This is a genomic window from Microcystis sp. M083S1 (genome assembly GCF_020246405.1).
Classification (GTDB): domain Bacteria; phylum Cyanobacteriota; class Cyanobacteriia; order Cyanobacteriales; family Microcystaceae; genus Microcystis; species Microcystis aeruginosa_C.
In genome coordinates this window covers 1-48563 of sequence record NZ_JADBTB010000065.1, presented here as the reverse complement: position 1 = coordinate 48563, position 48563 = coordinate 1, and the positions used below count along the sequence as shown (strand labels likewise).

The window sequence follows — 48563 nt, the reverse complement described above, 5'->3', positions numbered from 1 at the left end:
TTCCTGCAAGTTTTTGCAGTTCTAGCAGGTTTTTGTCTTCTTCTTCACTTAAATCAATTTTTAGAGGGGCTGGCAAGGTTTTATTCCTCCTCCACAAAGGGTTCTCTGCTATTTTATAAGTTTTTTCGCCTACCTACTTAACTGATTACTGTTCACTGATAACTGACCCCCCCCTGATTCCTCAACCCCGATCGCTACCTGCTGTTAGAATAGAGAATTGCGGTCAGACTGACGATAAAATTGAGAAGCTAAATCCTTGATTCTTAATAGTTGTTGAGAAACTTTCCGCCTACTATCGAAATTGTCCGATAATATGGGCAACAGCGAGTTAGTCTATTCAGTCTGTTAAAATTGACCCCCGTTGGTCGTATTCGCGCACTGTCTAACCTTTATGATGAGGATCAGTTAATATGGAATCAATGCAACCGACCGAGACCAAAAATCCGATTAGAACAGATTTACCCGGCTCTCTGAGCAAACCCAGCAGCAGCACCGAACAGATTTGGTCTGAATATGTAGAACCCGTTTGGGATTCGGTGATGTCCTATCTGGCTAACGTCCCCGATTATATCGGTAGTTTCTTCTCTGGATACAAAAAACCTTTAATCGTTCTGGGGGCAATTTTAGCGAGTTTTGTCACCGTGAAAGTTACCCTTGCGGTTTTAGATGCGATCGATGATATTCCCCTCCTTGCTCCTATCCTACAATTAGTTGGGATCGTTTATACTGGTTGGTTTGTCTGGCGCTATCTGCTCAAGGATGAAAATCGTCGCGAGTTATTAGCCGAAATTGATGCACTAAAAGCGCAAGTTTTTGGCAGTCACAATAACACTTTATAGATAGAATCAAGCATAAAAAACAAAGGAGTTGAGTGTTTCCGCTCAACTCCTTTGTTTTTGCACAACAGCTTACACTATAGCGTTTTTCAGTCTAGTGAGGTACAAAAGTTATGGGTTTTAGGCAAAAGGCAAGAGGCAAAAAGCAATAGGGAGAATAAATAATCAGTTTTTAATAACCAGATTTAATAGAGTTCTTGCATAATTAATTTTTGAAAGGGCAAAAATGAGAAAAATAGGCATAAAATTGCCTAAAATCCCTAAATAGAGCATTTAATTGATTAATGCTTATTCTTAATTCTCCTGACTCGGAGAATACTGACTCCTAAGGGACTTGCGCTTTGATAATGTACCTTTTGGGCGAACGCAGTTCGCCCCTACATTGTGGACAAAATCCGTTACTGTAGGGGCGCAATGCTTGCGCCCTCCGATCGATCAGGTTTGCTGATCACCCTAAGTAGGGGGAGAGCCTTCGAGATGTTAGGGACTTGCGCTTTGATAATGCGCCATCTGGCTGGTCTGGTTCTTCTACAGAGCGATTTTCTGGCTGGGATATTATTCCTACGCAAGTCCCTAACCCCACCAACAAACTTTTTGCCGCAAACCCTAGCTTAACACCATAGTTCGGGAACCCGTACCGATCGAGCCGTTGTCAGGGGGCCTCGTATTTCGGTAAATTAGCACTCGGAAGGTAAGAGTGCTAATCTGGAAAAGACACTTACCCAAATACAAGACAAACGGAGGATATTCCATGGCTGCAGTCAGCATCAACGTAACAACTGTTAAACCCCTAGGCGATCGAGTTTTCGTTAAAGTTAGCCCCAGCGAAGAAAAAACCGCCGGTGGTATTTTCCTTCCCGATGCCGCGCAAGAAAAACCCCAAATCGGGGAAGTCGTGGCCGCCGGGGCTGGCAAACGCAACGATGACGGTAGCCGCACCCCTGTGGAAGTGGGTGTGGGTGACAAAGTTCTCTACTCCAAATATGCCGGAACCGATATCAAACTTGGTGGCGAAGAATACGTTCTCCTCTCCGAAAAAGACATTCTCGCCGTCGTTTCCTAATCATCTCCCCTTGAAAACCCCTATTTTGCACGAATAACGAGACATTATGGCTAAATCTATTATCTACAACGAAGATGCCCGTCGCGCCTTAGAAAAAGGCATGGATCTTCTGGCCGAAGCGGTGGCCGTCACCCTTGGCCCCAAAGGTCGTAACGTCGTCCTCGAAAAGAAATTTGGCGCACCCCAAATCGTCAATGATGGCATCACCATCGCTAAAGAAATCGAACTGGAAGACCATATCGAGAACACCGGTGTGGCTTTAATTCGCCAAGCCGCCTCAAAAACCAACGATGTAGCGGGTGATGGTACAACTACCGCCACCGTTCTCGCTCACGCTATTGTTAAAGAAGGTTTACGCAACGTCGCCGCCGGTGCTAACCCGATTTCTCTGAAAAAAGGTATCGATAAAGCTGCCGATTTCCTCGTCAGTCAAATCGCCAAACACGCGAAACCCGTAGAAGACTCCAAAGCGATCGCACAAGTGGGCGCAATCTCTGCCGGTAACGATGATGAAGTCGGTCAAATGATCGCCTCGGCCATGGATAAAGTCGGCAAAGAAGGCGTAATTTCCCTAGAAGAAGGGAAATCGATGACCACCGAACTAGAAATCACCGAAGGGATGCGTTTTGACAAAGGTTATATCTCTCCCTACTTTGTCACCGACACCGAGCGCATGGAATGCGTTTTTGAGGATCCTGCTATTCTGATTACCGACAAAAAAATCGGTTTAGTACAGGATTTGGTTCCCATTCTCGAACAAGTTGCCCGTCAAGGTAAACCCCTAGTAATTATCGCCGAAGACATCGAAAAAGAAGCTTTGGCAACCCTAGTGGTTAACCGTCTGCGCGGTGTTCTTAACGTCACTGCGGTGAAAGCTCCTGGATTTGGCGATCGCAGAAAAGCGATGTTAGAAGATATCGCCGTCTTAACCGGTGGTCAAGTCATTAGCGAAGATGCGGGTTTAAAACTGGAAACCACTAAAATTGACAGCTTAGGTACGGCCCGCCGTATCACTATGAACAAAGATACCACCACCATCGTGGCCGAAGGAAACGACGTGGCAGTGAAAACCCGTTGTGAGCAAATTCGCCGTCAAATCGAGGAAACCGATTCTTCCTACGATAAAGAAAAACTGCAAGAACGTCTGGCTAAATTAGCCGGCGGTGTGGCAGTGATTAAAGTCGGTGCCGCTACCGAAACGGAAATGAAAGACCGCAAATTGCGCCTAGAAGACGCGATTAACGCCACTAAAGCAGCCGTAGAAGAAGGTATCGTCCCCGGGGGTGGTACTACTTTAGCTCACCTGGCTCCCCAATTGGAAACCTGGGCCAAAGAAACCCTACACCATGAAGAATTAACCGGTGCTTTAATCGTTTCTCGCGCCATTGCTGCCCCCTTAAAACGGATCGCTGAAAATGCCGGCCAAAACGGTGCAGTTATTGCCGAACGGGTGAAAGAGAAGCCCTTTAATGTCGGTTATAATGCCGCTACCGGTGAGTTCTCCGATATGTTTGAGGCGGGTATCGTTGACCCCGCTAAAGTGACTCGTTCTGCCCTACAAAATGCCGCTTCTATCGCCGGTATGGTTTTAACTACCGAGTGTATTGTGGTGGATAAACCCGAAAAAGAAAAATCCGCTCCTCCCGCCGGCGGTGGTGACTTCGACTATTAATAATTAGTCTGTTTTTTCTTGACTCGATCACTTAAATGCGATCGAGTTTTTTTTGATGAAAAAATATCACTTCGGGTTAATACGGAGTGAAACCCAACCACCGAGGATCTATTACCCTCTCCCTAAAGGAATCGCACTTGGCACGACCAGAAACTGCCCGATGTTGCCTACCACTTTCTAGCCCTTTTGTCAACACCCTATAGAATTAAATATCATACCAGACGATAAATGATAACTATAAATAATCAATGGTCGTACAGAAGAGACGGCTGCTATATAGTTAAGGCAATCTTTCTGAACTTTTTTAGAAATCATGAAAACCTTACCAATTTCTTTGGTGTTAGCGGGAATTAGTAGTTCATTTGTTCTAGCGGGGGGGGTAAACCCTGTCCGCGCGGCGGTTCTGATCGGGAATCTCCCAGAAACGAATGATGATGATAGTAGTGGCATTAGCACCAGCAACGTAAAAGCGCTCGCCTTTACCCTGCCCGCGGGTAACAATTACAGCCTCGACAACGCCATCCTGCGACTCGGTAGCTACGCTACAGGAGAGACTCCCCTCGTCCAGATCCGCAATGATGTCGGGGGTAGCAATCCGGGCAGTACCGTCCTCGCCAGTTTCACCAATCCCACCCCTCAAGGACTGGGAGTCTTTAACTACACCTTCACTCCCACTGGCCCCCTCACGTTTGCCGCCGGTACTAAATACTGGTTATACGTTACCAGCACCAGTGGAGGTCTCGGCTGGAGCGCTTCTATTTCGGGTATAACCCCGACGGGCATCGCCACGTCATCGGGATACCGGTTTAGTAGTGGAGCGAGTTTCTCTAGCAGTACCGTTTTTAACAGTTTCCAGATCAACGCAACCGAGATAACCGGTCCGGTGGCCAGCACTCCCGAACCTGGTGCGATCGCGGCCTTGTCCCTGTTCGGATTGGGTTTACTGGGGGTTAAAGGTCGTCGGAACGAGGGATAAGTTGCCGTAGGTTGATTCATGAATCAACTCTCATAGCTGTAGGTTAGGTTGAACAGAGTGAAACCCAACCACCGAGGATTTAGGTCGGGTTTCGTTGCCTCAACCCGACCTACGAATTTACTCGGCCATATCTACTTTTAGATCGGTGAAATCTTTCTGTAAAGAGTCTAATTTTTCCGTGATATTTGTCAGGATAATTTCTAGGGAATTGGTGACGGGGGATTGACTCATCTGAATTTCGGGGAATATTCGATCGCCTAGTAATATTGTAGGCTGATAATCGTTGCCGTTGCCTCTGGATTGGTAATTCTGCCATCTTTCGGGAGTGATAGAATGCGAAGTATCCCCCGCAACAAGGAATTTAGTTTATGAGTCAATCGGGAGAAACCGTCACCTATTCCCTAGAAGCCATCCTGACGCGGATCGAGGGAAAGATCGATCGAATCGATGATCGCCTGACAAAACTAGAGGTAGGACAGGCAAAATTAATCGAGAAAGTCGAGGGAATGGATAAGCGGTTAGAAAGGCTAGAAAACGAACAATCGGGGCTAGTTAAGGATATATCCGATTTAAAAGGGGCGAAATCGCTGATTATCCCCGTAACCGTCGCGATTATTACCGCCATACTCACGGTTTTCCTTCGCTCTTTACCCTCTCCCTAGACGAATCGCGCCCGGCCTAGAAATTGCCAAGTCTAGCGGAACGAGCGCCATCTGGCGGGGGTTAGGGAGATGGGCAGAAATTCCTTTTCCATTCGCCCGCAGGTAAGCTGTTGACTATCTAGGGTCTGCTAAATAAATCTAAAAACCTTGTTGGATAAGGCTTTTAGACTTTTTTTCCCTGAAAAAGTGCCTACCATTGGAGTGATTGGGGGGAAAATTTAGGGATTTTTTCCCTGAAAATTAGGTAATTGACCACGGCTCGACTGAGCTTCGCCGAACGTCCTGAAAATGGGTAAAACCCCACACCCCACACCCCACACCCCACACCCTGCCCCCACGAAAAACTTTTTCAGCAGCCCCTATCTATACCAGGATTTCGGCAAAACATGAAAATTATCGCCTACACCTATACCAATCCCCTGCTCGATAGTCCCCCCGATGCCTCGATTTGGGCCTATTCTCCCGAACAAGTGTATCAGGATTTTGGCGATCGCTCACAACGGCAGCAACTGCTCCGCGATTGTCAAGAGACTCCCCCCCGACTGCTGATCCTGCGTCGCCTAGCAGAATTGGGAGACAATGGCACAGAAGTTAGCAAAATTTTACAATCCTTAGAAGCCCTCGACATAGATATAATTGCCCTAGAAGACCCAGATTATAAGCTGAATTTTGCCAAGATTCTGCAAGAAATATCAAAAAACGAACTAAGTAATCGTTTAAAAGTAGGTCACGCTCACAATCGTCTGCAAGCTTTACCTCCCCCCGGAAAAGCACCCTACGGTTATCGTCGTGGCAAGGAGCGTTATATACTCGATCGCAGTACCGCGCCGGTAGTCAAAGACTTTTTTGATCGCTTTTTGATTTCCGCTTCCCTGCGTTCCACGGTGCGCTATCTAGAAAAACGCTACGGTAAGAAGATATCGGTAGCTACTGCCCATAAATGGCTGACTAATCCCGTTTATCGCGGCGATTTGTGCTATCTCGGTCAAGATATTATCCCCGATACCCACACCCCGATTATCTCCCGGGAAGAAGCGGCCCAGATCGATCGCATCCTGAGAAATAATCGCAAATTACCCCCCCGCAGTGCCAGCGCCCCGCGTTCCTTAGCGGGTTTAGTCGTCTGTAGTCAATGTCAATCGGGGATGACGATTACCAAAGTGACAGCGCGAGGAAAGGGCCTAGAATACCTCTATTTGCGACCTTTGCAATGTCCCCGGACAAAAAAATGTTCGGCGATCGCTTATGAAAAAATTCTCAATAGCACAATCGAGCGCATTTGTCAAGACCTACCACCGACGATCGCTCAGATATCTTTACCGGATTTAGAGGGGATCAAACGGGGAATGAGCGAGGAAATAGGACAAAAAAACGATATTTTGTCCCAATTGCCCTCCCTAGAAGCGGCGGGAATTTTAGATCAAGAAACGGCTAATCTACGGGCCTATAAACTGAAAAACGAGATCGCGCAGATTCAAGGACGTTTAGACCAATTACCCCCCGATAACCTGACCATTATCGCTCGTGCCGTTGCTTTTCCGCAATTTTGGCGAGATTTATCGGAAATCGAGCGCCGTTTTTATTTTCGCGAGTTTATCCGTCGCATCGAAATCGAGAGGGAAACGGCTAATAATTGGCATTTACGTTTAATATTCGTTTTTTAAGAGTCTCGGACAATCTTAAAGTTAGCTAAAAATTGAGGAATGTTTGAGCGATCAATGCTAAGAAAAAGGCAAACAGCGATCGATCTCAACTATGAGCAATAACAAAAGATTAACTAGGTATAAAAAAGGGCGAAAATCCTCCCAGACAAAACCCCACCTTTATGATTATCACTATAATCAACCCGGGACGATGCCGGGGTTAATCACCATCGATGAAAATGCCGTTGCTACCGAGATATTTTTAATTAATTATAATTCTCAAAAAGCCACTATAGTTAATAATCTTTTACCTCAAGACTGTCTTAAATATTTATCCGATGATTCCATCTCTTGGGTTGATATCGTCGGTTTGGGTAATGAAGATAAACTGCAAGAGTTGGGAGAAATTTTTCATTTACATCCCTTAACTCTTGAGGATATAGTCAGTATTCCCCAAAGACCAAAAGTGGAAGAATGCGAGAATTATCTTTTAATTATAGTGCCAATGGCCATCCTGATCGATCATCAGGGTTTTTTGTTAGAACAAATCAGTTTAATAGTCGGGAAGAATTATATTTTAACTGTGCAGGAAGAAGGACAATACGATTCTTTGGAAGGAGTCAGGGAAAGAATCCGTTTAAATAAAGGTTCCATCCGGCAGCAAAAATCGGGTTATTTAGCCTACTCGATTTGGGATGCCATTATTGACGGTTATTTTCCTGTTTTAGAGTCCTACGGAGAAAGAATCGAGGAGTTAGAAAACGAAATTTTAGCTAGTCCCACGGAACAGACTTTATCAAAAATTTACCAAATACGTCAGGAATTACTCTCCCTGCGACGAGCAATTTGGCCGCAAAGAGACACCCTCAATGCTCTTTTACGCGATGAGTATATTGTCATCGATACAACCATTAAACCCTATCTAAGAGACTGTTATGACCATGTGGTACAAATCCTCGATGTTATCGAAAATTACCGGGAATTTGCCAATGGTTTAATGGATTTTTACCTATCTTCCGTGAGTAATAAAATGAACGAGATTATGAAAACTTTAACGGTAATCTCGACGATTTTTATCCCGCTCACCTTCATTGTCGGTATTTATGGCATGAACTTTAATACTGATAAATCCCCTTATAATATGCCCGAATTAGAATGGTATTGGGGCTATGTATTCGTCTGGGTGTTGATGCTAACCGTTGCTTTCAGTTTAATCATTTTCTTTTGGCGACGCGGCTGGTTTAAGAACCTATCGACAGTGAAGAAAAGATAAACTGTTAAGCAGATTAGACAGACTGGATTACCTTGCCGGCATCTAGCAAGAGAAAATGGCTATCACAGAGAAATTAATAATTTAGTGTCTGCGGTATTTTTTAACACTTTCAGTTGATGGCTTCTAATTTTGTCCAACCAACTATAGTGCTGGTTGTGACATTGATAGACGATATCGATGTCACCAATCTCTAACTTAACCTGAGCCAAGTAGTTTTCTAGTTCGCTAATTTTCATAACCAATCTCGCTTGCGCTGAAGGACATCAACCCTAAACCAAGAATTATCCCTAAAGGATAGGGGTGACTACAGTTACTATTATAGGCCGATCATAATTCTTAAAAAAGTTCTTATCTAACAAAGTTAGCTAATGTCAGGGTTAGATGATATCGGCGAAGTTTCTTTCTAGTCGTCTAGGGGTCAGCGCCATGACTAGGTAAAAAAGCTTATTTACCCATAATCGCGCCAAGTCAATTGAGCAAGCGGTCGATAAAATTTCCTTATTATCGATTTTAGACGAGTTACTGAAATTGGCACTAACCGTTAATTATTTTGAGGAGTTTCAGCAATTTTTTGAACAATGGTCTCAATAATTTTCTGGATTAAATGAACCAAACAGAGGAAAAATGAACGAATCATTGATGATATTCAATCCGCCAGGCTACGATCGAATTATCTTAATCTGTAAGGGGAAGTTGCCAAAAAGGAGACAATTGTGCGACGGGGAAGACATAAAATTTTCATCGGGATGGCCCCGGGGGTCGGGAAAACCTACAAGATGCTGGAGGAGGGCCATAGCCTCAGAAAGCAGGGAACTGACGTGGTGATTGGACTGCTGGAAACCCACGGCCGGAAAGAGACCGCCGCAAAAGCCGAGGGGTTGGAAATCGTACCGAGAAAAATCCTAGAGAAAGAGGGAGTCACTCTCTCGGAAATGGATACAGAAGCGATTATCGCCCGCTCACCGCAGCTGTGTCTGATCGATGAATTAGCCCACACGAATGCACCAGGTTCGGAGCGAGAGAAACGTTTTCAGGACGTGGAGATAATTTTATCTCAGGGAATCGATGTTTACTCGACCGTGAATATCCAGCATATTGAGAGTTTAAACGATCTGGTTGCCCGAATCACTGGGGTGGTGGTGCGAGAGCGAATACCCGATCGAATTTTGGAGGAAGCTGATGAAGTGATCGTGGTAGATGTTACCGCCGAAACCCTAGAAGAAAGATTATTAGCGGGAAAAATCTACGCTCCCGAAAAGATCGAACAATCTTTAAATAATTTCTTTCAACGGCGCAATTTAATCGCCCTCCGGGAACTGGCCTTGCGCGAAGTGGCCGATACAGTAGAAGAAGAAGCGAGTAATTCCACAAAATTTATCGGTCAATCCTGTCCCGTTCACGAACGGGTATTAGTCTGTATTTCCACCTATCCCAACTCTTTACGATTATTACGTCGGGGAGCGCGGATAGCGGGGTATATGAACGCGGAATTTTTCGTGATTTTCGTCGATAAACCCGAGCGCTTTCTCACGAAAGAGGAGGCTTTACATATCGAAACCTGCGAACGTTTATGTCGGGAATTCGAGGGGAAATTCTTACGGGTTAAAAGCTATCAGGTGGCGGCAGCGATCGCCGAAGTGGCCGAACGGGAACGGATCACCCAGATTGTGATCGGGGAGAGCCTTCAATCGCGCTGGAAGAATTTCATCAAAGGTTCTTTCACCCAAAAACTCATGCGCCTGATCTGGCAGAAAAATATCGATCTTCACATCATCGCCACCGATCCAAAAGTATCAATTAAAGACGCGCGAGGCAAGGGGGTGAAAAGGTGACTACCTGACTTGAAAGAGGGTGTAGGGTGTAAGGTGTGGGGTGTGGGGTGTGGGGTGTAGGGTGTAGGGTGTGGGGTGTAGGGTGTAGGGTGTAGGGAAGGAAACCTCGGGACTTTCTCCCACTTCCCAATTCATAATTCATAATTCCCAATTCATAATTCATAATTCATAATTCCCACTTCCCCTCTCAAATCAGCAACGCCCTCTGGGATGATATTCTAGGAGTTAATCTTTAATGCAAATCCGTTGTCACTTAAGGGAGTTAACTCATGCAGGTAAATAATCTCGGCTTTATCGCTAGTATTCTATTCGTCCTAGTACCCACTGTTTTCCTCTTGATTCTGTTTATCCAAACCAGAGAGGAAACCGAGGGTTAAATTCCTTTTTTATCTCTCAATCCAAGCTTTTGGGGGGTTCTACCCCCCAAACCCCCCGTTGGGGGCGTGGCGCCGCCCCCAAACCCCCCGCGCATTAGTTTTTCGGTGGGATGCTTACACGCAGCTGCCAATACATCTGTCATAATTTAACAGTCACTCCCCTTGCAGAAGTGCCTCTCCTGATATGTAGCCTATACTCAGCGGATTTAGTATAACCTATCGGTGAAACCGGAGATTTTCTATCCGAATGCTTCGCCCGTACTTTTTGCCGCAAACCCTATTTAGTATTACAATCGATCGGATTTGGCAGATCTGAGTTTTTGTCCCTTTTGAGTTTGTCGATTTCTCGTTGATTGGCTTTTGGGTCAGCAGCCACCCATAATTGTTTATCTTTATCCCACTTGGCCTGTGTGTGTATTGCTCTTTCCCAAAAGCAGGCCGATTTAATTTGTTCTGGATGAAGATCCCTGGCTCCGAAGAGGATGGCTCTGTTGAGGTAGGCTCCGTCGAGGTAGGCTCCGTCAAGGTAGGCTAGGTTGAGGTCGGCTCCCTTGAGCTTGGCTCCGTTGAGGTTGGCTCCGTCAAGGTAGGCTAGGTTGAGGTTGGCTCCGTTGGGGTTGGCTCGGTTGAGGTAGGCTCGGTTGAGTTGGGCTCCTTCGAGCTTGGCTCCGTTGAGGTTGGCTCGGTTGAGGTAGGCTCCCTTGAGGTCGGCTCGGTTGAGGTCGGCTCCGTTGAGTCGGGCTCCTTCGAGCTTGGCGAACCCGAGGCTGGCTCGGTTGAGGTTGGCTTCTTTGAGGTAGGCTCCCTTGAGGTTGGCTACGTTGAGGTAGGCTCGGTTGAGGTTAGCTCGGTTGAGGTTGGCTCCGTTGAGGTTGGCTCCACTCAAATTTGTCCGACTTAAATCAAGAATTTTAATTTTATTAGAGTCAGTTGTTTCAGCCAAATTATCCCCTTTACGCCGCCCGATTACCGTTAAAGCGGCCTGAACTGGAATACTCACGGAAGGGAGCTTTTCTAGGGCCTTCTGTCTTTCCTCTGGCTCCAGTTGTTCAATATTCGAGGGAATGGGGGAATTTTTACGAATGTAGGAAGTCAGCACTTCCATAATTGTCCATTGATCCTTGGGAGAATCTTTGGCAATTCGCTCTAGGGAATAAATGCCGCCAATTACCACCTCCTCTTTAGTATTACCGATTTGCTCGACAGCTTTCGAGAAGCGCTCGGTAATCAGACGTTCCTGAATCAGTTGCCTTTCCGCTTGAGAATTGAGATAATTGAGAAAAAGTCCAATTCCTGCCAAAAGGGTAGCAATTAATCCCAGGGCAGAAATAATCGTTTTGACCACCTCAATGGCAAAGGTGCGGCTGTCTTTGTCTTCACGGGCAAAAAGCCCCGGTATTTGCTGAAATAGCCAGAAGGGAAAGATTAGCAGTTTCCAAGCAACTCTGACAAGAGACTGGAGCGATAGCAACAATCTTTTAATTAGCCTTTTTCCCCCGCGATAGGGCATCTTTAGATTCCAAGCAAAAATCGCTCTGGGATGTTGGCTAAAATATTCTTTCGCTTGCTGCCAGTCATCTATCTCATTGCCTTCTTTACCCGATGCCAGCCGTTTTTGATAAAACTCGTGAGCCTTGATCTGGTGCAATTCTAAAGGAATTCGTGGTGATTTTTTCGGAACCATGCAGCGTTTTCCCCGCCAATAGATGGATTTTGCCAAGAAACTGAGGGACTGACAAAACTGTTTTCGAGGTTGGTTGAAAAGAAGTAAGTAGGTAGGCGTTAAAAGTTGTCAGATGCCCCCCTTATTAAGGGGGGATTAAAGGGGGGACTAAGGGGGGATCGGCACCCCCCTTATCAAGGGGGGCAGGGGGGATCGAACCTAAAATCCATTTTTAATTTAATTATAACCAGCTACTTACAATCCAACCATTAAAGTTTATCTGTTAATCGAGTAATCGGCTCTCTCGGCTGCTGTGTGATCAACAGGATCGATCATCGAGATTGTCGGTATAGACTAGAGCCTAACGTCAACCTTTGATCAAGCTGTTGCGATACAATCCAGCAAGGACAAGAGAGCCTGTTTAGAGAATCGATCGCTTTAAGTGGTGTACTCGGCGTTAATTTTGACGTAATCGTAACTAAGATCGCAACCCCAGGCCGTACCTGTTCCTGAACCGTTACCGATACAGATAGACATTAAAACGGTATCTTCTCGTAAATAAGCCCCGCTTGCTGCCGCTTTCAGGTAATTACTGGCACTAGCTCGATCGAACGCCAGAGGTTGGCCATTTTCCATCATCACGAAGTCGCCTAACTTAATTTGTAGATCTTCTTGATGGAAGACTACCCCGGCCCGGCCCGCGGCCGCCGCAATTCGTCCCCAGTTGGGATCTCGACCGAAAACCGCCGATTTTACTAAGGAAGAACCGGCAATGGTGCGAGCAATCTGACGAGCGGACTGATCATCGGCCGCCCCCGAAACCCGCACTTCTATTAAACAGGTGGCTCCTTCCCCATCCCGGGCGATCGCTTTAGCCAAGTATTGACAAACTTCCGTTAACATGGCCTCTAACTTTTGGGCATCCCGGCCCATTTCTGTGATCGCCGTGGTGCGCGATTGACCGTTAGCCAAGGCGATCAGACTGTCATTGGTACTGGTGTCCCCATCCACCGTAATCTGATTAAAACTTTTATTAGCCGCCCGACTTAACATATTTTGCCAGAGAACCGTCGATACTGCGGCATCACAGGTAATAAAGGAGAGCATCGTCGCCATATTCGGGTGAATCATCCCCGATCCCTTGGCAATTCCCCCAATTGTGACCGGACGACCATCGATAGTGGTTTGCAAGGCGATCGATTTGGGGACTAGATCCGTGGTCATAATCGCCCGGGCCGTGCTTTCGCCGCCATTTTCCGACAATAAACCCGCTAAGGTCGGTAAAGCGGCGGTTAACGCATCCATGCGAATCCGTTGCCCGATCACTCCCGTAGATGCCAGCAAAATTGCATCGGCGGGAATCCCTAACACTTGGCTCAAGGCGGCGGCACTATCGAGAGCATCTTGCCATCCGGCTTCCCCCGTGGCGGCGTTTGCTTGGCCGGCATTACACAAAATCGCCCTGGCGCTGGCTTTAGTTTGTAGGCGTTGACGGCAATAATCGACGCAAGCGGCCCGCACTTGACTGGTGGTAAAGACTCCTGCGGCGATCGCTTCTGTTTCCGAGACAATTAGGGCTAAATCGGGCAAACCGGACGGTTTTAGCCCCGCGGCCATCCCTGCGGATTTAAATCCTTTTGGGGCCGTGATCCCCCCCTCTATTTCCTGCCAATCGGCCATTTTCTCCCGTCTCCTACTCAAATTCGACAATCGATTATAGCAAGTAAAAAGCCAAAAATTAGCAAAGGGTTTGACCGTTTCGGGTTGGGAAGTGGGGAAAAAAGGCCGACGGCTGATAATTCTGGGCTGCAAATTAGCCTAAAATACGATTAATTGGCCAGAATTTTGGAGAGATAGTTTATGGAACGCGGGTTATTGTGGACACCTTTATTAATTCTATTTATTTGGTTGGCTTGGAGTGGTTGGAATGAATACCAAAAAGTGGAAATCTATCGACAATGGGCGGAAAACTTCGAGCGAGCTAAGTATGATATATATTCTGTCTTAGGTCAAAAAGATAAAATTATCACTTGGGGAAAGCCAACTCGTAAGGGAGTGATTAATTTACAAACTTTTTCCCTAGAGGAGGTCAAAGAAATCCGTTTGTTAGTTAATAATCAAGTGGTGGATTTAGATGCTCTTCCCCCGCAGGGTTCCCCTTTTCTAGAATTTATTTTTAGGGAGCGATCACCTGAAAAAATTCCCTTTACTGAAGTTGAATTGGCTAGTCAGTGGGCGAAATTTTTACAACAACAAATCTTAATTTAATGGCGATAATTTCTAGCGCAATCTTCCTGATCGCAGGATACCGATAACTAACCATAAACCGATAAAACTAGCTGTAGCAAATAATACGGTACTAATAATAGTTAATTGCCGAGATTGGGCGCTGGCTGTGACGATGGCGGCCCCGATAATTAAGGAACCAATAATTACACTAAAAGCTAGTCGATTGGCGGAATTATCTAAACTGCGACGGAGATTATCTAAGTCGCGAATTTTCAGATTAACATTTAAAGTTTCCGAGGTTAAACCATCTAGTAAAACTTCGATTTGACGGGGATATTTCAGGGAAAAAGATTTTAAGTCTAAAACTGTTCTTAGGGCAGTTTGTAGGGGAGTGCTACCGATTAACTGTTGTTCAAGAATATTAGTTAATAGCGGTTTGACTTCTTCCAGGATATTAATATCAGGATTAAATTTTCGGGCAGTTCCTTCTAGATTAGCGAGACTTTTGGCAAATAAACCTAAATTACCCGGGAGTTTAATTCTATTGCGACGGGCAATTTGCAAAAGTTCATAAACCACCTCACTAAAGTTAATTTGATTTAAATTGAGGTTATAATATTTTCGCAACATCCGCTCATAATCCACCTCTAATTGGACTAAAGTAATCGGGACTACTGACTCGGACAGTTTAATAGTTAGTTGACTGCATCTTTTCGCATCTAAGTCAACAATTGCCAATAACAATTCTGTTAAAATTTGTTGAGTTTGTGGGTCTAATCTGCCCACCATACCACAGTCAATTAAAGCTACTCTACCATCGTCAAGATAGAAAATATTACCCGGGTGAGGATCGGCATGAAAGAAGCCATCAATATAAATTTGTTGAAAAAATGACCGAAACAAAATTCTAGTTATTTCGCTTTTTCTTTGGGAAATTGCTTGCTCAGTTGGCGGTCTAGAAACATCGGCCTCTAAAATTTGTTTTCCTTCTAACCATTCTAACACTAATAGCTTGGAATTAGTTAAGTGCCAATAAATTTTAGGAATAACTAACTGTTTTGGTTCTGACCACCGACTCTGGGTTAAATTATAGCGTAATTGGTCAGTATAATGACCTTCTTGAGTGAAATCTAATTCCGCATTGACTGCTTTAATAAACTCCTCTGCTAAGTTAACAACGTCGTAACTTTGACCAAATTCTGTGAGGGCAACTAAATCAGCAATTACCTTAATTAAGGCACTATCTTGGGCGACAATTTTTTCAATCCCCGGACGCAAGACTTTAATCGCTACTTCCTCCCCAGATAATAAAGTTGCCCGATGAATTTGCCCGATCGATCCCGCGGCGATCGGTTGGGGATTAATATATTTAAATACCTGTTCGATCGGTTTTGCTAACTGTTCGGTGATGACTATTTCTATATCTGTCCAAGCAACGGGAGGAACTTGCGCTTGTAGGGCAGTTAAAGCCTCGATATAATTAGCAGGTAGCAGATCGGGACGGGTACTAAGTAACTGTCCCAATTTGACATAAAAAGGCCCCAATTCCACGAGGATTTTTTTGAGAACTTCTGGGGTGGGAATCTGGGGATTTTCTGTTTTTCCTAGGGTTAAAACCCCGCGCATATAGTCCCAACCGTTGCCGAGAACTATCTCCAGGATTTCTTTTTGTCTTTGACTGGTTTGGGGGAGTGAGAACACGGTATTATCAGTTATCAGTGATCAGTTATCAGTTATCAGTGGGTAAGTTAGGTACTTATCGATGGGTGCATCCCACATTTGCAGAAATACCGATAATCAGCAATTATCAGTGACTCTTAAATTATTACAGATATATCAGCAGCTGCGTGTAAGCATCCCACCGAAAAACTAATGCGCAGGGGGTTCGGGGGAGGCGCTTCGTCCCCCGACGGGGGGTTTGGGGGGTAGAACCCCCCAAAAGCTTGGATTGAGCGATAAAACCGAAAGTAACGCCCGATTTTAGTAGGAAGTTTCCCTTAAAAAATCCCAACTTAGTAGATTTACAAAAATGAGATGTACCCCTTATCGATCCTATAACAATTTCTTTAATTTGGGATCGGTTTGTAAGTGCTTGAGAACTTGTTTAATATCTTGGGTACGATCTTTGTGGACAACGAGAGTCGCTTTACCGTCGCGAACAATTACCAGATCTTTTAAACCAATAGTAACGATCACTTCCTCCTCATCACTAGCATAGATAATAGCCCCTTCCGTGTCCAAACTGACATGATTTGCCAGTTCAATATTTTTGCCCTTTGCTTCTAGTAATCTTTCCAGAGAATTCCAATCTCCCAGATCATCCCAACCGAAATTAGCGGGTAAAACGTAAGCGAGTTGGGTTTTTTCCATCAAAGCATAATCGATACTTTTTTTCTCTAAATCCTCATAGGCAGCGATGCCCCGATCGATCAGAGGCTGTAAAATATTATTAGCGTGGGTTTTTAGCTCCTCTAAAACCACTTGTCCTTGAAAGATAAACATTCCGCTATTCCAGCTAAAAAGTCCCGTTTCTAGGAATTTTTCGGCCGTGGTGCGATCGGGTTTTTCCGTAAAACGATTCACTTTATAGACGGGTAAACCATTAAATTCGCCCTGATTTTCTCCCTGTTCGATATAACCGTAACCGGTGGAGGGATAATCGGGTTTAATCCCTAAAGTAACGATCGCTTTTTGGCTGACGGCCAGTTCTACGGCCGCTTTTAAAGTGTTAATATAAGCCTCTTGATCACCAATATAATGATCGGCAGGAAAAAAACCGATCGCCACTTCCTTACCATAACGTTTTGCCACTTCTAAGGTAGCCCAAGTCACAGCCGGGGCCGTATCCTTGCCCACCGGTTCCACTAATAGGTTACTCTCCGGTAAATCGGGCAGTTGTTCGCGGACACCATCAGCGATCGCACTAGCGGTAATTACCCAGAGATTTTCCCAACCTGCCGCTAAAGATAATAGACGATCGGCCGTTGCTTGTAAAAGACTGCGACCACTACCATCAAGACAGAGAAACTGTTTCGGACGCGCTAGACGACTGAGGGGCCAAAAACGTTCCCCTTTACCACCGGCGAGAATGACTGGAACAAGCGACTGATTCATAAAAAATTGACACTTATCGGTTAAGTTGAACCGATTGTATCAGACGGCAGCGAGGGGTGAGCGTTTTCCCGACCCAAAGCTAAAAAGCGGGCAAATAACCCGCTTTCTAGCAAAAATAACCGAAATATTGCGATTAGAAATTCATTTCGGCCGCTTGTACTGTTTCCACTTGTTTTTTCTTAATAACTAAGAGGATTTGGCAGAGCATAATACCACCGAGGAATAAAACTAATCCTTTGATCCGGCCGGGATTTTGTAGGACAACTTCCGTCTCTTTTTGACCAAAACCGCCGACATTGGGGTTACTGGTTAAAAATTGTCCCACTTCGATCGCTTGACCTTCCGAGACGATTAACTCAGGACCTGCGGGAATATTTTCCACCACGGGGCCAGCTTCGGAAGTGATGGTGACTTCATAACCACCGGCTTCGGTTTTGCTGATCTGGCTAATTGTACCTGCGGTAGAAGCTTTGAAAGCGTTATTATTGCTGGGTTCACCGGTGGGGTACACTTGACCGCGACCACGATTGGCCCCTAAATGCACAGCATATTTACCGAAGTGAATACCTTTATTTTGGCTAGGATCGGGGGCCAGGACGGGGAAAACGATTTCTTTGTATTGATCCCCGGGTAAGGGGCCGACGATAACCACGTTATCTTGACCTTCTTTGTAGGATTGGAAATAGACTCCACCGAGTTTTTCCTGCATTTCTTCGGGAATGCGATCGGGGGGGGCGATTTTAAAACCATCCGGTAGCATTAAGACTGCACCGACGTTTAAACCCCCCTTGGATCCGTCGCCTAACACCTGTTGACTGGCGGGATCGTAGGGGATTTTTACCACTGCTTCAAAGACGCTATCGGGTAATACCGAGTGGGGGATTTCAATTTCGGCGGGTTTTTGGGCTAAATGGCAGTTCGCGCAGACAATCCGACCTGTGGCCTCTCTGGGGGTTTCTGGGGCGGTTTGTTGCGCCCAAAAAGGATATGCTTGGGCAGATTGGGGGTTAATGACATCGCTGGTTAGGAGTAGGGAAACGGTAGCGATCGCCACGAGGACGGCTTTCACTAGGGCCTGTCTGTGGACTTGCGGGAAGCTTAAAAAGTTGAATGTTCTCATCTCTATCGGTTGAATAATTCCAAATCTCGTCACATTGAATAATCTAGGACCACCAGGGTTCTTCGCCGGTGCGGAAGTCGGTTTCCGTCCAAGTGGAGAAGACGACTTTATCATTATCGGTGACGTTGGCATGGGCGAGGGCTAAGGATAGAGGCGCTGGACCGCGAACTACTTTTCCTTCGGCATTGTACTGGGAACCGTGGCAAGGACACATGAATTTTTCTTCGCTGGCATTCCAAGGCACCACACAACCTAAGTGGGTACAGACGGCGTTAATTCCGTAGTTGGCCAGGGTTTTGTCCTCTTGGACGACTAAATAGGTGGGGTCGCCTTTTAAGCCTTGGGCTAATGTGCGATCGCCAGCGTTATGGCTGGTCAGAAATTGACTGACAATCACATCATTGCCTAGGGCATCTTTTGCGGTGACACCGCCACCCGTACCACCGGCCGAGGGGGGAATAAAATACTTAACAATCGGATACAAAGCCCCCGCTGCTACTCCGGTAATTGTACCAAAGGTCAACAGGTTCATAAATTGACGACGACCCAAATCGGGAACATCTGTACCGGAAACTTGACTCATTGCTCCTTATCTCCAAATGTAAATTTTTGTAAACTAATTCTCATCTAAGGGCGATTTTGTGCATCTCGATCAAGACGAAAACCCAGAGCTTAAAGAAGGTTTACAAGGGCTGTATTAGATTATTACAGATATTGAGTCACGGACAATTGCCACAGCAAAGCTGCCCCAAATGCGATCGCTGTTTGCTCGCTTTTGCCGAGATGAGAAACCGCGAACATCGAAAGAATCTTAAAAAATTTGATCCAATGGAAAGTTAAGTCCCCATCTACCTTTAACTTAAGTTAAGTAGCCAAGAATACAATGATTTCAAGTCATGCCTACTGGCTGGTACAGGGAAAAGTCTTGCATAAATAGATTACTTAACTCAATTTGTCAAGGCTGGGATTACTTTCAATGCTTGGTATAAAAACTTTTATCCTACTCTCAGAACTGAGATGAGATAAAAGCTACTCAGATTAATATCTCCAAATTTGTTAATTATCTCTATCATCTTTAACTTATGAAATTAGCTGATATTCTCAAAGACTCAAGTTATAAGTTGTCCCAGTTTACGCCGACGGAAATTGAGCAATTAGAGCAGACAATTACGCTGAAAAAGACGAAAAATGGGGAAGCTCCCTATACAATTTGCTTAGTACGGAAAAAAGAGATTAAACTTACCCCAGAAGAAGCGATTAGACAATTATATTTAAGAGTTTTAAGCGATCGCTTAAATTATCCTCTCAGTCGCATTCAGGTGGAGTATGGGGTGAATTTTGGCAGGGAGGTAAAACGAGCAGATATTGCGGTGATGGACAAAGATCGCCTGAACACAGTTTATATTTTGGTAGAGGTAAAGAGTCCGAAGTGGAAGGATGGAAAAGCACAACTACGTTCCTATTGTAATGCCACAGGTTCGCCGATGGCTGTCTGGACGAATGGCGATCAGATTTCCTATTATCAACGCAAAGATCCCAATTATTTTGAAGATATTCCAGATATCCCTAACTCTAATCAAACCCTAGCAGATATTCTCCAGATTAAGTTCACTTTAGATGATTTAATCGCCAAGGATAAGTTAGTCAAAGAAAATAAATCTCTGAAAACGCTAATCGAAGAAATGGAAGATGAGGTGTTAGCAAATGCGGGGGTAGATGTCTTTGAGGAATTATTTAAGCTGATTTTTGCCAAGCTCTATGATGAATGGTATTCTGGGCAAGGAAACCGCCGCAGGACGCGCCTTCTAGAGTTTCGCAATACGGGACAGACGGAAGCCGCCCTCAAGAATAAGATTCAGGATTTGTTTGATAGGGCTAAGAAAAAGTGGCCAGGGATATTTAGTGAGGATGTCAAGATTGGCCTTGCTCCCTCTCATCTATCGGTTTGTGTGTCGTCCTTAGAAAATGTGAAGCTATTTAACTCCAATTTGGATGTAATTGATGAAGCATTTGAGTATTTAATCAATCAAAGCAGTAAAGGGGAAAAAGGACAGTTTTTCACCCCTCGTTATGTGATTGATATGTGTGTAAAAATGCTTAACCCCCAAGAAGATGAATATATGATTGATAGCGCAGCTGGTTCATCGGGTTTTCCAGTACATACGATCTTTCATGTTTGGCGGCAGATTCTAGAGGATGAGGGATTAGAAGTAAGTCATTTATTTTCATTGGAAGAAAAGCCACCCCGTTGTAAGGAATATGTGGAAGAAAAGGTGTTTGCTATTGATTTTGATGAAAAAGCGGTGAGAGTAGCACGAACCCTCAATCTGATTGCTGGAGATGGACAAACAAACGTACTACATTTAAACACTCTAGATTATGAATTATGGGATGAGGTGACGCAACAGGAAGAATGGGATGATGTTTATCATGAAGGTTTCAGACGCTTGAAAAAACTGCGTCCAAAGGGAAGTCCAGACTATAGGGAGTTTCAATTCGATATTTTGATGGCAAATCCACCTTTTGCGGGTGATATCAAAGAACAGCGCATGATTGCTCGTTATGACTTAGCAAAAAAGCCTAACGGTAAATGGGAAACTAAGGTAGGACGCGATATTTTATTTATTGAGCGCAATCTAGACTTTTTGAAACCGGGGGGAAGAATGGCGATAGTTTTACCCCAAGGACGCTTTAATAATTCTTCTGATAAGAATATTCGGGATTTTATTGCCGAAAGATGTCGAATTTTGGCAGTGGTGGGATTACATGGTAATACTTTTAAACCCCATACAGGAACAAAAACCTCGGTGTTATTGGTGCAAAAATGGAATGATGATCCCAAAATAGGCGCGCTTTGTCCTCGTCAGGATGATTATAATATCTTTTTTGCGACGATGCAGAAGTCGGGCAAGGATAATTCTGGAGAAAAAGTTTATGTTAAAGGGTCTGATGATTCGGGGGATTTTCTCTTAGATAAACATAATCATTGGATTGTGGATCATGATCTTTTTAATCATGATGGATTAACGGAAGATGGTATCGCTGAGGCGTTTATTGAGTTTGCTAAAAAGGAGAATTTAAGTTTTTTTGACCTTTCCCCTCTGAGTAAGGGGGGAGCTTTTGATGCGGTTAAATATCAGCAGTTAATGGATAGGTTGGAAATTTCAGAAGTCAGCTTTCAAAAAGTTATGAAAGAAAGCTATTCTTCGAGAATAGACAGTACATTCTTTTATAAGGAGTTTTTACAATCTATTCTTAACAATACAGAATCTTGGTTGCTAAGTAAAATATGTACAATCAGAAGCGGTACAACACCACCAGATAGAGATGAAAATCTAGCAGAAGGAGTAATTTTGTTAAAAACCAATGATATCAGGAATAATGTACTAACAAACAACAATATAGAAAACTATTTTTTTATTGACGAGGTAATTAACACGCGAATGAAAAATACACAGCTTCAAGCGGAAGATATATTAATTAATATTGTTGGTGCTACTACTGATGTTATTGGACGCGTAGCTTTTATATCTGATAATTTTCCAAAGGCTAATATTACACAAGCCATGAGTTTATTAAGAATTAAAGATAAAAACTTGGTTGATCCGTATTATTTATTTGTATTTTTAAGTAGTTTTTACGGAAACCAACAAGTTAGGAGAATTGCCAGACCTACAGGACAATACAACATGAATCTTGTTGAAGTTGGCTCTATAAAGTTGCCTATTATCAATTTTCACTTTCAGAAAAAAATTAAAAATTTGGTTTTTGAATGTGGTGTTTTACTTGAGATGTCTAAAAATATTTATTCTGATGCAGAAAATTTACTATTAACAGAACTTGGTTTAAAAGATTGGCAACCCACCGAAGAAAGCATCGCCGTTAAGAGTTTTTCTGAGTCTTTTTTGTCTTCTGGACGCTTGGATGCTGAGTATTATCAACCGAAATTTTATCAAGTAGAAAATAAAATCAAAGCAAATGGTTTTGTTTTGGTAGAGGATATTTGCTCTCTTGTTAACTATGGTTCTGTTCCCACCAGTCCCTATACGGAAACTGATGAGGGAGTTCCATATATTAAAGGATTAAATCTTAAAAATACCGAGATTATAACTACTCAATTAGACAGAATTATCAACACAGAAAATTTACCTTCAAAAGTTTATACAAAACAAGGTGATATAGTCATATCTCAAATGGGAACTGTCGGTAATTGTGGTGTTGTTGAAGATGAACAAGTTGGTTGGATTTTTGCATCTTTTACCATTAGAATTAGAATCAAAGATCAATCAAAATTTAATCCTTACTTTGTAGCTCTTTATATTGAAAAAGTAGCTAAGGAATATTACTTGATGCGAAATATCGCTCAAGCAAGCGTCAGACAAAATACTGATTTGCCAACTATTAAAAATATGTATATTCCTCTAATTTCTAAAGATACTCAGCTTTCTATAGCTGAAAAAATGCTGAGTGCAAAAAAAACAAAGCAAAAATCAAAACAACTATTAGAAATTGCTAAAATAGGAGTAGAAAAAGCGATAGAAACCGATGAAGAAACGGCAGCCGATTGGATAAACCAACAACTAGAAAGCTTGGGAGTAAACCTAATCTGATGAACACAAAAATAAATCTACCAATGGAACAAATTAAAGGATTTTGTCAAAAGTGGCAAGTCACCGAGTTGGCATTATTTGGTTCAGTTTTACGCGAAGATTTCCGTTCAGATAGCGATATTGATATTTTAATTACCTTTTCCCCAACTGCTAAACGAGGTTTAACCGAAACCCTACAAATGCGCGATGAACTGCAAGCAATTTTTGATCGAAAAGTAGATTTAATTGTGAAAGCAGCACTCAAACGGAGTGATAACTGGCTAAGATGTAAAAACATTTTAGAATCAGCACAGATTATATATGCCTCATTGTAAATGCTATCAGACGTATTTTGCGCTATACTGATGGAAAAATAAATTAACAGAACTTTTAAAAGCGATCGCACCTTTACTCTAAGAGTGCTTTAAAAGCAAAAATCCAAACAACTATTAGAAATTGCTAAAATAGGAGTAGAAAAAGCGATAGAAACCGAGGAAGAAACGGCAACCGCTTGGATAAACCAACAACTAGAAAGCTTGGGAGTCAAACTAATCTGATCAACACAAAAATAGAACTACCCTTGATTTTTACCAGAGGTCTATTTTTAAAGGGGGAGGATGTCAACCCTCACTCCCAGACTCAACAGTATGGCCGACTTCGCTGATCCATTGGGCAATTTCTGCGCGGGATGCGGTGGTTTCTACCGTGACGATTTTATTGGCTACATCCACCGATATTTGGGCTGCTGGTTGCTGATTGTTAATCGCTTTAGTAATGGTATTAGCGCAACCTTCACAGGCAATACTAGGCACTTTTAGGGTAATTGTCATTGTTGTAACTCCAGTAACTTTATAGCTAAAAACTAGCATAAATTGTCAGGGGTAGCTGATTTTTTAAGAGTTTATTTACCATTTCAGCACTGCCGCTTCGATCCCCTGTTCCCGACGCAGTTTACTATCTTTTTCTAGCCATTGAATGACCTGTTTATGGGTTAGTTCTTCTAGGGTTACTCCCGTATCTTCGGCGATTATTTTTAGTAAGCGTAGGGAAGAAATCGTTAAACGAGTCAGGAATTTTTCGGGAGAAGTTAAGAGGGCAGCGTCCACATCTGCGGATTCTTCTGGGGTTAAAAATTGTCTGTTTTCGATCATAGTTTTATTTGGTTTCCATCCAATTGTCACCGGCTTTTATTTCTACCAAGAGAGGGATCGTCAAGGAGACAGCTTCTTCCATAGTAGTCTTGATTTTTGACTCTAGGGATGGCCATTCTTCCCTCGGTACTTCCAAGACTAATTCATCATGGACTTGCAGCAGTAATCTCGCTCGATAATTTTGCAGTACCTCGGCCAATTTTACCATCGCTACTTTAATAATATCAGCACTGGAACCCTGAATGGGCGCATTAGCAGCCGATCTTAATAATTGTGCTTCCTCGTTGTTGAGTTTGAGGCTATCTAAATCGATGTCATGTAAGGACAGTCCCCGCAGTCTTTTTAAGAGGGGATTATCGAAGTTAAAATAACGTCTTCTGCCCAAAATTGTTTCCACATATCCCTGAGCAATTGCTTGTTTTTTGCTATTCTCTAAATACTCAAATACTTGGGCATAACGTTGATGATATTTTTCAATAAATTTTCTGCCCTGTTCTACGGTTAATTTCGATTCACGGGCGAATTTTTGCGCTCCCATGCCATAAATAACTCCGAAGTTAATTGTTTTTCCTAAACTGCGTTCTTCGGGGGTAATTTCCCCTTTATCAAAGAGCAATTGAGCGGTGACTTTATGAACATCTTGATTACTACGATACGCTTCTAATAAAACTGGTTCTTGACTGAGATGAGCGAGAATTCTTAACTCGATTTGTGAGTAGTCCGCTGACACCAATAAGTAACCATCTTCGGGGATAAAAGCTTGACGAATTCGCCTGGAAAATTCACTGCGAATGGGGATATTTTGTAGGTTAGGATTGGAGGATGATAAGCGTCCGGTGCTGGTGATGGTTTGATTAAAATCCGTATGCACTCTTGCGGTTTTTGGTTCGGCTAATTTCGGTAAAGCATCCACATAGGTGGATTTTAATTTAGATAAGGTGCGATGTTCAAGGATATAATCAATTAAGGGATGATCGCCTTGTAGTTTCTCTAAAACACTTTGATCGGTGGAGTAACCTGTTTTAGTTTTTCTGGATTTTTTGCGATTGAGTGCCAATCGATCAAAGAGGATTTCACTTAACTGTTTAGGAGAGCCAAGATTAAAGGTTTCTCCGATGGATTCATAAGCTTTTTTTTCTATGTCTGCCAAGTCTCTTTCTAGTTGCTGGGATAAGTTTTTTAGATAATTGATATTAATTTTTATACCATAATTTTCCATTCGCCACAGCACCATCACTAAGGGAGATTCTATTTCAGAGAATAATTGATATAAAGGGGGAATTTTAGTTAATTCTGCCTGTAATTTTTCTCGAAGTAAATAGGTAGCGTAGGCATCTAATCCGCAGTAGGTAGCAGTAGTGGCAATATCTAAATCAGCGATGGTTTTTCCCGTAGGAATACCGAGACTTTTATAACTAAGGGAAGTGATACCGTCTAAATAGCGATCGCACAAATCTTCGAGATTATGAGTTAGTTCGGGATGGAGGACATAACTAGCCACCATAGTATCAAAAACTAGACCTTTAACGGTAATTCCTTGATGATAAAAAACATCAATATCAAATTTCGCATTCTGGAAGACTTTCGGATAATTATCACTGGCTAAAATTGGGCGTAATTTTTCGAGAACTATCTCTAGATTTAAATTATCACCGCTCTGGTGGCCTATGGGAATATAGGCCATAGAATTTAATTCTTTTCCCCAACAGCAACCGATCCCGACTAATTTGGCTACACGAGGATTTAAATCCGTGGTTTCGGTGTCCCAAGCGACGGGAAAATGTGGATTAGTGAAAGTTGTTAATTTTGCCAGTAAAGCATCTAACTTAGGAATAGTATCAATAATGTCGGGAGCAATTAGAACCGGTGGAGAAATAGGGGGTAAATCAAACAGAGACAATTGATTAGAATCAGCATCGCTAGTTAATTCTAGGGTAGGAGTGCCACCTAGATGCTGTTGAATTTGATCGAGTTTCTGGAGAATTTTCTTTAACTCTAATTTTTCCAATAAAGGTTTAACTAAACGCCGATCAAAACCTCGGAGACGAAATTTATCCTCTTCGAGACTAACGGGGGCATCAAGGGCAATTTTGGCTAAATAGCGAGAACTTTCGGCGGCGGTTTTTCCCTCTAATAATTTAGTTTTTACCATTCCCTTAATCGATTCCAGATTGGTATATATATCCTCTAAGTTATCGTATTTTTTTAATAAATCTATCGCTGTTTTTTCGCCAATTCCGCGCACCCCAGGGATATTATCAGACTTATCACCGCAAAGAGCTTTAAAATCTACTACCTGTTTTGGTGTCACCCCTAACTTTTCCGTGACAGCTTGGGAATTAAATTCTGTATAACCCTGTCCTGATGTACTTTTTACCGCATTAATATCCAGATAGAGAACCGTGGTTTTTTTCTCCTCATCTACCAATTGGAATAAATCTCGATCGCCTGTTAAAATCTTAACAGTATAACCATGATCACCGGCTTGTTTTGCCAAAGTTCCTAAAACATCATCTGCTTCGTAACCGGGGGAAGTCACAATAGGAATATTCATCACTGTCAAGAGACTTTGCAGATTAGTTAAATCCGGGCGAAATTCTTCGGGAGTTTCTTGCCGATTAGCCTTATAATTGACATCAGCTTCATGGCGAAAAGAAGGGACTGCTAAATCAAAAGCAACTGCTAAATAAGTGGGTTTTTGAGTTTCTAGTAACTGCAGCAGAGAATTTAAAAACCCAAAACAAACACTGGTGGGAATGCCGCTAGAAGTACGCAGAGGACCAGAGCGAGACTTAGCAAAGGCATAATAGGCACGAAAAGCCAAAGAATGCCCATCGATCAGGATAAATAGCTTATTTTGCTCGCCACTGTTCATAATCTAGCCTCAAATTTGCGTGTTATTTCCATTTTAAGGATTACCGAGCCATTATTCAGCCATTAGCCTTGAATCGGCGATCGCTGATAACACCCTGTCAAAAAAAATATTTGCCAAAAAGCCAGCGTAAGGGTATTTTAATAATAATTTTAGATGAGTACTTTTCGATTACATGAGAATCCTAGTTACAGGCGGTGCGGGTTTTATTGGTTCCCATCTAATCGATCGCTTGATGGAACAGGGTCATGAAGTGATCTGTCTGGATAACTTCTACACGGGGACGCGCCGAAATATCGTTAAATGGCTAGGAAATCCTTATTTTGAGCTAATTCGTCACGATATCACCGAGCCGATCCGTTTAGAAGTCGATCAAATCTATCACCTGGCCTGTCCTGCTTCCCCAATCCACTATCAATATAATCCCGTCAAAACGATTAAAACCAATGTTTTAGGGACTATGTATATGCTGGGCCTAGCTAAACGGGTAAAAGCGCGATTTTTGCTCGCTTCTACCTCAGAAGTCTATGGCGATCCCGATGTGCATCCCCAAACGGAAGAATATCGAGGTAATGTCAACTGCATTGGACCGCGTTCCTGTTATGACGAGGGTAAAAGGGTGGCGGAAACCCTGGCTTTTGAGTATTATCGGGAGCATAAGGTCGATATCCGGGTGGCCCGGATTTTCAACACCTACGGCCCGCGAATGCTGGAAAACGATGGTCGAGTGGTGAGTAATTTCGTCGTGCAAGCTTTGCGCGGTGAACCCCTGACGGTTTATGGTCAAGGTTCCCAAACCCGCAGTTTTTGCTATGTTTCTGACCTGGTGGAAGGGTTAATGCGTTTGATGAATGGGGACTTTATCGGGCCAGTTAATCTCGGCAATCCCGACGAATACACAATTCTGGAATTAGCGCAAGTGATCCAAGGCATGATTAATCCCGAGGCCGAATTGGTCTATAAACCACTGCCGGAAGATGATCCCAAGCAACGACAACCAGATATCACTCGTGCTAAAACCTATCTGGATTGGAGTCCAACTATTCCTCTAAGTCAGGGTTTAAAAATGACGATCGAGGATTTCCGTTCTCGTCTCAGCTAATCCCTAATCAATAAATTTAACTTAATTGTCACTGGAGTAATTATCATGCGTGTTTGTGTTATCGGAACCGGTTATGTGGGTTTAGTCACGGGGGTTTGCCTAGCACATATCGGCCATCATGTCATCTGTATTGACAACAATGAAGAAAAAGTCAAATTGATGAAATCGGGACAATCTCCCATCTATGAACCGGGGTTATCAGAATTAATGCAGTCTTCGGCAGCCTCTGGCAATCTGGAATTCTCCACGGACCTAGAAGCGGGAGTTAAACACGGTGAAATTCTCTTTATCGCTGTTGGTACACCTGCACTACCCACGGGAGAAAGTGACACTCGTTATGTGGAAGCGGTGGCCCGGGGTATTGGGGCCCATCTCAACGGTGGTTATAAAGTAATCGTCAATAAATCGACCGTTCCCATCGGTTCTGGGGATTGGGTACGGATGATCGTCCTCGATGGCGTGGCCGAAAGACAAAAAAATCTCGTAGCTGCGGTTGGCGGTATTAGTACACTAGAACGTATCGAAGCGGAATTCGATGTGGTCAGCAATCCCGAATTTTTACGCGAAGGTTCGGCAGTTTATGATACTTTTAACCCTGATCGCATTGTTTTAGGCAGTAATAACCCGAAAGCCATTGAAATGATGAAGGAATTGTACGCTCCTTTGGTTAAACGCCAATTCGCTGACGATCCCTCCTTGCCTCCCGTTCCCGTGGTGGTTACGGATCTCAGTTCGGCGGAAATGATTAAATACGCCGCTAATGCCTTCCTAGCCACCAAAATTAGCTTTATTAACGAAGTAGCTAATATCTGCGATCGCGTCGGGGCCGATGTCACCCAAGTGGCTAAAGGTATCGGTTTAGATTCCCGTATCGGCAGCAAGTTCCTCTCGGCCGGGATCGGTTGGGGGGGTTCCTGTTTCCCCAAAGATGTGTCGGCTTTGGTACATACCGCAGAAGACTACGGTTACGAAACGGAATTACTTAACGCCGCTATCAATGTTAACAAACGTCAACGGACAATTGCGATCGAAAAACTGCAACAGGAATTAAAAATCCTCAAGGGTAAAACCGTCGGTTTGTTGGGATTAACTTTTAAACCCGATACCGATGATATGCGCGATGCTCCGGCTTTAACCATGATCGAACAGTTAAATCGTTTAGGTGCTAAGGTAAAAGCATACGATCCGATCGTTTCCCAAAGTGGTTTAAGTCACGGTCTAAGCGGTGTGATTATCGAATCGGATCCAGAAAGATTGGCCGATGGTTGTGACGCTTTGGTGGTGGTGACGGAATGGCAAGAATTTCTCCGTCTCGACTACGGCAAAATGGTTAAAACCATGCGCGAACCCGTGTTAATTGATGGTCGCAATTTCCTCGATCCTGCGGTGGTGACAGCAGCCGGTTTCCGTTACCTCGGTATTGGCCGTTAATCCCAGGAATCCGCCTTTTCAGCAGGAATGACGCGGTTGGGGAAGGGACAATAAGCACCAACCCTTACCCCTGCTCTTAGGGGCGAAAACTGCCCGATTATGCCGCCTGAAAACCCAAAAATTCCTAGCTAACCATAGGGTTATTGGCTATAGTTACATGATGTGAACGGGGCTACTAGAATCCGGGGGCGATAGGTAGAATTGAATTGAGAAACTAGAAATCAGTTTTAGCAATACCTATGGTTAGCTCTGTTCAATACCGCTACACTAACGAACAAGTTAGGGACTGGTTACGGGGATTACTGACAATTGCCTGGTGTGATGGGGATTATAGCGCCAGCGAACAGGAATCGATCGCCCGTTTCGCTCACGAATTAGAATTAGATGACGACCACGTTCTCTATCAGTCGATTAGTCCCGAAGAATTGGCCGCAAGTTTCGGTCATGACCCCAAAATATCAGAAAACTTCCTCCGCACGGCGGTTATGGTAGCGATCGCCGATGGCATTTATTCCCCCGCAGAAGCGCAATTACTGCGTAGTTATCGGGATGCTTTCGGGTTAGAAATCGAGGCCCTGTCAGCTTTAGAACATACTATCTGTGAAATTCCCGAAATTACCACGGAAGCGAATAAATCCGAGTTTATCAGTGCCGAACATCCCCACCCGGATCTGCTGCATCCCCTCAAAGACTGGTTAGATGGGGTGGAAATGCACGATCCGCGCTTGGCCCGGTTTATCTGCAAAATGGTGCCGCCTCAATGTCCTTTTGAACGCGATATCGTGCTTTTTGGCCATAAATTAGTCCATATTCCGCCTCTGTGCAAGTTAAATCCTCTCTACGAGCAATTAGTCGGTTTACGCTTCCGGGCTTTATCATACTTAGCCGATGATTGTCAAGAGGATATTTCCGAGTATATTTAGCCAGTTTAACTAAAATTACCGCTAAAATGGTATAAATATCCTGCTGACAGAAAATATCTCAGCCTCAAGGCTTTTCCTAGCTAATTCCTCCGTTAAAATTAGGTGAAGTCGCCGTTAAGAGAGAAACTATGAGTAAAAACTCCCGACGAGTCGATTTTCCTGATTTACCCGGGCTAAAAAACCTGCGATCCTATCAATGGCAGTGGCTGGGGAGAGATATCCTCGCCGGTGTCACCGTGGCGGCCTACGCTATTCCCCAGTGTATGGCTTACGGCGACCTGGCCGGGGTCGAGCCAGTGGTGGGATTGTGGACTCTCGTGCCAGCCGCCCTAGTTTACGCCCTTTTCGGATCCTCATCGCAACTATCCCTCGGACCGGAATCGACCACGGCAGTGATGACGGCGGCAGCGATCGCACCTATGGTGAGCCTTCAAGGAGAAAATTACGGCAGTTTAGCGGCTTTTTTAGCCCTAATGGTCGGTTTAATCTGTTTAGTTGGTTATATCGCCCGCTTGGGATTTCTAGCTAATTTACTCTCCAAACCGATCCTGATCGGTTATATGGCGGGAGTGGCGGTGATCATGATTGCGGGACAACTGGGTAAAATTAGTGGTTTGTCAATCCGTGAAAATACGGTTTTTAGAGAAATTTTCGCTTTTTTCTGGGGAATAAACCAATGGCACTGGCCAACCCTTAGCCTAGCTTTATTGCTGCTACTATTTCTATTTATCATCCAAAAATATTTTCCCAAAGCACCGGGTCCCTTGCTGGCAGTTTTACTGGGAACCCTCGCCGTCGCCACCCTCCATCTTGATCGAGAAGGGGTGGCAGTAGTGGGGAAAATTAGCAATACTTTGCCCAATTTTGGCTTACCAACCCTAGATTTTTCCCAATTACTACCCCTAGTGACCGCAGCCGTCGGCATTGCCCTGGTGGGCTATTCCGATAACGTCTTGACCGCTAGAGCCTTCGCCGCACGTCATAACCAAGAAATCGATGCCAATCAAGAATTTTTAGCCCTGGGACTGGGGAATCTGGCGGCGGGTTTTTGTCAGGGATTTCCCATCAGCAGCAGCGCCAGTCGCACCGCGGTGGGCGATTCCGTGGGCAGTAAAAGTCAGCTTTACTCCCTGGTGGTGGCAGTGGTGGTGGTGGCGGTCATTTTCCTGCTCGGTCCGATACTGGCACTCTTTCCCAAGGCCGCTTTGGGTGCGCTGGTGATTTATGCAGCCTGTAAACTGGTGGATATTGCCGGTGCTAAACGACTAAAAAGCTTTCGCAATAGTGAGTTTAATCTCGCTGTCCTGACCATGGTGGGGGTGCTAACCACGGGGATTTTAAGCGGGGTTGCCATCGCCATCGGTCTCTCGGTTATCGATTTATTGGCCCGCATTACTCGGCCCGATGATGCGGTCTTGGGTACGGTTCCGGGGGTGATGGGTTTACACGCACTCCAGGATTGGCCAGAAGCGCAAACAATACCGGGGTTAGTTATCTATCGTTACGATGCCCCCTTATTTTTTGCTAATGCGGCCGACTTTAAACGTCGCGCTCTCAGTGCCATTGCCCGGGAGACGAAACCGGTAGAATGGTTTGTCTTGAATACGGAGGCCCTTGGGGAATTGGATAGTACAGCAGTGGAGATTCTTGAGGAATTAGCATCAGAATTATCAAGACAGGGTATAGTTTTCGCTCTCGCTAGGGTTAAACACGATCTGTACTTACAATTGCAACTTTCTCGCTTGTTAGATAAAGTTAGCGAGGAGAGGATTTACTATACTTTGCCGGCGGCGATCGAAGCTTTTAAACATCGTTGACTGATACTAAATCATTAGGGGTCGAGAAGGTCATCGCCGACCTCCCCTCCCATAAAGAACCTACCCGTGCATAGTTTTCGGACTTTATTGAAATTAGCTGATAGAGTTGTCTAAGTTGGGCTTCCGTCGGTTGCATTTAGTCATTATCGGCTTGATTTTAGATTATTGTTCATTTTAGTATTATTAATCGAAAGCCACTTCCCTAACCTATTTAGGGTCTGCTGAATAAAGGTGAAATGTAGGCAAGGTAAGGGTTTTGTGGCTTTTCTCGCGAAACAGGTGCAAGATTTTGAGAGAATCGTGCTTCAAAACCTTGCGTCTTCATCGGCCCGCGTCCTGTAGGGGCGAAGCATTCGGATAAAAAATCTACGGCTCTCCCAGGTTTGGCGGGTAAAATGTATTCTAAGATACATTCCTCCTAGCGAGGGGGTGGAACGAACCACAAAGACACAAAGGACACAAAGATCGATCATATAGTAAGTTAAACTCATCACACAGAACCTAGAAGAGCCAATCTACGGTTTCACCGATAGGTTATTGCCCGAATGCTTCGCCCGTACTTTGTCAGCAAACCCTATTTAGCATCAGTTTAACCCATTTTTCAAGAATCTAGGCTAGAATATGAAGACAAGACGCATTGCTCTGGGTTAATCTACTCTGTAGAAGCTAAGAAGGTAATCAAAATGGCTAAATATTCGCCTCTTATCCATGTATCTCCTGAAACTATGAGTGGTGTTCCTGTTTTTTCAGGTACTAGAGTTCCGATACAAACACTTTTTGATTATCTTAAAGCAGGAGAATCAATTGATGATTTTTTAGAGGGTTTTCCAACGGTAACAAGAGAACGAGTTATTAGCTTACTTGCAGAATTTGAAAAAGAGCTTATTGATAGGGTAGCGTGAAATGAGGCTTTTTTTAGATGAATGTATTGACCGAAGATTAATGAGGGAGTTTACAGGTTATAATATCAAAACTGTTCCACAAATGGGATGGACTGGGATCAAGAATGGTCAACTGTAAAGATAATTACAGAATCTAAAATAAACTTATTTTCCTTCCAAGATAAATTTATCTCCTGAACCAAATCGATAATATTTTTTCCCTGTTAGTCTATCTTCTGCAATTTCGACATTTTTACAGCTTATCATTCCTCTAGGATCTGAATTACCAATACGACTGTATCCAAAAGCATCAGCATAACCTACACACTTACCTGCTGATATAGGTATTAAACAGTTATATCCATCTGAAAACAGAGAACCTGATATAGTAGGATTAACTCCGTTCCGCGTACATTCATACTGACGACGAGATTGGCTAATTAAAATATCATTACTCATATTGTTTGCTTGTATGGGAGCAGAATGAATTAATCCCATACCAATGAACATACAGAGGATTTTAATGGCTCTCATAGTGAGTAGTTACTGCAAAAACAACCATAATAAGCAGAATCCTAACTAATAAGTTTAAACATTGTCAAGACGGAAAAAAACGGATATTGTCGGAAGTTTTGTTAACTATGTTTACAAATATCGGAAAATAACGGATAATGACGGTATTGTGTCCCAAAATCTTAACATTACTCCCATGGATACCCAAGAAGTCTTCTCACTTATTGATAATCTGGTTTTTGACCACACGGGAAAGCATCTCGATACATTGCAATTAGGGATTTTAAAGAACGTTTTTGATGGTCAGAAATATGCAAAAATAGCAGAAAAATATAATTGTTCTGAAGGTCATGCCAGAGATAAGGCCTATGAACTTTGGCGCATTCTTTCGGAAGTGTTAGGGTAAGAATTAAATAAATCAACTGTTCGATCAGCAATTGAAAGGTTAATTGTCAGCAATAGTATTAATAATTTGGGTAATAAATCTGTAAAAATTGATCAGGTTACTTTTTGTCATCACCCTTCTAATAATCGAGAAATAGAAAATTATCATATTGATAAAACTGAAAAGAATGTTATTAAAGCAAAACTAGAAACTGTTCCCAAACTAATAGGATTAGGATTAACGATCGAACAAATTGCTCAGGCTCTTGATTTAGATATACAATTAATTTTAGATAGTCTCAAACCAGAGTAACTTTGATAAATTTATCAAGATATGGATGTCAAGCTGCTTTGATCCACAATTGACAAGGATAGGGAAATGGGGTTCTTTTGGATTTGGTGGGTAAAATGTATTCTAAGATACAGTCTTGCGGGCGAGGGAGTGGAAGGAACCACAGAGACACAGAGGACACAAAGATCGATCGCTACTATATAAGTTAAACTTATCACACAAAGTTGAGAAGAGCCTTATTTTCGCTTGATCGCTCCAGCATTTATGCTAAATTTACCTCGCCCACTTCAGTCTGTTAAACTCAACTGTTCATAGCTCTGAAAATTTCACGAACAGAGATTTTTTCGAGCCAACAACCTATAAAAAAGTTGTCTAGCCGTAATTCCTATAATTCAATTACAGCTGCTATTAATTTCCAGCAGGGAGCTTCTCCTTCCCAATTTGCCGAAGAGATCCAAGGCAGACTAAGACTGACGGTAACAAAACAGTTTTGCTGAGGTTGATAGCCTGTATTTAATTTCTCGACAAATACGGGATCAGTTATCTTTGCTTCTGTCAAACTGTTACCATTCGCTGTTGTAATTGTGCCACGCCACTCAAAATTTCCTTTTGAATTTTCTTTTTGATATACTCTAAAACTCTGCACTTGAATCAACTGGAGAGTATAACGTTGATTGAAATTAAGGTTTTTCAAATAAGAAGGATTAACATATTTAATTGAATTGTGCAGTATTTTTGTTGGGGTTCTACAATACTTTCCCAAATTATTGATATTGAATCTACCTACACATTTCCATTCACCGGGTAAAACGGAAAAATTTTCCGATTCAAACCCAAAATCATTGCCAGTATCAGCCAGGGGAATTTCGAGAATATCTAAAACTTTTGGTTCTTTACCAGAAATTAGTCTAACTGCTCGTGGAACCCTGCCATCTTCTGGATAAAGAGAATCACACACAGGACGAACCCAATTTCCTGAACCAATATCAATTCCAGCGATACAGCGTTCATTTAATTTCCATGAATTAGCAAGACAGACAATTTTTTTCAGAGATGACATATATTGACATTCCCCCATTTCTCCTTTAAATATTCGGCCACTAAACGACGGTGACAATTATGAGGTTTTGCCTCACTACAGAGTAAACAAGCGTTATTAATTACATCTGGAGAAACTTTTGTTTCAATCCTCCGGCTACTAATAAGTTGTCTAAATTTTTGTTCGTATATTGTCCAATCAACTTTTTTCTTTTTATATTCATCAAGAATATCTTGAGTTGGAGCTAAGTCTAAAACATGAACATAGTCAATGCCACCGATGACTTTTAAAAAATATTCCAGGTCAGCTTTTTTACTAAATCCTGCTAATTGGGAAACATTATTTAAACGAGTATCTATAACTCTCTTAACGCCAGCTTTTTGTAAGTCATCAAAGAACTTCTGTGCAGTCTTTTGAGTAAAGCCGATTGTAAAGAGATTGATTGTCCTGTTCATCATAATTACCACTTGTTTCTATATAAGCAATTGCATCACCCTGAAGCTTATAAGCTTTCTCCAAACATTCTGCTTTTGTGAGAAGATTGCTATTTGGCTCGACAAATAAAGAAAGCTGAATTTCTTTTTGATTACTGGCTGAAAAATCGGTCAAACTATGTTTGAACAGCATTCTTTCTTCCAAATGGTCATGAGATTCCAAGTCACCATTTTTTAGAATATGATAAATATCTAAATCGCAATGACGTAGATGTTGACAAACCAGAATCGCTCTATGACATTCAATCGGGTCTTTCTCCGCACACATAAGGGCAATTCGATGTTTTTTCACTCCCTGTAAAATTCGTTCAATTCCATGATTAAAAGCTGATGTTTTAGCAATTTTTTCGTATAAAGCCTTACCATTGACATAACATTCTTCGCTGCTCGGTCTGGCTCCTAATTCTTTGCCCAAAAACACATAGTAAATGCCTTCACTTTTTAAAGCATTTGACAATATTGACTGATTAAAATGCTTGAGAAATCGGCTATAAGGATGAGAACGAACATCAGCAAGGGCAGTTATATTATGCTTCTTAAGTAGAAGCATAAATGAGGCAATTTCGTGATTAGAGTGACCGATGGTGAATAACTGCATCAATATTATTATTCCTTCGATGAAAGCCTACAATAATCATTGTAGATCAACGATTGCCTAGAGAGGGGAACAGACCATCGGGCTAGAAGTGACTCTATAGGCAGAATATCCCAACTTTTAACCCTGATTATCGGTCAGGGGTCGATGTTTCTCGATCAAATCGATCGCCTGGGTGACACTTTCCGGGAAAATTACCACTAAACCACCCTCAGAAACCGTGCTTAAAGCCTTCTCTAAAGCTTCCGTTTCATCGAGAATAACTTCTGGTCGCAAACTGGCATTTTCTTGGCTAATTCCCCGGAGAATTAAATCGGCCACTTCTCCTCGGCGGCGACCGCGAGTATCGTTATCTTCCTTAACAATAATTCGATCGAACATTTGGGCTGATAATTTCCCTAATAAAATTAAATCATCATCCCGTCGATCGCCAGGTCCGCCGACCACGCCGACTTTTTCCCCGGACCAATTGCCGACAAAACCGCCGACGGCTTCGTATCCGGCGGGATTATGGGCATAATCGATTAAAGCGTGATGGTGTCCCAAGTCAAACAGGTTCATCCTGCCGGGGGTCTGGGCCACGGAAGGTTTAAAAGTCCGCACCCCTTGGCGAATTAACTCGATATCGATACCCTGCACAAAAGTGGCTAAACAGGCGGCCAGGGCGTTAGCAATCATAAAAGGAGCCATTCCCTGCATAGTCACGGGAATATTGACCGCTTCCTCGATTCTCAGCGTCCATTCTCCCTCTAGAATCGACAGATAGCCATTCTCATAGATGGCGGCCATGCCACCGCGACGGATATGGTCGTGAATAATCGGGTTATCGGCACTCATGGAAAAATAAGCGACTCTTCCCTTGACTTTTTCGGCCATACTAGCGGTCAAGGGGTCATCGGCATTTAAAACCGCGTAACCCTCGGCGCTAACCACCTCGGCCACAACGCTTTTTACCTTCGCCATTTGTTCGATGGTGTCGATATCGCCGATACCCAAATGGTCGGCGGCCACATTTAACACCACTCCCACATCGCACTGATTAAAAGCTAAACCCGATCGCAGGATACCACCCCGGGCCGTTTCTAGCACGGCAATCTCCACCGTGGGATCCTTCAAAATCATACTGGCACTGTAGGGACCGGTGTTATCGCCCTTTTCTACCAGATAATCATCGATATATACGCCGTCCGTCGTGGTAAATCCGACTACTTTCCCCGTTTGTCGGCAAATATGAGAAATTAAGCGGCTAGTGGTGGTTTTGCCGTTAGTTCCCGTAATCGCCAGAATTGGCACGCGACTGGGAGTACCGGGGGGGAATAACATATCGATAACTGGAGCGGCGATATTGCGGGGTAAACCGCGACTGGGGGCGACGTGCATCCGAAAACCGGGAGCGGCGTTGACTTCTACGATTACCCCGTCCACTTCTTTCAGGGGTTTGCGGATATCATCTGTGACCACATCGATACCGGCAATGTCCAAACCGATTAATTTTGCCACTCTTTGGGCGATCCAGACGTTTTCGGGGTGAATTTCGTCGGTACGATCCACAGCGATGCCGCCGGTGCTTAAATTAGCGGTGGCCCGCAGATAGGCGATCGCACCTTGGGGTAAAATGCTGGTTAATTCATAGCCCTGTTTCTCTAGCACATTAAGGGCGGTTTTGTCAATAGTTATTTTAGTTAAAACGTTGGCATGACCGTCACCCCGGTTGGGATCTTGATTAGTAATTTCGATTAATTCTTCTATAGTTGAGCGCCCATCACCGACGACGTGAGCGGGAATCCGTTCGGCCACGGCGGCAACTTTGCCATTTATGACTAAAATTCGGTGATCACTGCCTTTATAGTATCTTTCTACGATCACGCTGCGGGTTTTCGAGGCGGCACTGGCTAGATCATAGGCTTCCTCTGCTTCCTGTTGAGTTTTAACATCGATGCTGATGCCCCGGCCGTGGTTGCCATCGAGGGGTTTAATCACGATGGGAAACCCTCCCACTTCCTCGATTGCCGCTGACAACTCATCCAAGTATTGAATCACCGTACCCCGGGGGACTGGAATGCCACCATCCTTGAGGATAGTTTTTGTGCCTTCCTTGTCACAGGCCAACTCAACGGCTAAAATCCCCGAAAAACTGCTTAAAGTGGCTTGAATGCGCTTTTGGTGAACGCCATAGCCCAATTGCACCATGGCACGAGCGCTCAGGAGTAACCAGGGGATATTTCTAGCTTGTGCTTCTTTGACGATGGTTTCTGTACTCGGACCGAGGGAGGCATTATTGCATAAATCGCGTAAATCGGCTAAATCTTGGGCTAATTCTTGCTTAGGATAGGTTCCCGTATCGACAATCGATTGACACAACCGCACGGCAGCCCGACCCGCATAACGTCCCGCTTGCTCCTCAACGTATTCAAACACCACGTTATAGACTCCGGGGGTGGAGGTGCCTCTCGTGCGACCAAACCCGACGGGAGTTCCTGCCAATTCTTGCAATTCTAGGGCGATATGTTCAATGATGTGGCCCATATAAGTGCCAGTGCGGACTCGTTCAAAGAAACCACCGCGATAACCGGGGGAGCAGTAATGTTCGACTAAACTGGGGAGAACGTCGATTAATCCCTCGTAAAAGCCTGGGATTTCATTCGATGGCTTCTCTGCGAGATCTTCGAGATCCAGACGCATAACAATGAGCTTGTCGCGACGAATACTCCAGTAGTTGGGACCGCGCAGGGTTTGGGTTCTGAGAATTTTCATGATATAGCTGATGTTCGCTGTTGAGAAGCACAAAGAAGCCGTTGTTTATTGTCTGGTTTTCCGAGATGGGTAAACTGTTCATCGTGAACAGTTTTTCAGGAGTTTTTTTACCCCAATTTAGGGATCACTTGCTGTTTTTTGAGATGATAGCCATCACCGTAGGCAAGAATATGTACCCGCAGATTATGCAGACTCAGAGGTTCGTTTGCGGTGACGTGATGGTGGTTGGTGTGGGACATTTCCCTAGCATCAATTACCGTCACTGTACCGCAGCCGATTACCGTCATCGTGCCATCCCGTTCAAACATAGCGCAGGTATCCTCATCGATGCCAATTCCTAAACGTTCGGGATAACCAGAAATAGCGCTCATTAACCGAGCCATGCGGTTGCGATTGTGGAAGTGTTGATCGACAATGACTTCAGGAATGAGACCTAATCCCATGGCCATATCCACTAGGGCCCGATTAGGTGCTTCCCCGCTGCTGCCCCCAGCAATCATGTGATGACCCATAACGGCGGCCCCGGCGCTAGTTCCAGCTAGGGTTAATTCTCCCTGTTGCACTCTTTGTCTGATTCTTTCCATCAGGGGAGTATCGGAGAGCAAACCGCATAAACGCAGCTGGTCGCCTCCGGTCATAAATACACCTGTACATTCTTCGATGTAGGCCTGGAATTGGGGGTCTTCTCCCTGTACGCGATCACGAATATCGATAACTTTGACGTATTTTGCCCCCATTTCCTCGAAAATCTTCTGATAGCGATCGCCGATTAAAACTGGCTCTCTGGAAGCGGAGGGAACAATAGCGATCACTGCTTCGCTACCCCCAGCGCGATTCCAAAAGGTGTGCAGTATCTCTTTACCGTGGACTTTATCCTCGGCACCTCCAATGACTAAAATCGCCGTTTTGAGAGATATGGGGGCAGGATTTTCGTGGTGTTGGGTTTCTAGCTCGATGATCATGTCACTGAACGAATAGACATTTTTAGGGATGGAAGGTTTTTCGGGAAGATGGACAAGTATCTTGATGTTATTTTCCCTGAACGGTTGACGGAAAAAAATGCGGTTTGGGGATATTTTTCGGGACATCAAGCAATAGTAGAGGCGATTTTAGCAATTTTCTTCGATCCACTGGCAATCACGGACTTTTAGTTAACTTTAAGTCTAGGCTAGACTTCGATCACTCAAGCTAGAGCCAGAAAAACCCCTAGACAGTACAGCATAGTCTATCATGTTATTGAGATAGACTATCGCAAAATTAGCAAGATTTTAACCGATCGAGCCGTGACAAAATGATACATTAAACACTATTCCAGTCTAGGCCTTAATTTTTCCCGTGCAGTTTGACATTATCACTCTCTTTCCCGATTTTTTTACTTCACCGCTGCAGTCGGGGTTGTTGGCAAAAGCTCTCGAACGCGACATCGCTAGGGTAAATTTGGTCAATCTCCGGGATTTTGCCCACGATAAACACCGTCGCGTCGATGATGAACCCTACGGTGGTGGTGTGGGAATGTTATTAAAACCAGAGCCAATTTTTGAGGCGATCGAGTCTTTAGAAATTTTACCACCCCGGGAGATCGTGCTGATGACTCCCCAGGGGGAACCTCTCAATCAAGCTTTACTGAAAACTTGGGCCAGTAGTTATCAGCAGTTAATTCTCATCTGTGGGCATTATGAAGGGGTAGATGAGCGGGTTTGTGAGCATTTGGTGACTAAAGAGGTATCTTTAGGGGATTTTGTCCTAACTTGTGGGGAAATTCCTGCTTTAGCGATTATTAACGGGGTGACCCGGTTGTTACCCGGTACAGTAGGTAAGGCGGAATCGTTGAAATTGGAGAGTTTTGAGGCGGGTTTATTGGATTATCCCCAATATACCCGGCCCCCAGTCTTTCGCGGTTGGCAAGTGCCGCTGGTTTTGCGATCGGGTAATCATCAGGATATCGCTGATTGGCGCTATCAACAACAACTCGATCGCACGAAGGAGCGTCGTCCAGATCTCTGGCAAAAATGGCTAGAGGAAGGGGATTAATCCCCAAAAATGCTCGCGTGGGAATTATGAATTATGAATTATGAATTATGAATTATGGCTCTTCTGGTTTCTAGGCTTTGATGGCAACGTTTCCAATCCACTTTCGGCATTTTAGGTCTCTTTTTCGTTCCCAGTCTCTAGAGTCTATCTGCTCTTGCCAAAAAATTCTAGTTCTCTAGCTGGTGGGGCTTTAATAGGCGCAACCATAGATAAAAGGTTATATAAATCTAGCTAATCATTGACTTGAGTAATTGGTATTTTACAAATCGCTGAAAGCAAGTCACCATAGGAATTAAGCAAATGCAGTTCCGAATCAAATCCTGTGGGAGATAGAAATTATGGTGGCTTTAATCACTCCAAAACCCGCTAAAACCAGCCGTTTAACCACACAAATCCAAGAAATCGCCGAAAATACTTTTAGCTTACGCTGTTTGGATTGGGACCGCGATCGTTTTGATATCGAGTTTGGTTTAGAAAACGGTACGACTTATAACTCTTTTGTTATTCAAGGGGAAAAAACCGCCCTAATTGATACATCTCACCGCAAATTTGATCGCCTTTATCTGGATGAATTAACTAAACTAATCAACATCAATCATCTTGATTATTTAATTATCAGTCACACCGAACCCGACCACAGTGGTTTAGTCAAAGAAGTTTTGGAATTAGTCCCAGAAGTTACCGTGGTGGGGGCAAAAGTTGCCATGCAATTCCTCGAAAACATGGTACACAGACCCTTTAAACAGTTAATCGTTAAAAGTGGTGATACTTTAGACTTAGGTAATGGTCATGTTTTAGAATTTGTTTCAGCCCCTAATCTTCATTGGCCTGATACTATCTTCACTTTTGATGCTAAAACTGCCACCCTTTTTACCTGTGATGCCTTCGGAATGCACTTTTGTGATGATCAAACCTATGATCTAGAAAAAGACCTGCTAGAAGCCGATTTTCAAACCTATTATGACTGTCTGATGCGACCGAATGCTCGTTCAGTTTTAGGGGCAATTAAAAGAATCGAGAAATTCGAGATTAATCTCATTGCCACCGGTCACGGTCCCCTATTAAAACACCATATTTCTGATTGGGTGGGACGCTATCAAGCTTGGAGTCAAGAACAAACTTCTGCCGATACTTTAGTGGCTATATTCTTTACCCAAGATTACGGACAAAGCGAACATTTAGCTACTATGATTAGTCAGGGTTTGACTAAAACTGATGTGGTGACAGAATTAGTCGACATGAATAATGCTGATCCCCACGAAGTCAGAGAATTAATCAATCAGTCTAAAGGAGTTGTCATCGGAATGCCTCCCCAATCTTCCCCGATTAACCAGACGATTTTAAGCACGATTCTTGCTTCGGTCAATGGCAAACAAGCGGTAGGATTATTTGAGTCAGGAGGTGGGGAAGATGAACCAATTTTTCCCTTAAGAAATAAATTACAGGAAATGGTCGTGATCGAAGCTTTTCCTCCTCTTTTAGTTAAAGATAATACCAATCAATCCCTCGATTTTATTGCCGATGAAGCAGGAACCGACCTCGGCCAATGGTTAAGCCGAGAAAAAACGATTAAACAAATTAAGTCGATTAACAACGACTTAGAAAAGGCTTTAGGCCGTATTAGTACCGGATTGTATCTAATTACTTCCCAAAAAGCCGATTTATCCAGTGCCATGATTGCCTCTTGGGTGACACAAGCAAGTTTAAATCCTTTAGGTGTGGCGATTGCAGTGGCCAAAGATCGGGCAATGGTATCATTTTTACAGCCTAGCGATACCTTTGTTTTAAATGTTTTGGCTGAGGATAATTACCAGAAATTAATGAAACATTTCCTCAAGCGTTTCTCTCCCGGTGCCAATCGTTTTGAAGGCATTAAAACCTACACTGCTAACAATGGATCACCAATTTTAGCCGATGCCTTAGCTTACATAGAATGTGAAGTCACCAGTCGTTTAGATTGCGGCGATCATTGGGTAGTTTATTGTACTGTTAATAGCGGACGAGTTGCCCGTTTAGATGTCTTAACTGCTGTCCATCATCGCAAAGTTGGCAACCATTATTAACAGTTATCAGTTATCAGTTATCAGTTATCAGTTATCAGTTATCAGATTTAAGTTTTCAGTGGATAGTGTTAAGTAGGAAGTTGCCGCTTTATTTTCACTGATTACTGTTTACTGCTCACTGATAACTGAAACATCCAATTCTATCAATCTTAGGAGGAATAAAATGTACGAACCAATTAAAAAACCTTCCCCAATGATGGTGCGGGTAGTGCAAGTCTTAGAAATGATTCAAGATTTAATTGTCATTTCTCTCTGTATTGGTTTATTTAGCTTCATGGTGTTAGAAGTCAGAGAAATGTTTATGTCTCTGCTGCCACCGATTCAATTTCGGATTATTACCGCCGATATTTTATTCCTCTTAATTCTAGTAGAATTGTTCCGATTGTTAATTATTTATTTGCAAGAAAAACGAGTTTCTATCGGTGTTGCCGTGGAAGTTTCTATCGTTTCGGTTTTGCGAGAATTAATTGTCAGAGGAGTCCTAGAAACTAATTGGACACAAGTATTAGCCGCCTGTGCTTTTCTAATAGTTCTCGGTACATTAATGGTGTTAAGAGTTTGGCTGCCTCCCACCTTTGAAGGTATCGATCCTGAACAAAAAGTTTCTGAACGTTATCGTCAACATTTAGTTAAAGAATTAACTGAAATAAACAGCAAAACTTAATCAGTTATCAGTTATCAGTACAGCTAATAACCAACTTAACAATTATGACCACTAATACTTTAATTTCCAATCCTGCTATTAATAATCGCCCCCGCGATGTTCAAACCGCCGAAATTGCCGAGCAAACGTGGGTTTTTCGCTCGCGTACTTGGGAAAGATTAAAATTTGAAATAGAATATGCTCGTCAACGGGGAACCACCGCGAATTCCTATCTTATCCGGGGCGATAAAACCGCCTTAATCGATCCCCCCGGAGAATCCTTCACCGAAATTTATTTAGAAGAAATTCGTCAATATGTCCCCTTACATCGTCTTGATTATCTGATTCTCAGTCACGTTAATCCCAATCGTATCGTCACTTTAAAGGCATTATTAGACCAAACCGATCAAATCAGCATCCTCTGTTCTAAATCTGCCGTCAATACCCTTAAAAATACCTTTCCCGATGCCCAAATTTTGGGCATACGAACCGATGAAATCCTTGATTTAGGGCAAGGTCATCAACTCAGTTTTATTAATGTCCCTACCCCCCGCTGGCCTGATGGTATCTGCACTTTTGACCAAAAAACCCAAATTTTATACAGCGATAAATTCTTTAGTGTGCATCTGTGCAGTGACGATATTTGGGATAAAAATTGGAAAGAATTAGACGCAGATCGTCGTTATTATTTTGATTGTCTCCATGCCGTGCAATCCAAAGCGGTAGAAACAGCCCTCGACAAAATTAAAGAATTTCCCGCCCAATATTATGCACCCGCCCACGGTCCGATAATTCGCTATAGTCTTAGTCGTCTTGCCCACGATTATCGCTATTGGTGTCAAGAACAAAAAACTAGACCCCTACAAGTGGCTTTATTATATGCTTCTGCCTACGGAAATACTGCCACCTTGGCCCGCTCGATCGAACGAGGATTATTAGAAAATGATCTGGCCGTAGAATCAATAAATTGTGAGTTTGCCACCCCTGCCGAAATTAGTCAAGCGATCGAAAATTGTGACGGATTTATTATCGGTTCTCCCACCTTAGCCGGTCACGCTCCTACCCAGATCCAAACTGCTTTAGGAATCGTTCTTTCCACGGCAGCAAAAACTAAATTAGCTGGGGTTTTTGGTTCCTACGGTTGGAGTGGGGAAGCGGTAGATTTAATTGAAACTAAACTCAAAGATGCCAATTATCGCCTTGGTTTTGAATCCTTGCGCGTGCGTTTTAACCCCACAGAAACCAGTTTACAAGCAGGTTATTTAGCCGGAGAAACTTTTGCCCAGACCTTGAAAAAAACCAAAAAATTGCGGGTTCCCCAACAGGGAATGACCGAAACACAAATCGATCGCACTGCCCAGGCCGTTGGTCGGATCGTCGGTTCCCTCTCTGTTCTCAACACTCGTCAGGGCGAGGATCATGCTGGTTTCTTGACCTCTTGGGTATCCCAAGCCAGTTTTAACCCCCCGGGGCTAATTATCGCCGTTGCTGACGAGCAAGCCGCTGATCGCCTAATTAACTCGGGAACCGTCTTTATCTTGAATATTCTCAAGGAAGGGCGCAATTTACGCCGCCATTTTTCCAATCGCATCAAATCTGGCGGCGATGTCTTTACAGGATTAGAAACCCAAGTCGGGGAAAATGGCTGTCTGATTTTAAGCGAAAGTCTCGCCTATCTAGAGTGTACGGTCAAAGAGCGACAACTCTGCGGCGATCGCTGGTTAGTCTATGCTACCGTCGAGCGGGGTCAAGTTTTGGATAGTAACGGTGTCACCGCCATCGGTCATCGTAAATCCGGTAGTCAGTACTAAAACTGGACTAGCGGCGCAAAATTCCTGACTTTTCCCCTATCATCGGCCTAGATTTCTGGAAAGCATAGGTTATGTTAGTATGTGAGGCTGTCCGACCGGGCTATTTTGTCTTTGTTTCCCCATGAAAAAATTGCCGCTAATCCTATCGGTGGGGAGTGTCGCTTTATTGTTGGTGGGATGTCCAGCTTCTAACCAAGCTAATCAATCCCCACCGCCCAACCAAGAAACCCCCACCCCCACCCCCTCTCCTAGTCCCCCAGCTGCCCAACCTCCTGCCTTTAGCGGTGCTGTGCAACCGGCTACCAAACCAGCCACCCCAAAAGTACCTGGATTGATTCCCGCCACCGATCCTGACCAAAAACGGGCGGAAATTAATCGCGGTCGCAGCGATCCCTTTGCCCCTTTTACCCTACAACCAAATATTACGATTACAGTGGCGGAAAAACCCCCGGCTGGGACTCCGGCGGCTACCGCACCCGCAGCAATGGGCAATCGTTCCACCCCCGCAGCCGCAGCCACAGGCAATCGTTCCACCCCCGCAGCCGCAGCCGCAGCCACGGGCAATCCTCCCACCCCCGGAGGATCGATAGTAAAAGCTCCACCACCACCACCGCAACCGACGGAAGCGGAAGAAGTGCAAGTATCGGGCATCTTCCAGTTACCTACCACTGCCATGGCGATCGTGAAAGCCCCCGGAGAAGCCACGGAACGCCGAGTTATCCCCGGTTCTACCCTCTCTAATGGTTTAATTTTAGTTAAAGCGATCGATACTAATCCCGATAACCTCTATATTGTCTTAGAACAATACGGTCAAACTATTACCCGTCGCTTAGGGGATGATGTCCCCAGACCAGCCGCAGCACCGCAAGCCTCGATCAGCTATAATATTTCCGAATCAGGAGAATAAAACCCGTGCGATCGATTGCTATTCAACAAAAACAAACCATTATTTATCCCCAAATGCCCTTGGCTATCTATCGAGAGTTAGCCAGCCATTTACAACAGGTTCAGGGTGTGGAAACCCATCTCACTCCCCAGCAGTTCCAACAATTCGATTATCACCAAAGTCAGATCGGTAGTCTAGAAATTAACTATACCGAGACTTTTCAGGAAAGCGATCGCGCTCTGGTGACGGCAATTCTCGATTATTATGCCCAACGTCACGGCTCCTATCAGCTTTCCTAAGCTTTCTCTCTTCACCTTTTCTCCGATTACCGACTTTCTTCTTAAAAACTAAAGGTATTTTATAGGAGTTATCTTAATGCTGGGGATGATGCCAAATCCCGTCACACTTCATCTATTAAGGGTAGGGTTGATTCATGAATCAACCCTACTATGAATCAACCCTACTATGAATCAACCCTACCTTTTATAAAAATTAAAATCTTTCTGATTTTAAGCCACCGACGACCAGAGGTAGTCACTGATAACTGATAACTGATAACTGATAACTGATAACTGAAATGACCCTACCCAATTCCCTAGAAGAAACAATCCTGCAAGCGAAAGCCGCCACCCAACTGGCTCTAGAATCGGGAGCTAGACGCATACAAGTGGAATTAGTCATCCCAGAAATTGCTCTACAAGCGCAAGCTTTAGCCCTTGATTTTACCTCTATTTTTTACAGTTATGGTTCTGGTTTAAGGGTAATTTTTCCCGATACTGGGGCCGCCATGTTAGCTCGAAGGGATTGGGGAGAAACAGTTTTTCAACTGGGAGATTTAGGTAGTCGTTTTATTCCTGTCGAAAACAAAATTAAGCCCGAAGATGAAGTTTTTTTAGTTGTTTGCCCCTCCTCGGTTGAGATTAATTCCGTAGAAAAACTCTGTAACCTGGCCGAAGATCGCCCCGTAGTTCTTCTAATTCCTCAATTGGAAGATGTATCGGTAGTGGGTATCGGTTACGCAGCCCGACAATTGCGAGAAAGATTTTTAAGTACCCTAGAAAGTTGTTATTATTTTCGTCCCTTGGAATCAGCGATCGTGTATCGTTCCTATCCTTCCTTGTGGCAAGTTTGGCTAGAAAAAGAAGACGGTTATGAGTTAATTTCTGAACAATCCACTAAACCCATGGGCGAAGCTTTAGAAAATCTGATTCTGAAAGCTTCTAGTAATACTCCTAATGATGGTTCTAATCCTGCTAATAAAGCCAAAAAGTCTGGTTTATTTGCTACTATGGGACGCTTCTTAAAAGCATTACAACAGTGACATACTCCCCCCGTAAAGCTAGGCTGTGACGGGGGATTTTTTCCCCATTGCTGTTAGAAATTCTTGGCTTCTACAGATTGACCTCGATTGCAACTTTTGTTCTTCTATTTTAACCGATCATTTGGCAATGCTATAATAAAATTAATCGGTAGTTTCCCTAGAGGTAAACTTTTATGATTGTCAATAAGCGAGAACTCAAACAAGCCTTAAATCGGGTTTACTTGAAAATCAAGCCTGATGAAACAATTCAGGTTTTTCAAGCTAATTTGACGCGCTTGTTGGAGCAATGTGACAGCAAAAAGTCTGAAGAGTTTAAGGCTCTTCGGTTTGTCTTATGCAACGGACAGGATTATAAGAGATGAAACCCTTATAGATAGGGGCTGCTGAAAAAGTTTTTCGTGGGGGCAGGGTGTGGGGTGTGGGGTGTGGGGTGTAGGGTTTTACCGATTTTGAGGTAGTCAGTTACCTAATTTTCAGGGAAAAAGTACCTGAATTTTACCCCCGATCCCTC

43 protein-coding genes and 4 pseudogenes are annotated in these 48563 nt (G+C 43.7%); 27 read left to right on the top strand and 20 right to left on the bottom strand.

The window, feature by feature from the left end:
• Nucleotides 1-410: 410 nt before the first annotated feature.
• From IM450_RS06045 to IM450_RS06030, 4 genes are all read left to right on the top strand, one after another.
• Nucleotides 411-839: a CAAD domain-containing protein gene (locus tag IM450_RS06045; protein ID WP_002804204.1), complete on the top strand. Its 429-nt coding sequence runs from the start codon at nucleotides 411-413 to the stop codon at nucleotides 837-839.
• A gap of 748 nt (nucleotides 840-1587) precedes the next feature.
• Entirely contained in the window at nucleotides 1588-1899 is a 312-nt protein-coding gene (gene groES, locus IM450_RS06040) for a co-chaperone GroES (protein WP_002759486.1), read from the top strand.
• Between the two features lie 46 nt (nucleotides 1900-1945).
• Nucleotides 1946-3571, top strand: a complete 1626-nt coding sequence (gene groL, locus IM450_RS06035; protein ID WP_002804201.1) for a chaperonin GroEL — start codon at nucleotides 1946-1948, stop codon at nucleotides 3569-3571.
• 313 nt (nucleotides 3572-3884) lie between these two features.
• Nucleotides 3885-4547 carry a choice-of-anchor R domain-containing protein gene (locus IM450_RS06030; RefSeq protein WP_287667621.1) on the top strand — a complete coding sequence of 221 codons (663 nt, stop codon included), beginning with the start codon at nucleotides 3885-3887 and terminating at the stop codon, nucleotides 4545-4547.
• Nucleotides 4548-4667: 120 nt separating this feature from the next.
• Here IM450_RS06030 and IM450_RS22445 read toward each other — a convergent pair.
• Nucleotides 4668-4778 (bottom strand): annotated as a pseudogene (locus IM450_RS22445) (shikimate dehydrogenase); the annotation flags it as partial.
• 137 nt (nucleotides 4779-4915) lie between these two features.
• Here IM450_RS22445 and IM450_RS06025 point away from each other — a divergent pair.
• Complete coding sequence (locus tag IM450_RS06025) at nucleotides 4916-5209, top strand: hypothetical protein (protein WP_002759475.1); 294 nt, start codon at nucleotides 4916-4918, stop codon at nucleotides 5207-5209.
• A gap of 138 nt (nucleotides 5210-5347) precedes the next feature.
• On the opposite strand, the pseudogene IM450_RS22440 reads toward IM450_RS06025, so the two are convergent.
• Nucleotides 5348-5536: pseudogene (locus IM450_RS22440) on the bottom strand (hypothetical protein).
• Nucleotides 5537-5595: 59 nt separating this feature from the next.
• Between IM450_RS22440 and IM450_RS06020 the strand changes: the two are divergent.
• Together IM450_RS06020 and corA are read left to right on the top strand one after the other, a co-directional pair.
• The gene (locus IM450_RS06020) at nucleotides 5596-6873 is read left to right on the top strand and encodes a recombinase family protein (RefSeq protein WP_287667617.1); all 1278 of its coding nucleotides are present in this window, start codon (nucleotides 5596-5598) and stop codon (nucleotides 6871-6873) included.
• A 91-nt stretch (nucleotides 6874-6964) separates the two neighbouring features.
• Complete coding sequence (gene corA, locus IM450_RS06015) at nucleotides 6965-8125, top strand: magnesium/cobalt transporter CorA (protein ID WP_287667614.1); 1161 nt, start codon at nucleotides 6965-6967, stop codon at nucleotides 8123-8125.
• A gap of 62 nt (nucleotides 8126-8187) precedes the next feature.
• Here corA and IM450_RS06010 read toward each other — a convergent pair whose 3' ends face one another.
• Nucleotides 8188-8361, bottom strand: a complete 174-nt coding sequence (locus IM450_RS06010) for a hypothetical protein (protein WP_002804198.1) — start codon at nucleotides 8359-8361, stop codon at nucleotides 8188-8190.
• Between the two features lie 477 nt (nucleotides 8362-8838).
• Between IM450_RS06010 and IM450_RS06005 the strand changes: the two genes are divergently transcribed.
• Together IM450_RS06005 and psbM are read left to right on the top strand one after the other, a co-directional pair.
• Nucleotides 8839-9957, top strand: coding sequence for a universal stress protein (locus IM450_RS06005; protein WP_104396602.1), 1119 nt, complete (start codon nucleotides 8839-8841; stop codon nucleotides 9955-9957).
• Between the two features lie 269 nt (nucleotides 9958-10226).
• Complete coding sequence (psbM, locus tag IM450_RS06000; RefSeq protein ID WP_002745897.1) at nucleotides 10227-10334, top strand: photosystem II reaction center protein PsbM; 108 nt, start codon at nucleotides 10227-10229, stop codon at nucleotides 10332-10334.
• Between the two features lie 277 nt (nucleotides 10335-10611).
• Here the strand turns inward: psbM and IM450_RS05995 are convergent, their stop codons facing one another.
• Together IM450_RS05995 and argJ are read right to left on the bottom strand one after the other, a co-directional pair.
• Nucleotides 10612-12018, bottom strand: a complete 1407-nt coding sequence (locus tag IM450_RS05995) for a pentapeptide repeat-containing protein (protein WP_287720601.1) — start codon at nucleotides 12016-12018, stop codon at nucleotides 10612-10614.
• A 417-nt stretch (nucleotides 12019-12435) separates the two neighbouring features.
• On the bottom strand, nucleotides 12436-13677 hold the full coding sequence (argJ, locus tag IM450_RS05990) for a bifunctional ornithine acetyltransferase/N-acetylglutamate synthase (protein ID WP_002759624.1): 1242 nt from the start codon (nucleotides 13675-13677) through the stop codon (nucleotides 12436-12438).
• Nucleotides 13678-13857: 180 nt separating this feature from the next.
• Between argJ and IM450_RS05985 the strand changes: the two genes are divergently transcribed.
• Nucleotides 13858-14265, top strand: coding sequence for a hypothetical protein (locus IM450_RS05985; RefSeq protein ID WP_287667608.1), 408 nt, complete (start codon nucleotides 13858-13860; stop codon nucleotides 14263-14265).
• 12 nt (nucleotides 14266-14277) lie between these two features.
• Here IM450_RS05985 and IM450_RS05980 read toward each other — a convergent pair whose 3' ends face one another.
• From IM450_RS05980 to petC, 4 genes are all read right to left on the bottom strand, one after another.
• Nucleotides 14278-15927, bottom strand: coding sequence for an ABC1 kinase family protein (locus IM450_RS05980; RefSeq protein ID WP_287667605.1), 1650 nt, complete (start codon nucleotides 15925-15927; stop codon nucleotides 14278-14280).
• A 351-nt stretch (nucleotides 15928-16278) separates the two neighbouring features.
• On the bottom strand, nucleotides 16279-17340 hold the full coding sequence (locus IM450_RS05975; protein ID WP_287667602.1) for a mannose-1-phosphate guanylyltransferase: 1062 nt from the start codon (nucleotides 17338-17340) through the stop codon (nucleotides 16279-16281).
• 133 nt (nucleotides 17341-17473) lie between these two features.
• Nucleotides 17474-18460 carry a cytochrome f gene (gene petA / locus IM450_RS05970; protein ID WP_002754684.1) on the bottom strand — a complete coding sequence of 329 codons (987 nt, stop codon included), beginning with the start codon at nucleotides 18458-18460 and terminating at the stop codon, nucleotides 17474-17476.
• Nucleotides 18461-18503: 43 nt separating this feature from the next.
• A complete protein-coding gene (gene petC, locus IM450_RS05965) occupies nucleotides 18504-19043 on the bottom strand; it encodes a cytochrome b6-f complex iron-sulfur subunit (RefSeq protein ID WP_002781457.1) in 540 nt (179 codons plus the stop codon).
• Between the two features lie 499 nt (nucleotides 19044-19542).
• Here petC and IM450_RS05960 point away from each other — a divergent pair, with 499 nt between their 5' ends.
• Nucleotides 19543-23070, top strand: coding sequence for an N-6 DNA methylase (locus tag IM450_RS05960; RefSeq protein WP_287667599.1), 3528 nt, complete (start codon nucleotides 19543-19545; stop codon nucleotides 23068-23070).
• Nucleotides 23071-23093: 23 nt separating this feature from the next.
• Entirely contained in the window at nucleotides 23094-23384 is a 291-nt protein-coding gene (locus IM450_RS05955) for a nucleotidyltransferase family protein (protein WP_016517134.1), read from the top strand.
• A 285-nt stretch (nucleotides 23385-23669) separates the two neighbouring features.
• Here the strand turns inward: IM450_RS05955 and IM450_RS05950 are convergent, their stop codons facing one another.
• Genes IM450_RS05950 through polA form a run of 3 tightly spaced genes read right to left on the bottom strand, consistent with a single transcriptional unit; the run spans nucleotide 23670 to nucleotide 27075 of the window.
• Nucleotides 23670-23918 (bottom strand): heavy-metal-associated domain-containing protein, encoded by a 249-nt coding sequence (locus IM450_RS05950; RefSeq protein ID WP_002754697.1) that lies wholly within the window; start codon nucleotides 23916-23918, stop codon nucleotides 23670-23672.
• 36 nt (nucleotides 23919-23954) lie between these two features.
• Nucleotides 23955-24200 (bottom strand): hypothetical protein, encoded by a 246-nt coding sequence (locus IM450_RS05945; RefSeq protein ID WP_002736270.1) that lies wholly within the window; start codon nucleotides 24198-24200, stop codon nucleotides 23955-23957.
• Between the two features lie 4 nt (nucleotides 24201-24204).
• Nucleotides 24205-27075: a DNA polymerase I gene (gene polA / locus IM450_RS05940; protein WP_287667596.1), complete on the bottom strand. Its 2871-nt coding sequence runs from the start codon at nucleotides 27073-27075 to the stop codon at nucleotides 24205-24207.
• A 172-nt stretch (nucleotides 27076-27247) separates the two neighbouring features.
• Here polA and IM450_RS05935 point away from each other — a divergent pair, with 172 nt between their 5' ends.
• The 4 genes from IM450_RS05935 to IM450_RS05920 all read left to right on the top strand — a co-directional run bounded on the left by IM450_RS05935 (nucleotide 27248) and on the right by IM450_RS05920 (nucleotide 32345).
• On the top strand, nucleotides 27248-28174 hold the full coding sequence (locus IM450_RS05935; protein ID WP_002804188.1) for a UDP-glucuronic acid decarboxylase family protein: 927 nt from the start codon (nucleotides 27248-27250) through the stop codon (nucleotides 28172-28174).
• Nucleotides 28175-28219: 45 nt separating this feature from the next.
• Entirely contained in the window at nucleotides 28220-29605 is a 1386-nt protein-coding gene (locus IM450_RS05930; protein WP_002797870.1) for a UDP-glucose dehydrogenase family protein, read from the top strand.
• A gap of 239 nt (nucleotides 29606-29844) precedes the next feature.
• On the top strand, nucleotides 29845-30528 hold the full coding sequence (locus IM450_RS05925; RefSeq protein ID WP_002804186.1) for a Mo-dependent nitrogenase C-terminal domain-containing protein: 684 nt from the start codon (nucleotides 29845-29847) through the stop codon (nucleotides 30526-30528).
• Nucleotides 30529-30656: 128 nt separating this feature from the next.
• On the top strand, nucleotides 30657-32345 hold the full coding sequence (locus IM450_RS05920; protein ID WP_287667591.1) for a SulP family inorganic anion transporter: 1689 nt from the start codon (nucleotides 30657-30659) through the stop codon (nucleotides 32343-32345).
• 305 nt (nucleotides 32346-32650) lie between these two features.
• Here the strand turns inward: IM450_RS05920 and IM450_RS05915 are convergent, their stop codons facing one another.
• Nucleotides 32651-32839 (bottom strand): hypothetical protein, encoded by a 189-nt coding sequence (locus IM450_RS05915; protein WP_071839514.1) that lies wholly within the window; start codon nucleotides 32837-32839, stop codon nucleotides 32651-32653.
• Between the two features lie 189 nt (nucleotides 32840-33028).
• Between IM450_RS05915 and IM450_RS05910 the strand changes: the two genes are divergently transcribed.
• Nucleotides 33029-33247 carry a DUF433 domain-containing protein gene (locus IM450_RS05910; protein ID WP_002746174.1) on the top strand — a complete coding sequence of 73 codons (219 nt, stop codon included), beginning with the start codon at nucleotides 33029-33031 and terminating at the stop codon, nucleotides 33245-33247.
• Nucleotides 33248-33391: 144 nt separating this feature from the next.
• Here the strand turns inward: IM450_RS05910 and IM450_RS05905 are convergent, their stop codons facing one another.
• The gene (locus IM450_RS05905) at nucleotides 33392-33760 is read right to left on the bottom strand and encodes a hypothetical protein (protein WP_287667587.1); all 369 of its coding nucleotides are present in this window, start codon (nucleotides 33758-33760) and stop codon (nucleotides 33392-33394) included.
• A 175-nt stretch (nucleotides 33761-33935) separates the two neighbouring features.
• On the opposite strand from IM450_RS05905, the pseudogene IM450_RS05900 reads away from it, so the two are divergent.
• Nucleotides 33936-34436, top strand: a pseudogene (locus tag IM450_RS05900) (hypothetical protein).
• Nucleotides 34437-34450: 14 nt separating this feature from the next.
• Here the strand turns inward: IM450_RS05900 and IM450_RS05895 are convergent.
• The 6 genes from IM450_RS05895 to IM450_RS05870 all read right to left on the bottom strand — a co-directional run bounded on the left by IM450_RS05895 (nucleotide 34451) and on the right by IM450_RS05870 (nucleotide 40259).
• Nucleotides 34451-34633 (bottom strand): hypothetical protein, encoded by a 183-nt coding sequence (locus IM450_RS05895; RefSeq protein ID WP_238560447.1) that lies wholly within the window; start codon nucleotides 34631-34633, stop codon nucleotides 34451-34453.
• 167 nt (nucleotides 34634-34800) lie between these two features.
• Nucleotides 34801-35475, bottom strand: a complete 675-nt coding sequence (locus IM450_RS05890; protein ID WP_287667583.1) for a dual OB domain-containing protein — start codon at nucleotides 35473-35475, stop codon at nucleotides 34801-34803.
• The gene (locus IM450_RS05885; RefSeq protein WP_024969514.1) at nucleotides 35463-35909 is read right to left on the bottom strand and encodes a DUF488 domain-containing protein; all 447 of its coding nucleotides are present in this window, start codon (nucleotides 35907-35909) and stop codon (nucleotides 35463-35465) included. The genes IM450_RS05890 and IM450_RS05885 overlap by 13 nt, the downstream gene beginning before the upstream one ends.
• A complete protein-coding gene (locus tag IM450_RS05880; RefSeq protein WP_043998116.1) occupies nucleotides 35845-36546 on the bottom strand; it encodes a DUF488 domain-containing protein in 702 nt (233 codons plus the stop codon). The genes IM450_RS05885 and IM450_RS05880 overlap by 65 nt, the downstream gene beginning before the upstream one ends.
• A gap of 117 nt (nucleotides 36547-36663) precedes the next feature.
• Nucleotides 36664-39297 carry a cyanophycin synthetase gene (gene cphA, locus IM450_RS05875; protein WP_287667578.1) on the bottom strand — a complete coding sequence of 878 codons (2634 nt, stop codon included), beginning with the start codon at nucleotides 39295-39297 and terminating at the stop codon, nucleotides 36664-36666.
• A gap of 107 nt (nucleotides 39298-39404) precedes the next feature.
• A complete protein-coding gene (locus tag IM450_RS05870) occupies nucleotides 39405-40259 on the bottom strand; it encodes a cyanophycinase (RefSeq protein WP_149976600.1) in 855 nt (284 codons plus the stop codon).
• Between the two features lie 48 nt (nucleotides 40260-40307).
• Here IM450_RS05870 and IM450_RS05865 point away from each other — a divergent pair, with 48 nt between their 5' ends.
• From IM450_RS05865 to IM450_RS22675, 9 genes and pseudogenes are all read left to right on the top strand, one after another.
• A complete protein-coding gene (locus IM450_RS05865; RefSeq protein WP_157404799.1) occupies nucleotides 40308-40448 on the top strand; it encodes a hypothetical protein in 141 nt (46 codons plus the stop codon).
• Between the two features lie 184 nt (nucleotides 40449-40632).
• Nucleotides 40633-41328 carry a tRNA (guanosine(37)-N1)-methyltransferase TrmD gene (gene trmD, locus IM450_RS05860; RefSeq protein WP_287667576.1) on the top strand — a complete coding sequence of 232 codons (696 nt, stop codon included), beginning with the start codon at nucleotides 40633-40635 and terminating at the stop codon, nucleotides 41326-41328.
• A gap of 338 nt (nucleotides 41329-41666) precedes the next feature.
• The gene (locus IM450_RS05855; protein ID WP_287667575.1) at nucleotides 41667-43391 is read left to right on the top strand and encodes a diflavin flavoprotein; all 1725 of its coding nucleotides are present in this window, start codon (nucleotides 41667-41669) and stop codon (nucleotides 43389-43391) included.
• A gap of 163 nt (nucleotides 43392-43554) precedes the next feature.
• Nucleotides 43555-44055: a phosphate-starvation-inducible PsiE family protein gene (locus IM450_RS05850; RefSeq protein ID WP_002769278.1), complete on the top strand. Its 501-nt coding sequence runs from the start codon at nucleotides 43555-43557 to the stop codon at nucleotides 44053-44055.
• 44 nt (nucleotides 44056-44099) lie between these two features.
• Nucleotides 44100-45845, top strand: a complete 1746-nt coding sequence (locus IM450_RS05845) for a diflavin flavoprotein (RefSeq protein ID WP_287667573.1) — start codon at nucleotides 44100-44102, stop codon at nucleotides 45843-45845.
• 121 nt (nucleotides 45846-45966) lie between these two features.
• Nucleotides 45967-46752: a hypothetical protein gene (locus IM450_RS05840; RefSeq protein ID WP_287667570.1), complete on the top strand. Its 786-nt coding sequence runs from the start codon at nucleotides 45967-45969 to the stop codon at nucleotides 46750-46752.
• 5 nt (nucleotides 46753-46757) lie between these two features.
• Nucleotides 46758-47030: a hypothetical protein gene (locus IM450_RS05835; RefSeq protein ID WP_002804170.1), complete on the top strand. Its 273-nt coding sequence runs from the start codon at nucleotides 46758-46760 to the stop codon at nucleotides 47028-47030.
• 278 nt (nucleotides 47031-47308) lie between these two features.
• Nucleotides 47309-48052, top strand: coding sequence for a DUF1995 family protein (locus tag IM450_RS05830; RefSeq protein WP_287667567.1), 744 nt, complete (start codon nucleotides 47309-47311; stop codon nucleotides 48050-48052).
• A 173-nt stretch (nucleotides 48053-48225) separates the two neighbouring features.
• Nucleotides 48226-48366: pseudogene (locus tag IM450_RS22675) on the top strand (DUF7149 domain-containing protein); the annotation flags it as partial.
• Between the last annotated feature and the right edge of the window lie 197 nt (nucleotides 48367-48563).

What these genes read in the sequence shown, in the direction of transcription:
- IM450_RS06045 (WP_002804204.1), top strand. Translation starts at nt 411, where the DNA reads ATGGAATCAATGCAACCGACCGAGACCAAAAATCCGATTAGAACAGAT.
- groES (WP_002759486.1), top strand. Translation starts at nt 1,588, where the DNA reads ATGGCTGCAGTCAGCATCAACGTAACAACTGTTAAACCCCTAGGCGAT.
- groL (WP_002804201.1), top strand. Translation starts at nt 1,946, where the DNA reads ATGGCTAAATCTATTATCTACAACGAAGATGCCCGTCGCGCCTTAGAA.
- IM450_RS06030 (WP_287667621.1), top strand. Translation starts at nt 3,885, where the DNA reads ATGAAAACCTTACCAATTTCTTTGGTGTTAGCGGGAATTAGTAGTTCA.
- IM450_RS06025 (WP_002759475.1), top strand. Translation starts at nt 4,916, where the DNA reads ATGAGTCAATCGGGAGAAACCGTCACCTATTCCCTAGAAGCCATCCTG.
- IM450_RS06020 (WP_287667617.1), top strand. Translation starts at nt 5,596, where the DNA reads ATGAAAATTATCGCCTACACCTATACCAATCCCCTGCTCGATAGTCCC.
- corA (WP_287667614.1), top strand. Translation starts at nt 6,965, where the DNA reads ATGAGCAATAACAAAAGATTAACTAGGTATAAAAAAGGGCGAAAATCC.
- IM450_RS06010 (WP_002804198.1), bottom strand. Translation starts at nt 8,361, where the DNA reads ATGAAAATTAGCGAACTAGAAAACTACTTGGCTCAGGTTAAGTTAGAG.
- psbM (WP_002745897.1), top strand. Translation starts at nt 10,227, where the DNA reads ATGCAGGTAAATAATCTCGGCTTTATCGCTAGTATTCTATTCGTCCTA.
- IM450_RS05995 (WP_287720601.1), bottom strand. Translation starts at nt 12,018, where the DNA reads ATGGTTCCGAAAAAATCACCACGAATTCCTTTAGAATTGCACCAGATC.
- argJ (WP_002759624.1), bottom strand. Translation starts at nt 13,677, where the DNA reads ATGGCCGATTGGCAGGAAATAGAGGGGGGGATCACGGCCCCAAAAGGA.
- IM450_RS05985 (WP_287667608.1), top strand. Translation starts at nt 13,858, where the DNA reads ATGGAACGCGGGTTATTGTGGACACCTTTATTAATTCTATTTATTTGG.
- IM450_RS05975 (WP_287667602.1), bottom strand. Translation starts at nt 17,340, where the DNA reads ATGAATCAGTCGCTTGTTCCAGTCATTCTCGCCGGTGGTAAAGGGGAA.
- petA (WP_002754684.1), bottom strand. Translation starts at nt 18,460, where the DNA reads ATGAGAACATTCAACTTTTTAAGCTTCCCGCAAGTCCACAGACAGGCC.
- petC (WP_002781457.1), bottom strand. Translation starts at nt 19,043, where the DNA reads ATGAGTCAAGTTTCCGGTACAGATGTTCCCGATTTGGGTCGTCGTCAA.
- IM450_RS05960 (WP_287667599.1), top strand. Translation starts at nt 19,543, where the DNA reads ATGAAATTAGCTGATATTCTCAAAGACTCAAGTTATAAGTTGTCCCAG.
- IM450_RS05955 (WP_016517134.1), top strand. Translation starts at nt 23,094, where the DNA reads ATGGAACAAATTAAAGGATTTTGTCAAAAGTGGCAAGTCACCGAGTTG.
- IM450_RS05950 (WP_002754697.1), bottom strand. Translation starts at nt 23,918, where the DNA reads ATGCTAGTTTTTAGCTATAAAGTTACTGGAGTTACAACAATGACAATT.
- IM450_RS05945 (WP_002736270.1), bottom strand. Translation starts at nt 24,200, where the DNA reads ATGATCGAAAACAGACAATTTTTAACCCCAGAAGAATCCGCAGATGTG.
- polA (WP_287667596.1), bottom strand. Translation starts at nt 27,075, where the DNA reads ATGAACAGTGGCGAGCAAAATAAGCTATTTATCCTGATCGATGGGCAT.
- IM450_RS05935 (WP_002804188.1), top strand. Translation starts at nt 27,248, where the DNA reads ATGAGAATCCTAGTTACAGGCGGTGCGGGTTTTATTGGTTCCCATCTA.
- IM450_RS05930 (WP_002797870.1), top strand. Translation starts at nt 28,220, where the DNA reads ATGCGTGTTTGTGTTATCGGAACCGGTTATGTGGGTTTAGTCACGGGG.
- IM450_RS05925 (WP_002804186.1), top strand. Translation starts at nt 29,845, where the DNA reads ATGGTTAGCTCTGTTCAATACCGCTACACTAACGAACAAGTTAGGGAC.
- IM450_RS05920 (WP_287667591.1), top strand. Translation starts at nt 30,657, where the DNA reads ATGAGTAAAAACTCCCGACGAGTCGATTTTCCTGATTTACCCGGGCTA.
- IM450_RS05910 (WP_002746174.1), top strand. Translation starts at nt 33,029, where the DNA reads ATGGCTAAATATTCGCCTCTTATCCATGTATCTCCTGAAACTATGAGT.
- IM450_RS05905 (WP_287667587.1), bottom strand. Translation starts at nt 33,760, where the DNA reads ATGAGAGCCATTAAAATCCTCTGTATGTTCATTGGTATGGGATTAATT.
- IM450_RS05890 (WP_287667583.1), bottom strand. Translation starts at nt 35,475, where the DNA reads ATGTCATCTCTGAAAAAAATTGTCTGTCTTGCTAATTCATGGAAATTA.
- IM450_RS05885 (WP_024969514.1), bottom strand. Translation starts at nt 35,909, where the DNA reads ATGAACAGGACAATCAATCTCTTTACAATCGGCTTTACTCAAAAGACT.
- IM450_RS05880 (WP_043998116.1), bottom strand. Translation starts at nt 36,546, where the DNA reads ATGCAGTTATTCACCATCGGTCACTCTAATCACGAAATTGCCTCATTT.
- cphA (WP_287667578.1), bottom strand. Translation starts at nt 39,297, where the DNA reads ATGAAAATTCTCAGAACCCAAACCCTGCGCGGTCCCAACTACTGGAGT.
- IM450_RS05870 (WP_149976600.1), bottom strand. Translation starts at nt 40,259, where the DNA reads ATGATCATCGAGCTAGAAACCCAACACCACGAAAATCCTGCCCCCATA.
- IM450_RS05865 (WP_157404799.1), top strand. Translation starts at nt 40,308, where the DNA reads ATGGACAAGTATCTTGATGTTATTTTCCCTGAACGGTTGACGGAAAAA.
- IM450_RS05855 (WP_287667575.1), top strand. Translation starts at nt 41,667, where the DNA reads ATGGTGGCTTTAATCACTCCAAAACCCGCTAAAACCAGCCGTTTAACC.
- IM450_RS05850 (WP_002769278.1), top strand. Translation starts at nt 43,555, where the DNA reads ATGTACGAACCAATTAAAAAACCTTCCCCAATGATGGTGCGGGTAGTG.
- IM450_RS05845 (WP_287667573.1), top strand. Translation starts at nt 44,100, where the DNA reads ATGACCACTAATACTTTAATTTCCAATCCTGCTATTAATAATCGCCCC.
- IM450_RS05840 (WP_287667570.1), top strand. Translation starts at nt 45,967, where the DNA reads ATGAAAAAATTGCCGCTAATCCTATCGGTGGGGAGTGTCGCTTTATTG.
- IM450_RS05830 (WP_287667567.1), top strand. Translation starts at nt 47,309, where the DNA reads ATGACCCTACCCAATTCCCTAGAAGAAACAATCCTGCAAGCGAAAGCC.